We start from the raw sequence: 56,332 nt of genomic DNA, 5'->3' as shown, positions 1-56,332 counted from the left end.
CGACGACGAACAGCGTGCCGACGACGGCGACCGCGGTCGTGGCGAACCCGATCCAGCGCGGCAGCCGGGGCACCCCGGTGGCGCCGATGCGGATCGACACGACGATCGCCACCGCGATGAGCAGCCAGCCCAGTGGGTCGTCGAAGCGCTCCGTCGGCAGGATGTCGGTGGCGAAGATCAGCACCACGATCGCGACCGCGCGGGCAATCCACCAGGCGGGGCGCAGCAGCCGCAGGAACTCGGTGGCCCGCGGGTAGCCGATCACCTTGCCGGCGCGCTGGTCGAGGTCCGGCAGGGCGGCGACGAACCGCTCGTAGTAGACGACCAGCGGCGCCCGGTCCGCGCCCTCGGCCGGACCGGTGTCGAGGCCGGCGGCGGCGCGCAGCTCGGCGGCGTACGTCGCGGGCGGGCCGAGCCGGTCCACGAGCGGGCCGCCCTGCTCCTCGATCACCTCGGCGAAGTGCGCGGGCAGGTCCTCGAGCAGCTCCTCGCGGGCCTCCTTGGGCAGGTCGGCGAGGGCCGCCGCGACCCGCTCGTAGTAGTAGTCGATCTCGATCGTGGCTGCCTCGGTCACGACGTCTCCCCGATGAGCTGGTCCATGGTCGTGGCGAAGCCCCGCCACACCTTGCCCGAGGCGCCGAGCTGCGTGCGGCCGGCCGCGTTCAGCGCGTAGTACTTGCGGTGCGGTCCCGACTCGCTGGGGACCACGTAGGTGGTGAGCATCCCGGCCTGGAAGAGCCGGCGCAGGGTGCCATACACGGAGGCGTCGCCGACCTCATCGAGCCCGGCCGACCGCAGCCGGCGCAGGATGTCGTAGCCGTATCCGTCCTCGTCCCGCAGGACGGCGAGCACGGCCAGGTCGAGGACCCCCTTGAGCAGCTGGGTGGTGTCCACGTGAAGCAGAGTACTGTGCATTGCACACTACTATCAAGTGCGGGCATGCAAAAAGGCGGCCCGCGTGTCGCGGGCCGCCCTTCTCGCAGCAGGTTTCGAAAGAGGCTTCGCCGGCTACTTCGCCGGGCCGAGGCAGAGGGCCTGGCCGCTGGCGGTGTCGGTGCCCTGCCAGAGCACGGTCTTCGCGCCCTTCTCGATGTAGTCGTCGCAGACGGTGGTGTCCTGCTTCAGCGTCTCGGCCTGGCTCACGCCGTTCTTGATGCCGACGACCTTGTACTTCGCCTTGGCGTCGGTGCAGTCGACGATCTTCAGGCTCACCTCTTTGGTGGCGGTGCCGGTGATCTCGTCACCCTCGAGGCAGTTGCCGACCTTGGCGTTGGTGGAGCTGTTCTTGATCGAGTCGAAGATGCTGTTGCCGGTGAACCACAGGACCGCGCCGCAGGCCAGGCACAGCGCCACGACGATGCCGATGATGATCAGCGCGATCTTGCCACCGCGGCCCCGGCGGGGCGGGGGCGGCGGGGCACCGAACGGCGCGCCGGGCGGCGATCCGAACTGCGGCTGGTCGCCGTACTGCGGGGCGCCGTACTGCGGCTGCTGACCGTACTGGGGCTGCTGACCGTACTGCGGCTGCTGGCCGTATGGGTCGCCACCACCGGGAGGCGGCGGGTAGCTGCCGGGCGGCGGATACTGATCTGACATGTGGTTCCTTCCGGGTATGCCGCAAAGATCACCCTAACGGGCGAAGTGGTCCTGGGCCCGCAAAAGCGACCCACCGGCCCGCGGGAGACGGCTCACGATAACCGCAGACGGGTGATGCATACAGTCCAGTGCGCGGGCGTATTACGGTGTGCGCCGTGACCGATCTGCTGAAGCGCCTCGCCTCGGGCCCCGGTGTCTACCGTGGGCGCGGTGACGGGCTGGAGTCCGGACCGTTCGTCGCCCGCATCAAGGTGACCTCGGTGGTGCGCGGCAACGCGATCACCCTCGATTACGAAGCAGTCAGCGACAGCAAGGGGCTGCAACACGTTGAGCACACGATCCTCACAGCGAGTGAGGCCGGACGGCTCGAACTGCATGTCACGTGCCTGGAATTGCCCGGTGTGACCAGGTTCGTGGAGCACGAGGCCGGCGTCTTCAACGCGTATGAGGGACCCATGCCGGCGAGGATCATCATGACGATGCCGGCCGAGGGCGTGCTCACCTACGGCTGGTGGTGGTCCCGCGACGACGCCGAGCCGCGCGAGCAGTCCCGCGCCGAGGTGCGCCGCACCGGCTGAGGCCGCCGATCAGGACTGACGTAAACATGACATAGCCACGCCGTCCAGAATGTCCGACTCCGAGGCGACCACGGCCTCGGCGCCGGACCGCTCCAGGATGATCCGCAGGATCAGCGCACCCGCGCCGATCACGTCGGCGCGGCCCGGGTGCATGACGGCGTTCTCCAGGCGCTGCTCCGGCGTGGCGGCGAGCAGGTCCGCGGTCACCTTCGCCACGTCGGCGGTGGAGACCCGGGCCCGGTGGATGTGCTCGGGCACGTATTCGGTCAGGCCCAGCGCGAGGGCCGTCACGGTGGTCACCGACCCGGCGAGCCCGACGAAGGTGCTGGCCCGCCCGGCGTCGACCGCGGCGAGGGCCCGGTCGACCGCGCCGATGATGTCCTTCTCGGCGGCCAGGATCTGCGCCGGCGTCGGCGGGTGGTCGTGCAGGTGGCGCTCGGTGAGCCGGACGCAGCCGATGTCGACGCTGATCGCGGCCTCGACGCCGGCCGTGGTCCCCACCACGAACTCGGTCGAGCCGCCGCCGATGTCGAAGACCAGGAACGGCGGCTTCGCCTGCAGGCCCTGCACGGCACCGGCGAAGGTGAGCCGGGCCTCCTCGTCGCCGCTGACGACCTCCGGGGCGAAGCCGAGGGTGGCGGTGACCATCGCGCGGAAGTCGTCGGCGTTGGACGCGTCCCGGCTCGCGCTGGTGGCGACCATCCGCGCCCGGCCTTCAGTGGGGTCGACCCCGGCCGCGGCGATCTCCGCGGCGTAGTGGACCAGCGCCACCCGGGTGCGCTCGATCGCCTCCTCGGCCAGCCGGCCGGTGCGGTCGACGCCCTGGCCGAGCCGCACGATGCGCATCTGCCGGGTGACGTCGACCAGGGACCCGTCGGGCTGGCTGTCGGCGATCAGCAGGCGGACGGAGTTGGTGCCACAGTCGATCGCGGCGACACGGGTCATGCGGCCAACCTACAGATGCAGCAGCATCCGGTGGTTGCCGAGGGTGTTGGGTTTGACCCGCTCCAGGTCCAGGAACTCCGCGACACCCTCGTCGTAGGAGCGCAGCAGCTCCTCGTAGACCTGGTGGGTGACGGGGGTGCCGTCGATCGGCACGAACCCGAACGAGCCGAAGAACCGCGTCTCGAACGTGAGGACGAACACCCGCCGCACGCCGATCTCCCGGGCCGCCGCCAGCAGCTCCGCCACGATCCTGTGCCCGATCTTGTGGCCGCGGGTCATCGGGTCGACGGCGACCGTGCGCACCTCGGCGAGGTCCTCCCACATCACGTGCAGCGCGCCGCAGCCCACGATCACGCCGTCGCGTTCCGCGACCCAGAACTCCTGGACCGCCTCATACAGCGCCACGGTCGGCTTCGACAGCAGCCGCCGGTCCGCCACGTACATGGCGACCAGTCTCCGGATGCCCCGCACATCTCCGGTCCGGGCCCGCCGGACGGTTACCTCCATGACGGTCAGGGTAGTGGCGCGCGGATGTGGCATATGACACGTGAGCGCGTGCTTGTCGTCACCGCGGCGGTGGCGACCGTCGTTGCGGGCACCATGACCGTCATGTACCTGACCCGCGACCCCGGCACCCGGGTGGTGACCGTCGAGCGGACCCAGCTGGTGACACCCAGCGCGAGCGCCGCCCCGGTCCGCAGCGGCGGGGGCGTGAAGGCGGGCTACGCGGTGCGCAGCAAGTGGAAGGACGGCTTCAACGCCGAGGTGACCGTCACCAACATCGGCAGCCAGCCGCTGCAGGGCTGGACGGTGCAGTTGCAGCTGCCGCCGGGCGTGGATCTCACGTCGACCTGGGGCGCCGCCGCCGAGCACAAGGCGAACAAGGTGACGCTGCGCTCCCAGTCGTGGAACACCTACCTGGAGCCCGGCGGTTCGATCCGGATGGGCTTCGAGGCCAAGGGCAAGGCCGCCGATCCGGTCAGCTGCACCGTCAACGGGTCGCCCTGCTGACAGTTCGTTGAAAGACCGGGTGACCGGCCCCACATTGGCGGCATGCATCGTGCCGGTTCCCGAATCCTCGCCGTCGTGCTCGCGTCCGCGCTCGGCGCCGGCGCGCTGGGCTGCGGCCTCCTCAACCAGGTCAAGCAGACCGTCGACAACGTCTCCGCGATCACCGACCTCGCCGATCGGATGGGCAAGTCGGGCAACCTGACCTTCACCGCCGAGTACAAGACCGACGACGGCACCGCGACGACCGTGGTGCAGCAGCCGCCGAAGGCCGCGTACATCGGCAAGGACGGGCGCTTCATCCTCACCGAGGACACGCTGCTGGTCTGCACCGGCAAGACCGGCCAGAAGGTCGTGTGCCAGAAGAGCGCCGTGCAGACCGGCCAGCTCTCCTCCGCCGACCAGGCCGCCTACCTCTCGGCCGTCGCCGGCGGCGGCTTCATCAACACCGAGATGGCGCTCGCCCTGATGACCGCGGCGGCCGTGGTGCCGGGCGTCAAGATCGCCAAGAACTCCGCGACGATCGCCGGCCAGAAGAGCGACTGCCTCGACGTCACCGGCATCCCGCAGGACGCCAACGCCGGCCCCAACGACGTCTCGGCGAAGGAGTTCCACGTCTGCGTCGCCGAGAGCGGCCTGCTCACCCGCTTCAAGGGGGTCGGCACCGACGACAAGGCGATCGGCGTCGAGCTCAGCAAGTACAGCGAGAAGGTCGACGCGCAGGCGTTCGTCGCGCCGAAGGGCGCCCAGATCGTGCAGAGCTCCGCACCGCCGGTCGCGGGTAAGTAATCTTTCCTGTCCTGCTCTGTAGACGTCGGGCGGCGGAGGTGGCGGTGCTGCCGTAACGTGCAGAACCGTGCTGACGCCGCCCGCTGGTCTCACCGAAGCCGCGCTCGAGGAGGCCCTGCGACTGCAATGGGGTCTCCCCGTCGCGTCGCTGGGATACCGTGCGGTCGGCTTCGGCAGCCACCACTGGGAGGTCGCCGACGACGGCGGCAACCGCTGGTTCGTCACCGTCGACCAGGACGCCGACGTCGGGCGGCTCACGGCGTCCCTGAGCGTCGCGGTGGACCTGCACGCCATCGGCCGGACCTTCGCGGTCGCCCCCGTGCCGACCCGCGCCGGCGCGCCGCTGTTCGTCCTCGGCGACTTCGCCGTCACCGTCTACCCGTTCGTCGACGGCCAGAGCTTCGACTGGAACGCGTTCCGCGGCCCCGACCACCGCCAGGCCACCCTCGACATGATCATCCAGCTGCACACCGCGCCCGCGATCGTCCACCGGCACGCCCGCGTCGACGACTTCGCCGTCCCCGGCCGCGGCGAGATCGAGGCGGCGCTCAAGGCCCCGGGCCCCGACTGCGGCCCCTACGCCCGGCTGGCCGCGGAGCTGCTCGCCGGGCACCGCGAGGCCCTGGCCGGCCTCCTGGCCCGCTATGACGAGCTGGTGCTGGACAGCCACGGCGAACCCGTCCGCGCGGTGCTCACCCACGGCGAGCCGCACTCCGGCAACACGATGCTCACCCCGAGCGGCTGGCGCCTCATCGACTGGGACACGGTCCTGGTCTCCCCACCGGAGCGCGACCTGTGGCTCATCGAGCCGGGCGACGGCTCGATCTTCTCCGCCTACGCCGCCGCGACCGGCGTCCTGCCCCGTCCCTCGACGATCATGCTGTACCAGCTGCGATGGGCCCTGACCGACATCGCCGTCGAGGTGCGCCGCTTCCGCCGCCCGCACACCGGCACCGCCGACGACCTGGAGGGCTGGGAGATCCTCCGGTCGGTAGTCACCCGCATCTGAACTGTTACCCGCCAGTGGCTTCGCCAGAGCTCGCCGCCCCACCGCTGGCGCGGCGGGTCCCGCCGGGGGATTCTCACCCCGGACCCCCAATGCTCGCTGCGCTCACACAGCCGCGCGTGCCGCGCTGGCTGGGATCGCGCATACGCGCCCGTCCCGCGGCCGGCCACCGCCTCAGGGCGCCGCTCTCGTGGTCCGGTCGACCTTGTGTACCCCTGGTGCACAAGGGTTACCGGATCACGGGACGTCTCAGGTCGGCGGGGCGTCGACGCAGGGGCCAGCGGACCACCAGTCGGCGGCCAGGGCGAGGGTCTCGTCGCCGAACGGGTTGACGCCCGGGCCGACCGCGAGCGCGTGGCCGAGGTGGACGTGCAGGCACTTCACCCGGGTCGGCATGCCGCCGGCCGAGACGCCGTCGATCTCGTCGACGTGGCCGACCTGCTCGCGGCGGCGCAGGTAGTCCTCGTGGGCCGCCTCATACGCCTTGCGCAGGTCAGGATCCTCCGCGAGACGGGCGCCCATCTCGCGCATGAGACCCGAGGACTCCAGCCGGCTGCACTCGTGCACCGCCCGGGGGCAGGTCAGGTAGAACAGGGTCGGGAACGGGGTGCCGTCGGGCAGCCTCGGGGTGGTCTCGACCACGTCGGGCAGGCCGCACGGGCAGCGGTGCGCGACCGCGCGCGTGCCGCGGGGGGCGCGGCCGAGCTGGGCCGCGACCACCGCGAGGTCGGCGTCGGTCGCCGGTTCGAATTCCGAAGTCATCCTCAGTCCGCCGCCTCGACGCTCGACCACAGTTTGCTGTACCAGGGGCGCGGCGCCTTCTCGGCGCCCGGGATCGCCGTCGGGTCGATCTGCTGGCTGCGCGCCGGGTCGACCACGACGAACGGCTTCTCACCCGGCATGACCATGTGCAGCCGCTGCCGCGCCTGGCTTTTCACGTATTCGTTGTCGTCCCACTTCGCCGCCCGCTCCGCCATCTCGGCGATCTTGGCGATCTGCCGCTCCTGGCTCTGCTCCAGGGCCGTGATCTCGGCCTGCTGGGCGAGGTAGACGCGGACCGGATACGCGTAGGCCAGCAGCAGGACCAGCAGGACCAGGCCGAGGACCACGGCACGGTTGGTGAAACGCCTCGGCTGCGGGGCGCGGGTGCGCAGCGCGGCACCGCCGGTGGACACGGCCCGCCTGGCGACCGTCGGCCGGACCGGTGCCCGGCCCGCCCCGGCGGCCCCGGCGCGCTGCGCGCCACGGGGACCCGAGGCTCTGGTGGGCGCGCCGCGGCCGCCCGGCCTGGTGCGCTGCTGCATGCCTCCCCCTTGCGGAACACACCCGCGGCCCTCGGGAAGAGGGCCGCGGACATGAAACCGGACTAACGGTACCGCGGGAACGCGCCCCGACCGGCGTAGCGCGCCGCGTCGTCGAGCTCGTCCTCGATGCGCAGGAGCTGGTTGTACTTGGCGACCCGCTCGGACCGGGCCGGGGCACCGGTCTTGATCTGGCCGCTGCCGACCGCGACGGCCAGGTCGGCGATCGTGGTGTCCTCGGTCTCACCCGAGCGGTGGCTCATCATCGTGCGGAACCCGGCGCGGTGGGCCAGGTCGACGGCGTCGAGCGTCTCGGTGAGCGAGCCGATCTGGTTGACCTTGACGAGCACCGCGTTGGCGGTGTCGGTGGCGATGCCCCGGGCGATGCGCTGCGGGTTGGTGACGAACAGGTCGTCGCCGACGATCTGGATGCGGTTGCCGATCGCGTCGGTCATCGCCTTCCAGCCGTCCCAGTCCTCCTCCGACAGCGGGTCCTCGATGGACACGATCGGGTAGGCGTCGACGAGCTGGGTGTAGTACGCGATCATCTCGTCGGAGGACTTGGAGCCGCCCTCGAACTTGTAGCCGCCGTCCTTGTAGAACTCGGTCGCGGCCACGTCGAGCGCGAGCACGATGTCGCTGCCGAGCGTGTAGCCGGCCTTCTCGACGGCCTCCGCGATCAGGTCGAGCGCGGCGGCGTTGGTCGGCAGGTTCGGCGCGAAGCCACCCTCGTCGCCCAGGCCGGTGGACAGGCCCTTCTTCTTCAGGACCGACTTCAGCGAGTGGTACACCTCGGCGCCGGTGCGCAGCGCCTCACGGAAGGTCGGCGCCCCGATCGGGGCGATCATGAACTCCTGGACGTCGACGTTGGAGTCGGCGTGCGAGCCACCGTTGAGGATGTTGAGCATCGGCACCGGCAGCAGGTGCGCGTTGGGGCCGCCGAGGTACTTGAAGAGGCTCAGACCGGCCGAGTCGGCGGCGGCCTTGGCGACGGCCAGGGAGACACCCAGGATCGCGTTGGCGCCGAGGCCGGACTTCTCCGGGGTGCCGTCGAGGTCGAGCATGGCCTGGTCGATGAGGCGCTGCTCGGTGGCGTCGAAGCCGCGCACGGCCTCGGCGATGCGCTCGTTGACGTTTTCGACGGCCTTCTCGACGCCCTTGCCGAGGTAGCGCTTCGAGTCGCCGTCGCGCAGCTCGTTGGCCTCGAAGGCGCCGGTCGAGGCGCCGGACGGGACGGCCGCGCGGGCGAGGGTGCCGTCGTCGAGGACGACCTCGACCTCGACGGTCGGGTTGCCCCGCGAGTCCAGGATCTCCCGCGCGCCGATTGCTTCAATCGTGGCCACTGTCACTCCTTGCAGACAAAGATTGGTCGGCCGCCACGGTGCGGCACCCTGAGCCTATCGGTTGCACGGATCTTGCTGACCCGCACCTACAGGTTGAGCAGGGTGCGCAGGTGGCGGGGCGGGGGCGAGCCGTGCGCGAGCATCCGGTCGTGCCAGTCGCGCAGCGTGACGTCCACCGGCCGTTCACCCGCGATCTCACGCACCTCGGTGTAGCCCACGAAGTAGGTCGACAGCTGCGTCGAGGACAGCAGCGCGCGCCGCCACTTCCCGGCCGCCTCCCCCTCCTCCTGGAACCCGGAGTCCATCATCAGCGCCATCGCCTCCCGCTCGGTCATCCCGTCGCAGTGGATCCGCTGGTCGATGATCGCGTTGATGCTCATCCGCAGCTGCATCTTCAGCTGCTGCAGGCGCACCGGCAGGCCGCCGAAGCCACGCTCGGCCATCAGCTCCTCGGCGTAGACCGCCCAGCCCTCCACGAACGGCCCGGACCAGCCGATCGCCCTGGCCCGGGTGCGGCCCCGGAAGCGGCGGGCGTGCGCGAGCTGCAGGAAGTGCCCGGGGGTCGCCTCGTGCACGGTGAGGTCGACCAGCATGTGGTTGTTGTACTCGCGGTAGAACGACGCGACCCGCTCCGCGGACCAGTCCGACGGGGTGGGTGAGATGCAGAAGAACGTCGGCAGCTCGGCCGTCTCCAGCAGGCCCGGCGGGTCGCAGTACGCGACGGCGACGCCCCGCGCGAACTCCGGCATCTCCATGATCACGAGCGGGTCGTCGATGAGGGTGACGAGGTCGTGGTCCCGCACGAACGCGGTCGCCTCGTCCAGGGACACCTTCGCCAGGTCCACGATCGAGTCGTTGTCCGGCACATCGAGCGCCGCCTGCGCGAACGCGGCGCGCACCGTGTCGTCGGTCTCCGGGCCGCCGGTCAGCTCGGCCGCCGCGGCCCGCAGCTGAGCCGTGACCCGCGCCAGGTTGGCCTCGGCACGGTCCAGCACCGTCGCCGCGCCGAGCTCGGTGTCGAGGGTGTGCCACAGCCGGGCCTCCCACAGCCGCCGGCCGAGGCGCGGGTCCCGGTCGGCGGCGTCGACCCGCCCGCGCAACCAGGAGGCGAAGTCGTCGAGCTCGGCCGCGGCCCGTTCCTGCAGCGGCCGCACCACGTCGGCCAACCCGGGCGCCTCTTGCAACATTTCGCCGAGCTCGTCCCGTACCAACCGCGCAGTGCCCTGGAACTGCCCTTGTGCGGTCTCCACGTGCACTTTCGGCATGTCCGTGAGCATGTCGCGGGCGGTCGCGAGCGCGTCGGGGATCGCTGCCAGCCGGGCCGCGATCGACACCAGCCGCTCCTCGGCGGGCGCGAACGGCCGCGAGATCAGCGCGTCGAGCAGCGTCGCCGGGTTGTGCACGAGCGGGTTCCACTCGTGCTCGCGGACCTCGGTCCGCTCGAACAGCATCCGCTCGACCCGGGCGAGGAGCACCGCGTGGTCGACCTGCTCCTGCGGGTCGAGCAGGTCCAGGTCGACCTGGGTCAGCGCGGCGGAGGCGTCGCGGAGCATGTCGACGTCGCCGGCGACCGCCTCCGCGGACAGGTCGGGCAGCCGGTCGTCGAACCGGTGATCGCCGGCCGACGCCGCGAGCCTGGGATCCGACTCCAGCAACGCGTCGGCGATGTGCTCGGCAAGGGGCACGAAGTCATGCGACATGCCCTGAACCTACTCCTGGACCTACACGAGTCCGGCGAGCGTCCGCACCGCTCTCGCGAGCTCGTGGGGCGTGTGCGCGGCATATCCGAGGACGAGCCCGGGCGGCCCCTTGCGCACCCGCAGCGACGACAGCGCGAGCGGGCCGAGCCCGTGGTCGAGCGCCCGCTGCGCCAGGTCCCGGTCGTCGGTCCCGGGCGGCAGCTCCACGACCAGGTGCAGTCCCGCGGCGATCCCGCCGATGCGGGCCCGCGGCAGGTGCCGGCGCAGCGCGGCGACGACCGCGTCCCGGCGTTCGCGGTGCAGCCGGCGGGCCCGGCGCAGATGCCGGTCGTAGCCGCCGCTCGCCAGGAACTCCGCGAACGCCAGCTGCTGCAGCGCCGGGCCGCCGTTGTCGGCGTCGGCCTTGGCCGCGCACAGCGCCGGAAGGACCGCCGCCGGCGGCGCGAGCCAGCCGAGCCGCAGCCCCGGCGCGAGGACCTTGCTGACCGAGCCGACCAGGGCGACCCGGTCCGGGGCGAGGCCCTGCAGGCAGGCGACGGGCTCCCGGTCGTAGCGGTGCTCGGCGTCGTAGTCGTCCTCGACGATGAGCCCGTCGACCCGGCGGGCCCACGCGATGAGCTCGGTCCTGCGCTGCGGCGCCAGCACGACACCGGTCGGGAACTGGTGCGCCGGGGTGACCACGACCGCCTTGCACCTGCTGCGGCCGAGCGCCCGCACGTCGAGGCCGTCGGCGTCGACCGGCACCGGGACGACCTCGAGCCCGAGCCGCCCGAGGTGGTCCCTGAGCGCCGCCGGGCCGGGGTCCTCCAGCGCGATCCTGCGCACGTCCTGCTCCCGCAGCACCTTCGCCAGCAGCGCCAGGCCCTGCGTCACGCCGGCGGTCACGATCAGCCCCTCCGGTGCCACCAGGGCGGCGCGGACCCGTCCGAGGTAGCCGGACAGCTCGCGGCGCAGCCGGGGCGCGCCGGTCGCGTCGCCGTAGTCGAAGTCGGCGTCCAGGGCGCTGGTCAGCGCCGTCTCGTAGGCCCGGCGCCACGCCGTGCGCGGGAACATCCCCAGGTCCGGCACGCCCGGCCGCAGCGGCGCGACCGTCGCCGGCCGGTCCGGCGGCTCACTGCGCCGGCGCGGGACGGCCGTGGCGACGGCGGCGACGACGGTGCCGGACCCGCGCCGGGTCAGCAGCCGCCCCTCGGCGGTGAGCTGCTCATACGCCCCCACGACCAGCCCTCGCGACACACCGAGGTCCGCGGCCAGGTCCCTGGTCGACGGCAACCGCGTCCCGGGCGCCAGCCGCCCGCGGGTGATCGCCTCCCGCAGCGCGCCGACGAGCTGGTCGCCAACCCGCGGCCGAGTGCGGTCAAGCTCGACCAACGCCTCCCAGACCGACAAAGTGGACCTCCAAACACGGGGCTCGGTGGCACTGTAGCGTGGACCACTGCCGATCGTAAGTTCACCGTCATGAACCGGCTCTACACCTTGTACTGCGTGCTGACCTGCGCGATCCTCGGCTCCTCGTTCACCGTCAGCCGGTCCCTGGTGGACTATCCGGTCCTGACCGGGCAGGCGCTGCGCTACACCCTCGCCACGGCCGCGCTCGCCCTGCTCACCTCCTGGCTGCGCCCCACGGGACGCGAGCTGCTGCGGCTGGCCCTGGTCGCCGCGACCGGCCTGGTCGGTTTCAACGTGCTGCTCATGTACGCCCTCCGCCACGCCGACCCGGCCGCCATCGGCACGATCGTCGGGGTCAGCCCGCTGCTGCTCGCGCTGCTCGGCCCGCTGCAGGAGCGCCGCCGTCCGTCACCCCGCCTGCTGCTCGCCGCCACGGTCGTGGTCCTCGGCGCCGTCCTCGTCGAGGGCGGTGGCCGCATCGACGGTCCCGGCCTGCTCGCCGCGGTGGGGGTGCTGCTGTGCGAGGCCGCGTTCTCGCTGCTCGCCGCGCCGCTGCTGCCCCGCCTCGGCCCGGTCCGGGTGTCGGCCTGGAGCACCGCCCTCGCCGTGCCGATGCTCCTGGTGGTGCTGCCGTTCAGCGGCGAGCTCCCCCGGCTGCCGACCGTGGGCGAGGGCTCGGCGCTGGCCTTTCTCGGGCTCGTGCTGACGGTGGTCGCGTTCGTCTGCTGGTACACGGGCGTCGCCCACCTCGGCGTCGAACGCGCCGGCGTCTTCGTCGGGCTGGTGCCGGTGTTCGCCCTCGCCACGGTCGCCGTCACCGACCGGGTCGCCCCCGACCCCCGCCAGCTCGCCGGCGTCCTGGCCGTCGCCGCCGGCCTGGTGATCGGCCTGAGGCGGGCGGGGCGGGATGCCTCGAACCCGGCCGCGACGCCGGCGCCGGCGACCGCCTGATCGACGAGCGCGTCGAACGCGTCGCGGCGGGGATCGGGAAGGCGGCGCCGCTGCGGGATCCCTACTCGGCGCGGCGGACGGCGTCCATGTAGGACAGGGCGGCGATGCGCAGCGCGGCCTCCGCGTCCTGGCCGGTCTCGTGCGCCTGGACGACGAGGGCGAAGAGCGCCGCCCCGAGCGGGTCGGCAGGGGTGAAGGGGACCGTCAGGCCGGCCCGGGCGACGCGGTGCAGCAGCTTCGCCACGAGGGCCAGGGCCGGCTGGGAGAGGGCGACCCCGTCGACGGCGGAGCCACGGGACTTCTCGGCCTGCTTGATCTGCTCCCAGTTGGCGATGATGTCGTCGATGCCGCCGACCTCGGTGTCGGCGAAGACGTGGGGGTTGCGCCGGATGAGCTTGTCCACCAGGTCGCCCGCGACGTCGTCGAGGGTGAATCCGGCGGTCTCCTCCGCGAGGCGGGCGTGCAGGACGACCTGGAGCAGGACGTCGCCGAGCTCCTCGCGCACCGCGTCCAGGTCTTCGTCGCGGATGGCGTCGTAGAGCTCGTAGGACTCCTCCAGCAGGAACGGCGCCAGCGAGGCGTGGGTCTGGGCCCGCTTCCACGCGTCGCCGGTCTCGGGGTGCATGAGCCGGTCCATGACCGTGACGGCGTCCAGGACGCGGGCGCCGGGCGGGTCCCAGGAGCCGTAGAGCAGCTCGAGGTCGGCGAGGCCGGGCTCGCGGGCCAGCCGGAGGCCCAGGGACCGGGCGAGGTCCTCGTCGCCGTCGGGTGAGGCGAGCCAGACGAAGGTGCCGTGCTCGGCCAGGGCGTCGAGCAGGACGTCGACGGTGGGCTCGACGACGGTGACCGAAGCACCGGCGGCACGCAGGGCGTCGACCTGGGACGACCCGAACGCGGACCCGGAGGCGGTGAGCACCGGGTGGGCGCGGACGAGGTCCCACGCCTGGGCGGTGAGCACGCCGGCCGGGAGCCGGGGTGACGTCACCAGCAGGATCACGCTGCCCGGCACGGTGCCTCAGACCTCCTCGAAGGACCCCGCGGAATCCGGGGCGACAGTCAGGTGCACCAGGATACTGGCCCGCGCGGGGCCGCCGGACTGGCCGAGGTTGACCTCCACCGGCAGGCCGTAGGTGAGCCCGGCGTAGCGCGGGTTGACGGTGATGCCGGAGGTGGCGACGGCCTCGTCGAGCAGCCGGCGCAGGGCGATCATCCGGCCGATGCTGTCGCGGTTGAGCAGGTACTGGACCTGTTCGAAGGTGTACCGGTCGGAGACCGGCCGGCCGGTGGGGAAGTACAGCGCGTCGAAGGCGGCGCGCTGCTGGTCGCGGGTGGGTTCGACGGGGGTGACCGACTGGGCGAGGGTGAGCAGGACGTTCTGGGTGTCGGTGACGAGGGACACGATCGGCGCGTCGGTGGGCAGGTCGTAGTACTCCGCGACGGCCGACGGGGTGGTGGTCCGGGACAGCGGGAGCGAGCCGGCCGCGGCGAGCCGCCCGCCGACCTCGCGGATGATCATCGAGCCGAGGACGTAGCCGGTGACCTCGCCGCGCTGGGCCGCGGCGAAGGGCAGGTCGGCGGCGACGCTGCGAACCTCGTCGATGGTGACGGTGTCCCCGCCGAGGTACGCCGCGACGTTCGGGTCGGACCGGCAGCCGGCGAGGGACGCGCACGCGAGCGCCGCGACCAGCGCGAGGACACGGAACCGGGACATGATCACTTCTTCCTGGCCTTGCCGGCCGCGGCGGCGGTCATCGGCGTGTAGTGCGGGTCCTGGGCGAGCGACGTGCGGAAGGCGCCGAGGACCGTAGGGTCGTCGGAGACCTGGAACTGTTGCGTGGGGCCCTTGTTGTCGGTCGGGTCGGACTCGAAGTACATGACGGCCCGGATCTGCGGGTTGGCCTTGAAGGTCGCGGACGCGTCCGCGAGCCAGGTGGCGCGCTGCTCGGTGCCCCAGGCGCGGGCCACCCCGAACTCGCCGATCATCACGGGTTTCGTCGGGTGCTGCGCGCAGAACTGCAGGAACTCCCGCATCAGCGTGCCGATCGTGTCATACCGGCTGCCGGCATAGACGTCGACGCAGTTCCAGTCGACCTGGTCGTCGCCGGGGTAGAACTCGTCCGCGTAGCCGCCCTGGAAACCCTCCACGGTCGGGCACCATACCCAGGAGGCGTTGGTGGCGCCCTCGGCGGTGAAGATGGCCCGCACATGTTTCCACGCCGCGGCGTAGTCCGCGCCGGACCACATCTGGGCGCGCAGGTTCGGGCGGTCCATCTCCCACCGGTACCGCAGCAGCACCGGACGGCCGAACGCCTTGAGCTCGCGGGCCCGCTCGCGGATGAGGTCGTCGTAGCGGCCCATGGTGATGAGGCGGGTGTCGCCGCCCGCCCACGACAGCATCAGCGTCGTGCCGCGAGCGGCGAACTGCTCGTCGGAGGCGTTGAAGAAGTTCTCGTCGAAGCGGCGGTACGTGTTGACGATCGCCATCTTCCGGCCGACCGACTTCTCCCAGGCGGTCATCGCGGTGAGCCGGCCGGACTCGGTGAGGTGTTCCGGCCGGACCCACGCGCCCAGGTAGGAGCCGCGCTTCGGGGGCGCGATGGGGCCGGCCGCGAACGGACCGGTGGAGGTGGCGATCGCCGGAGGAGCGCCTGGCGACGCCGGTCCGGCCGAAGGCGTCGGCTGCCTGGGTGCCGGCGCGTCCTTCGTGGGCATGACGGTGAGGGTCACCGCCGTCGCCCCGGCCACGACGGCGACCACGACGGCGGCGATCAGCCCGATCCGCTTCACTACGAGCACTTCCCTCCGAGAGCTACTTGGGTATCCGGCGGGCCACGTACAGCACGTCGGTGGCCACGCCGGACAGGCGGCCGCTGCGGGCGGCGAGGTCGTCGGCGCGCCGGGCGACCGGTCGCAGCCATTCGCGGCGGTACGCGCCGGCCGGGCACAGTGCGAAGCCACGCCGCTCGACGACCTCGAAGCCGTGCCGGGCGAGGAGCTGCTCGACCTCGGCGTGGTGCAGCTCGGCGAACCACTGGTTGGCGCGGTTGGAGCGGTGCCGCAGGTGCCGCAGCGACGAGCGGTTGCCGTGGTTCTCCACGACCAGCAGGCCCGAGTCGGCCTCCGGCAGGATCTTCGCGGCGAACGCGATCGCCCGGTCCCGGACGTCCTTCGGCGCGTTGAGCAGCAGCCGGAACACGGTGACGAGGGCCGGTCCGTCCACTGTGGCCGGCTCCGGGACCGGCCCTTCCCCGTCGACCTGGTGCAGTTTCGCGTAGACGCCCGCCTCCTGGGCCTTCGCGAGCATCTGGGCGGAGACGTCGTAGCCGTGCGCCGCCCGTACGACACCGTGCAGCAGCTTGATCGCCCGGCCGGTGCCGCACGCGAAGTCGTGCTGGACCGGCCGGCGGGCGGTGAACTCGCGGCGGACCAGGCGGCGCAGGAACGCGCGTTGCCGGCCGCTCACCGCCGTCGAGTAGGTCTCCGGCGCGTAGACCACCCGTTCGTACTTGTCGACCGCCTCATCGGACTGGAAGACCTCCGCGTAGTCAGTTCTCATCGTTCCCCCTGCATCAGAACGTGCCTCAAACGCACGGCCGCGTAGCAGTACGCGGCCGCACCCGCCCCCGTGGCGGCGAATTTCACGAGCAGTCCGTGGACCGGCAGCACGGCCAGCTGCGGCACGGCGAAACACGATGTGGCCAGCCCGCAGGCGAGCAGCGTGGCCCGGCCGAACGGGTGCAGGCCGAGGCCACGCACCACCTGGACGAGGGGGACCAGGTTGTTGACGAGCACCGCCGCGCACAGGCCGACGGCGGCACCGAACGCGCCGTGCCGGGGGATCAGCAGCGCGTCGACGCCGAGCATGGTGATCAGGGCGAGGCCCACGTTCAGGAGGTTCCACCAGGTGCGGCCGGCCATGGCGAGCACCACGTCGACCATCCCGCACGCGGTCGCGACCATCATCGTCACGGCGAGCAGCCGCACGATGTGCACGCCGCCCTCGTAGTGCTCGCCGAAGAGGTCCAGGTACTGGTGCGCGTAGGTGAACATCAGCAGGTACAACGGCCAGCAGGCGAGGACGACCCACGCGGTGGCCTGGCGGTAGAGCAGGTTCGCGCCGGCCTGGTCCTGCACCGCGAGGCGTTCGGCGAGGCGGGGCTGGACGGACTGGGTGACGCCCTGGTTGACGAACTGGCCGAGAATCACGAAGCGGCCGGCAACGGCGTACATCGCGGCGGGAGCGAGGCCGGCGAGGGCGGCGACGAGCAGCACATCGACCCGCTGCAGCGCCATCTGGGCGAGGCTGGCGACGGCGCGGGGCGCGGTGAACGCCCAGAACCGCCGAGGGGTGAAATCCGAGATATCGACTTTGGCGGGAGACACCGCCGCGCGCAGCCGCGTCAGCGCGACCCCGGCCAGCAGCGCGGCGGGCAGGTAGGGCAGCGCCCACAGGGCGGCGAACACGTCCGGGCCCCAGCCGAGCGCCCAGACGAGCGCCAGCAACACCAGCTGAAGACCGGGGCGCATGACCCGGTCCAGCAGCACGGTGGGCCGCATCGCGCGAAGACCGCGCGTGGCGGCGAGCAGCGCGTCGCTGAGCGCGGCGAAGGGCAGGAACACCGCGAGGGTCCGCACCAGGTCGGCGCGGCCGGGCAGCAGGTCCGCGGTGAACCACAGCCCACCGCCGATGACCAGCGCGGCGACGGCCAGCGGGACCAGCGCGGTGCGCAGGCACTGGCCGAGGCGGGACAGGTCGCCGACGGCGCGCATCCGGGCCGGCCAGTACACCAGCGACGTCTGCACACCCAGTTTGGCGACGGTGACACCGAGGCCGAACACGGCCGTGGCGGCGAAGAACGCGCCCGCGCCGTGCGGATCGAGGGCGCGGGCGGCGAGCCAGGTGACGCCGAGCCCGGCGACGCCGGTGCAGACGGTGCCGGCGAGGTTCGCCAGCCCACCCCGGGCGGCGCCGCGCAGCATGCCGCTGGGCGTCTCCAGGGTGGGTTTGGAGAGCGTCGCCGTCACGCCGGACTGTCCGCTGTGGACAGCCAGGAGGGGCGGCGGCCGAGCCAGGTGGCCAGGCGCTCGTCGAAGGGTGCGTAGTGCGCCGCGAGCTGTGAGGCGATCGAGTCGTCGAGGCGGTTGCGGGGGCGGGCGTTGTGCCGTTCGAACGCCGGGTACTGCCCGACCCGCGGCAGGCCGAGGAAGTCCAGGACGGCGTCGTACACCGGCTCGGGGCGCAGGAAGAACTCGGTGCTGTCCACGACGTGGATCCGGTCGCGGCCGAGCAGTGCCGCCATCGGCTCGATGTACTCGATGTACTCGCCGCGGGCCCGGTAGGCGTGGTGCTGGTGGGCGAAGCTGTACGCGCCGGGGTCGTTGAGCAGCAGTTCGCGCTGCCCGGCGAGCCGGGAGGGCTCCAGGGCGAGGGCGCGGCCGAAGTCGACCTCCGGCTCGAAGCCCCGGGCGACCTCGTGCGCGTGCTGCGAGTAGGCGCGCTCCACCGGGTCACGGACGAGCACGACGAGCTTCACGTCGGGCAGGTCCGCGGCGATCCTGGCGAGGGCGTGCGGGTGGTACATGTAGTACGGGCTGGACTCGAACGTCTGCGCGGGGACGCCGAGCTCGTCCTGGATCCGCAGCGCCCGCCGCTGCAGCGGGAAGTGTCCGCGATACCAGCGCAGCCCGTGGTGGTAGCCGATGTCGAAGTAGTGCACGCCCTTGTGCAACACGGCCTTGATGACGGCGGGGTGCGCGGCGAGGGCCCGGTAGAGCGACGTGGTGCCGCAGCGCTGACCGCCGCAGATCAGGAACTGCGGCAGCATCCGCCGGCCGGCGGTCAGCTGCCCGTAGTTGCGGGATCCGAAGTGGACGATCCGCTTCATCGTGTCGGGAATCTGCACGGGCATGGTTACAGTGCCTCCACTCGCGCGACGAGAACGGGCAGCAGCCAGCTGCCGAGCACGCCCAGCCGGGCGCCGGCCTCCGCCTGCCGGTCGGTGACGTACCGGGTGGCCAGGTCGATGAGGTACAGCAGGGTGGTCACCTCGACCGCCTGGCGGTGCACCACGCCGAACGGCAGCAGGAGCTCGGGCGCGGCGTCGATGAGGTCGTTGACGGCCTGCCCCGCCGACGGGGACCGGCCGATGCCGACCTGCAGCGCGTGGTGCAGCGCGTCGTAGCCGATCGGGACGCCGGGGGTGAAGCGTTCCCAGTCCCAGACCAGGATCGTGTCGGTGAGGGAGGCCATGTTCCACGGTGACCAGTCGCCGTGCCAGGAGCCGTACGTGAGCTGGACGCCGCCGGCGGAGCGGGCGATCCGCTCGGCCGCGGCCCGCAGCGCGCCACCCTCGGGGTGCTCGGCGACGGCGTCGAGCCGGGCGCGCAGGCGGGTCCAGTAACCGCTGTCGTCGAGGCGGCCGCGCCGGGTGCCGCAGCAGGCGGCGACCTCGCGCATCGCGTTGGCCAGCCGGGGCGCGGTCAGCGGGGCCCTGGGCCGCCACACTGGCAGCGCCGACTGGACCAGCACCTCGTGCTCGCCCCACTGTCCGATGTGGAGCGCGCCGGGCACCCGCAGCGCCTTGAGCCCTGCGGTCGACACGGCCGCGAGGGCGTTGCCCTCGGCCTTCACCAGGGCCCGGGTCAGCGACGACGTGCCGAGCTTGGCGAACGCCGTGGTGGTGCCGTCGGCGGTGAGCAGCTGCAGCACCGGCTTGCGGTTGGCCCGCGCGGGTCCGATGTGGACGCTGAGCCGCACGTCGGCCTCCAGCACGCGGCGCAGGTAGGTGTCGATGGTGTCCGCGCCCGGCGTCACCCGCAGCCGGTCCCGCAGCAGCACCGACGACGCGCCGGTGCGCAGGGCGGCGACGACCGCGTCGCGCTTGAGCTTCGCCACCCGGGACTGCGGCTCGGCGTAACGGCGCACGGCGGCGGCGGCGAGGCGGCGGTCGTCGGCGGGCACCAGCAGCCGCGGCTTGCGGGCGTTCGGCACGACCAGGAACTCCACCGTCGCGGTCCCCTGTCCCGGGTACAGCAGGGCGAGGACCTCCTCGATGTACTGCGCGCGCAGCTGCTCGTCGTCGACCCGCAGTGCGGCCGGGGCGGTCTTCACGGGACTCATCGGCTCTCCAAACGGTTGCGCCACAGGACGGCGTACGCGAGGAAGGTCAGCGCCAGCGGGGAGACGAGCGCGTTGTACCAGAACATCGCGGCGAAGCTGGACACGATCGCGGCGGTGGCGGCGAGCCCGGCCGGGGTCGCGTCGCGCCGGAAGCGCCACAGCCCGACGACGAAGAACCCCAGGTAGGTGACGGTGCCGAGCAGCCCGTGCGCGAAGAGGAGCTGCCACAGCTGGCCGTTGCCGCCGATGGTGAAGTTGCCGCAGCGCTCGCAGTCCTCGCTCTCGCCGACCGCGATCGAGTTACGCCCGCCGATGGTGTTGCGGGTCGAGCCGAAGCCGATCAGGGGCGACTCGACCACCCCGCCGATGGCCTTCTCCGTGGTGTACATGCGGACCCCGTTGGACTTGCCGTCCTCCAGGCGGGCGGTGACCACGTCGCCGAGCGGGGTCGTGGCGACGGCGACGGCGACCACCACGCCGGCGACCCCGACGAGGCCCAGCGCGGCGAACCGCCCGCGCAGCGCCAGCCGCACCGCCACGTACAGCACCATGACCCCGAGCCCGATCCACAGGCCCCGGTTGAGCGAGTAGACGATCGGCGCCATCGCGATGAGCAGCGTCGCGATCGTGAACGCCTTGGTGCGGCGGCTCTTCGTGAGCGACCAGCCCGCGACGAGCAGCCAGCCCACCAGGAGGCAGACGTTGTTTCCCCAGGTGTTGGTGTACCCCCAGGGCGCGCCCGGTCGCGGGGTCTCGCCGCCGAGCAGGTTCATGATCTGTGCGGCGGTCGGGTGCACCAGCGACTGGATGAAGCCGTTCTCGCGCAGGTGGTGCGGCAGCAGCAGCTCCAGCGGCGCGGTGAACTCGAACGTCGGCGCGGCCATGCCGAGCAGCCCGCCGGCGACGGTGACGACGAACAGCCAGGCGAGCAGCCGGATGAAGCGCCGCTGCGGCAGTTCGCGGCGGTCGACGTTGCCGGCGTAGACCAGGATGACGGTCAGCGCCAGGTAGCCGCCGAGCCGGAACGCGAAGGACACCAGGCGGCTGGCCGCGGTGCCCGGCACGGTGCCGGTCGGGTCGGCGCCGAGGCTGAACAGCCCGAGGCCGACCACGGCCAGGAAGAGCAGCCACAGCAGGAACCCCGGCGGCAGCTTGACGAACTGGCCCGACGCGCGGTGCCGGATCAGCGACACCGCCATCGGCACGGCGACCAGGAAGAAGATCAGGGTGCCGAGACCGAGCGCCCACCACAGCGGGTAGAGCATGAGCAGGCCGGTGACGGGCCAGGCGGGCAGCCGGTGCGGCCGCTGCGTCAGACCTGGTCGCGGTGCCGCCTGCAGTGAGGGATGGTTCGCAACAGCGGTCATGCGTCCTCACTTCGCTCCGGGCGCCTGACCCAACACCTGCCACATGACTCGCTCGCAAGCTCACTCATCGGCGCTTGTCGGCGCCGTTCTCGCCCGCGGTGTCGGCGTTGACCCGGGTCACGGAGATGGTGCGGGTCTGCCGCTTCGGCACCGACGGGGACGCCGGCACGACCTTCGGCGCCGTGACGGTCGCGGCGGCGGCAGCGGTGCGGACCCGCGGCGGCACCACCGGCTCCTCGGTCTCCTTCGGCGGCAGCTTGTCCAGGATCGTGGTCATGTCGTCGGCGACGGAGATCGGCTGGTCGTCGCGCTCCTCGGTGCCGCGGGCGCCGGCCAGGCGGGGCAGGACCACCGCGCCGAGCAGTGGCGTGCCGACCCGGCGCAGCTGGTCGGCGGCGTCGGCGACCTCGGTGTTGCGGGTGCGCCGCAGCTCGACCGCGACGATCGCGGCGTCGGCGAGGCTGGCCAGGCTCTGCGCATCGGCGCTGGTCGCCGTCGACGGCGCCTCGACGACGACGTACGCGGCGCGTTCCCGCAGGGTCGCGAGGGTGTCCCGCAGCGCCTGCGACTGCAGCAGCCCGCCGGCGCTGGCGGTGCCGCCGGTGGTGACGACGCTGAGGTTGGGGTGCCGCGGCGCGCGCTGGGTGGCGCTGCTGAGGGAGAACCGGCCGGCGAGCACGTCGGACAGGCCGGGCACGGACCGCACGCCGAGCATCCGGTTGACGCTGGCGGTGTCGACGAGGCTGTCGGGAAGGTGCGCGCAGACGAGGACCGTTTCGGCGCCGGTGCGGGCGAACGCCGCCGCGAGGTTGGCCGCCACGACGGTCGAGGCGGCACCACGGCTCGCGCCGGCCACCACGACCACCTGCCCGGCGAGCGCGACCCGGGCGTCGGCGCCGTTCGGCGCAGGGATGCTGGCGAGGACCTCGTTGCGGAGCCGGTTGAAGATGCGGCCGCCGGCGCCGAACGGCGCGAACACGTCGTCGAGGCGGGGCTTGACCCGGCCGGGGACGGCGGCGAGGACCGTGACGTCGACCCGGCGGGGCAGGTCGGAGGGGCGGCGGACGCGCTGGTCGAGCCGCTCGCGGAGCAGCGCCGCGCCGACGCCGAGCAGCAGGCCGACCATGGCGCCGCTGGCGAGGTTGAGCAGCCGGTTGGGCTTCACCGGGCGGGACGGCAGGTCCGCGTCCCGGATGATCTTCCCGGCGTTGACGGTCGTGGTGAGCAGCTGGTTGAGCTGACCCGCGAGGGTGTTGATCTGCGAGGTCGCGGTGGTGCGCTGGCTCTCCAGGTTCGGCCGGTTCGGGTCGGTCGGGCGGAGGTTGGCGAGCCTGGTGTTGATCTGCAGCAGGCTCGCGTTGAGCTGGTTGAGCTTGTCCTGCAGGATCGCGATCCGGCCGGCGACCTCCGTCTTCGCGCTCTCCTCGCGGTTACGCAGGTACGCCTCGGCGAACGCGTGCGACCCCGCCTGGGCGGTCCGGGCGTTGCTGGAGGAATACGTGATGACCAGGAACGTGGTGTTCGGCGGCACCTCGACGCGCACCTGGCGGGCCAGCTCGTCCGGCGTCTCCGTGGCGCGCATCAGCTCGCGGGCGTCGGTGGCGACCGTCGTGGAGGTGACGAGCTGCGCCTCGTTGTCGAGGTTGATGTCGCCCTTGGTGCGGCCGCTGGTGGAGTTCGCGTCCTGCCCGTTGCCGAGCGGCGAGACGAGGACGGAGGTCGCGGACTCGTACACCTTCTTCTGCATCCCGGTGAACTGCCCGGCACCGAGGAGACCGGCACCGACCATCAGGAGCACCAGCCACCAATGGCGCCGGGCCATGCCGAGCAGGTCGACGCCCGGTGAGTCGGTATCGGCGGAAAGCTGGCGGTTGGCGTCCATGAAGCGGCGGCCCCTTCGGCGTCAGGTTCTCCAGGGGCTAACGCTTCCGAGACGTCCGGCGTAATGGGCTGATGTGCCCGCTTTTACGGAATTGGCCGGAGATCCAGCCAGCCGTTGTTGCCGAGGTACCGCAGGACGGTGGTGACCGCCTCGCCATACGTCAGGTCCGTCGTGTCGATCGCCAGCTCGGCGTCGGTCGGTGCCTCGTACGGGTCGTCGATGCCGGTCATGCCCTTGATCAGTCCCGCTCGCGCCTTCGCGTAGAGCCCCTTGCGGTCGCGCCGCTCGCATTCTTCGAGCGGGGTCGACACATGGACCAACACGAAACCGGCCCCGGCGTTACGGGCGAACTCCCGCGCCGCGGCCCGGGCCTCGTGATACGGCGCGATCGGGCAGCAGATCGCCACCCCGCCGTGGCGGCCCACCTCGGCGGCGACCCAGCCGATCCGCTTGATGTTGGTGTCGCGGTCCGCGGCGGAGAACGTCAGGCCCGCCGAGAGGTGCCGGCGCACGATGTCGCCGTCGAGGAGGGTGACGGTGCGCTCCCCCGACTCCTGCAACGCGTCCGCGACCCCGGTCGCCATCGTCGACTTGCCGGAGCCGGACAGGCCGGTGAAGAAGACGACCAGGCCCCGCTGCCGGCGCGGCGGCCGGGCCCGGGTCAGCTCGCGGGCGACCGCCGGCGGCGTGTGCCACTCCGGCAGGATCGTGCCCCGGTCGAGGTGGTCCTCGATCTCGCCGAAGGTCAGCGGCAGGCGGCGGTGCTTCGGCGGGATGTCGTCCAGCGAGCGCCACTGCCCGTCACGGCCGTCGTAGGCGAGCTCCCGGGGCACCAGGACCCGCAGCCCGCCGCCGGACAGCATCGAGTCGCTGGACGCGAGCAGGTGGGTGACGCCGTAGGCGGCGGCGACCCGGGTGCGCAGCATCGCGGCGCGGATGTCGTCGCCGCCGCGGTGCGGCAGTGGCAGCGCCACGATCGTGCAGTCCGGCATCCGGTCCCGCGCCGCGAGCACGCAGCGGACCAGCGCCTCCGGGGCCAGCCCGTCGGGGCCGGGGCTGCCGACCGGCACCAGCACGAGCAGGTGGGCCGCGAGGGTCCGAGCGGCACGCGCGATCTGTGCCAGCTGCGGGCGGTGCAGCGGGCGGTCCGCGATGACCCCGAGGATCCGGCCCTGCGGCAGGGTGCCGCGCACCTCGGCCGGGGTCCTGCGCATGCGGCGGAACGCCCCGTGGCTGCCGTCGCCGAGGCGCTTGACCCGGCCGGCGGCTCCACCGAAGCCCTCCCGGGTCGGATACACCTCGACGGTGTCGAGCGCGGCGATCGGCGCGCCTTCCAGATCCGCGAGGATCAGCACCCGTTTGCCGGGGTCGGCGACGTCGAGATGGCCGAGCACGGCCAGCGGCACCTCCAGGGACACCGGCACCGGCCAGGCCGTCCCGTCGGCGAGGCGGCCGTTGCGCCGCAGCGACGTCAGGTCGGCCAGCCCGAGGAAGCCGGTCAGCGGACGGTACGCCTCCGACAGCAGCAGCTCCAGGTCGGCGAGCTCCGATGGCCTGGGCGTGTAGGTCGGGGCGTCCCGGAGCACCTCGTCCGGCAACGCCCATCCATCGACAGCCCAACCGTTCACAGACACGCTCGACAGTCTGTCAGTCTTGGTTTGTTTTCACCCCGTTGGGGTCCGGTCATCCGGTGTTGCGCATGCCGGCCGCGATGCCGTTGACCGTGGTCAGCAGCGCCCGCTCCAGCGCCGGATCCGGCGAGGACTTCCGCCCGCCGCCCCAGACGCCGCTGTCGGCGATCTTGCTGGCCCGGTACTGGGCGAGCAGCGACACCTGCAGGTGGTGCAGCGGCTGCAGGTAGCTGTCGCGGACGCCCAGCGTGCGGTCCAGCACCGGCTGGCGCTCCAGCAGCGTCGACTCGCCCGTGATCGCGAGGACCTCGGTGACGGTCTTCTCGTACTCCGCGCGGATCACCTCGAAGACCGGCTTCAGGTCCTCGGGCACCAGCGTGTCGACATACCGCGACGCGATCTCCAGGTCGGTCTTGGCCAGCATCATCTCGACGTTGGACAGGAACGTGCCGAAGAAGTGCCACTTCTCGTGCATCTCCCGCAGCACGTCGCCGAGGCCGGCGACCCGGGCCGCCTCCAGGCCGCTGCCCACGCCGAACCAGCCGGGCACGATCTGCCGCGACTGCGTCCAGCCGAACACCCACGGGATCGCCCGCAGCCCGCCGAGGCCGGCGTCGGCGTTCGGCCGCTTCGACGGGCGGGAGCCGATGTTGAGCGCGCCGAGCAGCTCGGTCGGGGTCGCCGCCCAGAAGTACGCCGGCAGGTCCGGGTTCTCCACCAGGGCGCGGTAGTTGGCGAACGCGGCCGTCGACACCGTCTCCATCGCCGAGTCCCAGCGGGCGAGCGCGTCGGCGGGCTGCCGGGGCTCGGTGTGCAACAGCGCACTCTGCAGCACGGCGGCCAGGGTCAGCTCGAGGTTCTCCCGGGCCAGGGCCGGCAGCGTGTACTTGTCGGAGATGACCTCGCCCTGCTCGGTGACCTTGATCGCGCCGTCGAGCGTGCCCCACGGCTGCGCCAGGATGGCCTCGTGGGTCGGGCCGCCACCGCGGCCGACGGTCCCGCCCCGGCCGTGGAAGAGCCGCAGCCGCACCCCGTGCCGGGCGGCGACGTCCCGCAGCTGCCGCTGCGCCTTGTGGATCATCCACTGCGAGGTGGTGATGCCGGCGTCCTTGTTGGAGTCGGAGTAGCCGAGCATGACCTCCTGCACGTCGTTGCGGGCGCGCACGATCGCCCGGTAGACCGGGATCGACAGCAGATCGTCCAGCAGCTCGCCGGCCATCTCCAGCTCGCGGGCCTGCTCCAGCAGCGGCGCGAAGCCGACCCTGGCCCGGGCCGACTCCATCGACGCCCCGCCGAACCCGGCGCCGGCGCTGACCTCGACCAGGCCCCACTCGCGGGCCAGGACGACCGCGGCGAGCACGTCGTCGATGCCCTGGGTCATCGAGATGATGTAGGTCTCCACGACCTCCGGGCCGAACCGGTCCTGCACCTCGCGGATCGCGGCGAACACGTCGAACGTCTTGCGCGCGGTGTCGGTCAGCCCGGTGTCGCGGGTCGCCAGGGGACGGCGGCCGTTGAGCTCGTCGATCAGCAGCTGGCGGCGCGCGTCGCGGTCCAGGTGCGAGTATTCGACCTCGCCGACCCGGCGGTACAGCTGCGACAGCACCTCGTGGTGCGCGTCCGCGTGCTCCCGCACGTCGAGCGTGGCCAGCTGCAGGCCGAACGCGGACAGCGTCCGGATCGCCGAGGCGAGCTTGCCGGTCGCGGCGAGCTGGCCGCCGTTGCGGGCCAGGGACGCCCGCATCAGCTCCAGGTCGGCGATGAGCTCGCCGGTGCCGAGGTAGTCGCGGCCCTGCTTGTGCGGGGTGCCGGTGGCCAGCCGCGTGCGGGTGTGCTGGAGCTTGAGCCGGATGCAGCGCAGCTTCAGCCGGTAGGACTCCTCGAGGTTGACCCGCCGGTAGCGGGCCGGCAGCTCCGGCAGGTTGTCCAGGTCGGCGGCGAGGCTCGCGGACAGGTCCAGCGACACCCCGCGCAGGCGCTTGGAGACGGAGATCTCGTCGATCAGGCCGTCGATGATGCTCTCGGCGGCGCGGATGCCGTACTCATGCTGGATCAGCAGGACGTCGCGGGTGACGGCCGGGGTGACGAACGGGTTGCCGTCGCGGTCGCCGCCGATCCACGAGCCGAAGCTCAGCGGGCGGGCGGTCGGGGGCAGCTGCACCCCGAGGTCCTTGAGCGTGTCATACAGGTCGTCGAGCACCTGCGGGGCCGCGCCCGTGGCCAGGTCGGCGAGGTAGTAGACGGCGTTGCGGGCCTCGTCGCTCGGCTCGGGCCGCTCCAGCCGCAGCTCGTCGGTCTGCCACAGCAGGTCCAGCAGCTCCGCCAGCCGGCGGTCGGTGCGGGCCGTGCGGGTCTTGTCCGGCTCGAGCGAGCCGTCCAGCGCGGTCGCGACCGCCTCGGCGTCGAGCTCGTCGCCGACGGCACGCAGCTTCGTCAGGATCGACCGGCGGGCGGCCTCGGTCGGGTGGGCGGTGAACACCGGCCGCACCGCGAGCTTCGAGGCGATCGAGCTGATCTCCTTCACCCCGACCCCGCGGTCGGCGATCAGCTTCGCGGCCCGCTCCAGCCAGCCGCCCTCACGCACGCGGATGCGGCGCAGCTCGCGCGCCCGGTGCACCTGCTCGGTGATGTTGGCCAGGTGGAAGTAGGTGGAGAACGCCCGGGCCAGCTGGGTGCCGGCGACCACGTCGAGGCCGGTCAGGCGCTCGGCGGCGGCCTCAGGGTCGGTGCGGACCAGCGCGCGGACCTCTTCGACGAGGTCGAGCAGCTGCTGGCCGTCCTGCCGCACGAGACTCTGCCCGAGCAGCGAGCCGAGGCGACGGATATCGGCGCGCAGCGCGGCGTCGGCGTCGCTGGACGCGGGTGCCTCTGCAGACATGCTGGATCCCTCCGGACGAGTCGGCTGGGACGGCGCTGTCCGTTTTCACCGGCATCGTATCGGCTGCCGCGACGCACCGTGCCGTTCCGGTGAGTCACGCCACTGTTTCTGTCTCTCCTACCCTCATGCTCGCTGCGCTCCCACGCAAACCCTTCGTCCCTTACCCTCGGTGGTTTTGTCAGACCTCGGGGATAGGCTGGTACTGCTCGATACACCCCCCGCCCATCCTGGGTGCCGGGGTTGTTTGCCGTGCAGATGGGTTGCTCCAATGCCAAGGCTTGCCGGTCTGACCTCCGCCGCTCTCACCGACCCCGCGCTCGCCCGTGTCCGTGACCTGGCCCGGGGCGGTCGCAGCGATCAGGTCGACCTGACCGCGCCGCCGTCGCTGCGCACCTTCGTGACGGCGGTCGTGGCGGCCGAACGGCCGGTCCTGGCGGTCACCGCCACCGGCCGGGAGGCCGAGGATCTCGCCGCGGCCCTGGGCTGTCTCCTCGACCCCGCTGACGTCGTCGTCTACCCGGCCTGGGAGACGCTGCCACACGAGCGCCTCTCCCCCCGCTCCGACACCGTCGGGCGGCGCCTGGCCGTGCTGCGCCGTCTCGCGCACCCCACACCCGACGCGGGCCTGCCCCGGGTGGTCGTGGCGCCCGTCCGGTCCGTGCTGCAGCCGCAGCTCAAGGGCCTGGGTGATCTTTCGCCGGTGGCCCTGTCCGGCGGCGACGCGGCCGACCTCGACGAGCTCGTGGCGCGGCTGGCGCACCTCGCCTATGCGCGGGTCGACCTGGTCACCAAGCGCGGCGAGTTCGCGGTGCGCGGCGGGATCCTCGACGTGTTCCCGCCGACCGAGGAGCACCCGCTGCGGGTGGAGTTCTGGGGTGACGAGGTCGAGGAGATCCGCTCCTTCGCCGTCGCCGACCAGCGCACCATCGAGAAGGTCGAGCGGCTGTGGGCGCCGCCGTGCCGGGAGCTGCTGCTCACCGACGAGGTCCGGGCCCGGGCCGCGGCACTGTCGACCGACCACCCGCAGCTGGCGGAGCTGCTGGACAAGCTGGCCGGCGGCATCCCCGTGGAGGGCATGGAGTCCCTGGCGCCGGCGCTGCTCGGCGACACCGACTCCCTCGAGCTGGTCCTGCACACCATGCCCGCCGGCACGCACGTGCTGCTGTGCGACCCGGAGCGGATCCGCACCCGGGCGCACGACCTGGTCCGCACCAGCGAGGAGTTCCTGGAGGCGAGCTGGGCCGCCGCCGCGGTCGGCGGGAAGGCGCCGATCGACCTCGGCGCGGCCGCGTTCAAGAGCCTGTCCGAGGTGCGCGCGGCCGCCGCGTCGCTCGGGCTGCCGTGGTGGTCGCTGAGTGCTTTTTCTCTGGACGCGTCGTCGGTGGCTGCCGACGAGCCCTGGCGTCTCGGCGAGGATCTGCCGGTGGTCGTCTCCGACGATGCGATCACCATCGCGCTGCCGGCGCAGCCCGCGCCGCTGTATCACGGTGAGACCGCCCGAGTGGTCGACGACCTGAAGCGGCTCGCTGGCGACGGGTGGCGTCTCGCCCTCGTGTTCGAGGGCAGTGGTCCCGCCCAGCGCGCCGTCGAGGTGCTGCGCGACGCCGGTCTGGGTGTCGTGCTGGCCGACGGCATTTCGGAAGTGCCCGCGCCCGGAATCGTCACCGTCACCACCGGCTCGCTCGGCAACGGCTATCTCGACGAGGGCGCCCGCCTGGCGATCATCACCGGCACCGACATCTCCGGCGGGCGCGGCGCGTCCACCAAGGACATGCGCAAGATGCCTTCGCGGCGGCGCAACCAGATCGACCCCCTGGAGCTGCGCACCGGCGACTACGTGGTGCACGAGCAGCACGGCATCGGGCGATACATCGAAATGGTCCAGCGCACGGTGAACGGCGCCGACCGGGAATACCTGGTCCTGGAATACGCCGCGACCAAGCGCGGCCAGCCCGGCGACCGGCTCTTCGTGCCCACCGACCAGCTCGACCAGCTGTCCCGCTACGTCGGCGGGGAGACGCCCACCCTGCACAAGATGGGCGGCTCCGAGTGGCAGAAGGCGAAGTCGCGGGCCCGCAAGGCGGTCCGGGAGATCGCCGCGCAGCTCATCCAGCTCTATGCGGTCCGGCAGAACTCGCAGGGTCACGCGTTCGGCCCCGACACGCCGTGGCAGCGTGAGCTGGAGGACGCGTTCCCGTATCAGGAGACCCCCGACCAGCTCGCCGCGATCGAAGAGGTCAAGGGCGACATGGAGAAGCCGACCCCGATGGACCGCCTCATCTGTGGCGACGTCGGCTACGGCAAGACCGAGATCGCGGTGCGCGCCGCCTTCAAGGCCGTCCAGGACGGCAAGCAGGTCGCCGTGCTCGTGCCGACGACGCTGCTCGCGCAGCAGCACTTCAACACGTTCTCCGAGCGGGTCTCGCAGTTCCCGGTCGAGGTGCGGCAGCTCTCGCGCTTCCAGACCCCGACCGAGACGAAGCTGACCATGGAGAAGGTCACCGACGGCACCGTCGACATCGTCATCGGCACCCACCGGCTGCTGCAGACCGCGACCCGGTTCAAGCAGCTCGGCCTGGTCATCGTCGACGAGGAGCAGCGCTTCGGCGTCGAGCACAAGGAGTTCCTGAAGCAGCTGCGGGCCTCGGTCGACGTGCTCACCATGTCCGCCACCCCGATCCCCCGCACCCTGGAGATGGCGATCACCGGCATCCGCGAGATGTCGACGATCGCCACCCCGCCGGAGGAGCGGCACCCGGTCCTCACCTTCGTCGGCGCGCAGGACGACAAGCAGATCTCCGCCGCCATCCACCGCGAGCTGCTCCGCGACGGCCAGGTCTTCTACCTGCACAACCGGGTCGAGTCGATCGAGCGCGCCGCCCGCAAGCTGCGCGATCTCGTCCCCGAGGCCCGGATCGCGGTCGCGCACGGCCAGATGACCGAGGACGCCCTCGAGAAGATCATGGTCGGCTTCTGGGAGAAGGAATACGACGTCCTCGTCTGCACCACGATCGTGGAGAGCGGCATCGACATCCCCAATGCCAACACCCTGATCGTCGAGCGCGCCGACCTGCTCGGGCTGTCCCAGCTGCACCAGATCCGTGGCCGCGTCGGCCGCGGCCGCGAGCGCGCGTATTCCTACTTCCTCTACCCGCCGGACAAGCCGCTGACCGAGCACGCCCACGAGCGGCTCGCCACCATCGCGCAGCACACGGAGCTCGGTGCCGGCATGTATGTCGCGATGAAGGACCTCGAGATCCGAGGCGCCGGCAACCTCCTCGGCGGCGAGCAGTCCGGCCACATCGAGGGCGTCGGCTTCGACCTCTACGTGCGGATGGTCGGCGAGGCCGTCGCGCAGTTCAAGGGCGAGCGCCCCGAGGAGGAGGAGCCCGACGTCAAGATCGACCTGCCCGTCGACGCCCACCTGCCCCTGGAGTACATCTCCGCCGAGCGCCTCCGCCTCGAGATCTACCGCAAGATCGCCGGCGCCAAGGACGACCCGGCCCTCGACGAGATCGTGGCCGAGATGAAGGACCGCTACGGCGAGCCGCCGCTGCCCGTCGCCAACCTGCTCGCGGTCGCCCGGTTCCGGTTCCTCGCCCGCGCCTACGGCCTGACCGACGTCTCACTGCAGGGCAAGCACGTCCGCTTCGGCCCGCTGCAGCTCGCCGACTCGAAGCAGATGCGTCTCAAGCGCCTCTACCCGGAGTCGGTCTACAAGGCCGCGGCGGACACGGTCTCCCTGCCCCGCCCGTCGACCCGCCGGGTCGGTGGCGAGCCGATGCGTGACACGCAGCTGCTGGAGTGGGGTGCCGAGCTGTTGAAGACGGTGCTCGGAGATCCGGTGCCGGTGTCCTGACCGGTGCGGTCCGCGACCGCTTCAGGCGCGATGCGCGGGCCGGTGGGTGAGCCGGTGATGCAACGACCGCGCCAGCAGCGCCGCGGCGAACGGCGCGTCCTCGCGCAGGTAGCGGCGCGCCAGCCGGCGAGGTTCGCGGGCGAGGCGGTCGAGCCACTCGAGGCCGGCCTTCTGCATGGCCGGGTTCGCCCGCTGGATGTCGCCGGCCACGAAGTTCACGGCGGCACCGCAGCCCAGGAACCAGGTGCCGGGCAGCGCCGCACGCAGCCGGCGGATCAGGTGCTCCTGGCGCGGGAAGCCGATGCCGACGTAGACCATCTCCGGCTCGGCGTCGATGACGGCGGCGCACACGGCTTCGAGGCTCGCGGGGTCGGCATCGAAGCCGAACGGAGGGCACAGCGTGCCGGCGACGCGCAGGCCGGGGCAGTCGTCGGCAAGGACAGCGGCGGCGCGGTAGGCACCATCGGGACTGGCCGCGGCGCGGTGGGCACCATCGGGGTCAGCGGCGGCGGGTGTGCCACCGAGGACGAAGACGCTGCCACCGTCGGCGGCGAGGGCCCGGGAGAGCGACCAGATCAGGTCTGAGCCGGCGACGCGGGCGGGGAGGTTCCAGCCGGCGAGGCGGGCCGCCCAGACCAGGGGCGTGCCGTCGGCGACGACCAGGTCGGCCTCGCGGAGCTGGGCGCGCAACTGGGGGTCGCGGGACACCTGGCGGAGGATGTCGACGTTGGGCGTGACGATCCAGCCGCCCTCGCCGCGAGCCAGCGCCGAGCATACGTGGGAGACGACTTCCGCTTCGGTCAATGGGTCCACGGAGAGGCCGCCGAGAGGGACCCGCCGCCAGCGCGCTCTGGTGTGCAGCATCGTTCATCCGTAATTCGTCGTTAGAGGTAACAGATGCCAGCACAGCTGGCATATCTACCAAAACGACCAAGGAGGACGGTTGGTACGCGTTCTGTTCCTCGGCGGGCTCGGGCGTAGCGGGACCACCCTGCTGGAGCGCCTGCTTGGCGAGCTGCCCGGCGTGTGCCCGCTCGGCGAGGTCGTCCACCTGTGGGAGCGCGACGTCGCCGGTGACGAGCGCTGCGCCTGCGGGGCACACTTCTCATCCTGCGACTTCTGGCAGGCGGTCGGGGAGAAGGCATTCGGCGGGTGGCAGCACGTCGACGTGTGGCGGGTGCTCGCGCTGCGGCACGCGGTCGAGCGGACCAGGCACATTCCGCGGCTGGCCAGCGTCCGGATGAGCCCCTCGCACCGGCTGCTCGTCGAGGAGTACGCCGACTGGTACGCCCGGCTCTACGAGGCCGCCGCGGTCGTGTCCGGGGCCTCGGTGCTGGTCGACTCGTCGAAGCACGCGGCGCTCGCGTACTGCCTGCGGTTCGCGCCGAGCATCGACCTGCGGGTGGTGCACATGGTCCGGGACAGCCGGGGCGTCGCATACTCCTGGACGAAGAAGGTGACGCGGCCGGAGACCGACGGCCTGGAGGAGATGACCCGGTACTCGCCCGGCCGGTCGGCGCTGCTGTGGAACGCGCACAACATGGCGCTGTCGGTGCTGGACCGGTGCGGCGTGCCGGTCATGCGGGTTCGCTACGAGTCACTGCTGGACTCCCCGGAGACCGTCCTATCGGAAATTTCCGAATTCTCGGGACTGGCCAGCGGCGGCATGGACTTCCTCAGCGGCGGCACCGCGGAGCTCGGCCCCTGTCACAGCGCGGCCGGCAACCCGATGCGCTTCACCGTCGGCCCGGTCCCGTTGCGCCGCGACGACGCGTGGCGCACGGCCCTGCCGGGGCGGCAGCGGCGCGTCGTCAGCGCGCTCACCGCACCGCTGCTCGGCATGTACGGCTACCGGGGTGCCCGATGAACACCGCCGGACACTGGCCCAGCGTGGGCGTGGTGGTGCCGACCCGCAACCGGCCCGAGCTGCTCGCCCGCGCCGTGGAGGGCATCATCGCCCAGGACTACCCGGGCCCGGTCCGCACGATCGTCGTGTTCGACCAGCACGACCCGGACGTGACCCTCTGCCGTGGCGGCGACCGGCCCCTCGACGTCCTGCCCAACCTGCGCAAGCCCGGTCTTGCCGGGGCCCGCAATACCGGCATCGTGGCCCTGGACACCGACCTGGTCGCCTTCTGCGACGACGACGACGCGTGGACCCCCACCAAGCTGCGCCGCCAGGTCCTCGCACTGCAGCAGCGTCCTCAGGCGGAGTTCTGCACGGCGGCGATCGAGGTCGAGTTCGGCGACCGGCTCACCCCCCGCCTCGCCGGGGCGACCCTGGTGGGCCTCGACGACCTGGTCCGCTCCCGGATGTCGATGCTGCACTCGTCGACGTTTCTGGTGCGCCGCTTCGTGTTCGCCGACGATGAGATGGGCCTCGTCGCCGAGGACGCGCCGGGCAGCCAGAACGAGGACTGGGACCTGCTGCTGCGGGCCGCCAAACGCGGCGAGATCGTCCACGTCGACGAGCCGCTCGTCCGCGTCCTGTGGGGGCGCACATCGATGTTCGCTTACGAGTACGCCACCAAAATGGCCTCACTGCGGTGGATGATGACGCGCCACCCGGAGATCGCCGGCTCCGGAACCGGTGCGGGCCGCGTCTACGGCCAGCTCGCGTGCTGGTCCGCCGCCTCGGGCAACCGCCGCGACGCCTGGCTCTGGACCAAGGCCGCGATGCGCTCCAACTGGCGCGAACCCCGGGCCGCGATCGCCCTCGCCGCCGTCACGGGCGTGGTCAAGGTCGAAAGCGTCCTGGGCGCCCTGCACCGCCGGGGTCACGGCATTTGAAAAGGGGCCCTTCGACTGAAGGGCCCCTTTTTGCGATGCGATGGTCAGGCGCCGTCACGCTCGACCAGGACAATTGCGCCGCGGCTGGTTGCGATGGTCAGGCGCCGAGGCGCTCGGCCACGTCTTCCTGGCCAGGCGCCGAAGCACTCGACCAGGTTCACGACGGCGGTCAGGCGCCGAGGCGTTCGGCCACGTCGTCCTGGTCAGGCGCCGAAACGCTCGACCACGTCTTCCTGGCCAGGCGCCGAAGCGCTCGACCAGGTTCACGACGGGCGGTCAGGCGCCGAGGCGCTTGGCCAGGTTCTGGTCGAGGGCGTTCATGAACTCGTCGGTCGTGAGCCACGGCGCGTCGCGCGAGATGAGCAGCGCGAGGTCCTTGGTCATCTGGCCGGCTTCGACGGTGTCGACGCAGACCTGCTCGAGCGTGTCGGCGAACGCGGTGACCTCCGGCGTGCCGTCGACCTTGCCGCGGTGGGCGAGGCCACGCGTCCACGCGAAGATGGAGGCGATCGGGTTCGTCGAGGTCTTCTCGCCCTTCTGCCACTGGCGGTAGTGCCGCGTGACGGTGCCGTGGGCGGCCTCCGCCTCGACGGTCTTGCCGTCCGGGGTCATCAGGACGCTGGTCATCAGGCCGAGCGAGCCGAAGCCCTGCGCGACCGTGTCGGACTGGACGTCGCCGTCGTAGTTCTTGCAGGCCCAGACGAAGCCACCCTCCCACTTCAGGGCGGCGGCGACCATGTCGTCGATGAGGCGGTGCTCGTAGGTGATGCCGGCCGCCGCGAACTCGTCCTTGAACTCGTTCTCGAAGACCTCGGCGAACAGGTCCTTGAACCGGCCGTCGTAGGCCTTCAGGATCGTGTTCTTGGTCGACAGGTAGACCGGGTAGCCGCGGTCGAGGCCGTAGCGCAGCGACGCGCGGGCGAAGTCGCGGATCGAGTCGTCGTAGTTGTACATGCCCATGGCGACGCCGCCGCCGGGGAACTTCGCGACCTCGAACTCGATCGGCGCGCCGCCGTCCTCGGGCGTGTAGGTCACGGTGACCTTGCCGGGGCCGGGCACGACGAAGTCCGTCGCCTTGTACTGGTCGCCGTGGGCGTGCCGGCCGATGATGATCGGCTTGGTCCAGCCCGGGACGAGCCGCGGGACGTTGGACATGATGATCGGCTCGCGGAAGACCACGCCGCCGAGGATGTTACGGATGGTGCCGTTCGGCGACCGCCACATCTTCTTGAGCTTGAACTCCTCGACCCGCGCCTCGTCCGGGGTGATCGTCGCGCACTTGACGCCGACGCCGTACTGCTTGATGGCGTTGGCCGCGTCGATGGTGACCTGGTCGTCGGTCTGGTCGCGGTACTCGATCGACAGGTCGTAGTACTTCAGGTCGACGTCGAGGTACGGCAGGACCAGCTGCTCGCGGATCTGCTTCCAGATGATGCGGGTCATCTCGTCGCCGTCGAGCTCGACGACAGGGTTGTTTACCTTGATCTTCGCCATCGGCCGGGCGCTCCTCTCGCGGCTTGCCTTCGCTTAGCAGTACGAGCGTACTGCATCGAAGGGATCAGGAGCCGAGGACCCCGACCCCGAGGCTCACGACGCCCGCCGCGAGCGACACCGCGCCGATCCAGATCATCACCATGGCCCCGTTGGGCTTCGTGCGGCCCTTGCCTGCGGACGACGCGAAGAAGCCGCCGGACATGAGAATGGCGGCAGCCAGCACGCCACCTCGCGCGATCCAGCCGAGGACTCCGTCGATCCCGGCCAGATCGGCATAGAGGATGCCCACGAGCCCGAGCGTGACCAGGACGCCGGCGTGGGCATGTCCGGCACGCGCGAACGCCTGCTGAAAGGGCGTCATCGGCACGTCACCGCGCACGATCTTGGTGAGGAACCAGCCGCCGACCTCGATGGTCACGATCGAGAGCAGGGCGATGCCAGCCAGGATGCGACCCGCGTCGGTGAACTCGAACTCCATCTCGGACCACTCCCCGTCACTGCCAAGTTAAGCTATGCCAGTGACGATAGCTGGCGGTGGCATCACTGGTCAAGGCGACATAGACAGTTACGTGTTGACGCACGTCGAGCTGTGTCTCGTCCTCGTCAACGACCTCGTGGTGACGCCGCGGCAGGGCCGTCATCTGGGCGTGGACCAGCGCATCGGCATTGCGTTCACCGACCTGGCCGAGACCGAGCGGTGGCAGGGGTTCCCGCTGGCCGGCGCCGACATCGACGTCCTGACCGACGCCGCGGCCCGGCTGCGGGTCGCGGTGGACGCGTGCATCGCCGCCGACCTGCACAGCGCCGCCGCCGCGCTCAACGCGGTGCTCGCCGACCACGGCGCGGTGCCCAACCTGCACGGGGCCGCCGTCCTCGCGTTCCACGCCGTCGAAGCCAACGTCGTCGACGCCTGGGCCGCGGAGTCGGCGACCAGCCTGGCGTTTCTCGTCGGCACCCGGCAGACCCACCGGCTCGGCCAGTGCGACGCCGAGGTGTGCGACGCCTACTTCCTCGACGTCACCAAGAACGCCTCCCGGCGCTTCTGCTCGCTCGCGTGCCAGAACCGAGCGAAGTCCGCCACTTACCGACAGAAGCGCCGGGTGAAATTGTCGTAGGTACCCGGCATCCTGTTCCTCGTGAATCTCAGGCGCTCCGCAGTGCGTCCCGCTGACCGCTTCGCCGCGCGTCCCGTCATCCGCGGGACCGGGCTCGTCGCCGTGGTCGCCGGCATCTCCGCCGTCGTCACCGGCCTCGCGCTGCCCTGGACCCTGTCCGGCAGCCGCCACCCCGACGGGGTGACGATCGCCGGCATCGTGTTCCTCGGGCCGCTGCTCAGCGGGCTCTGCGTGGCGTATGCGCGCACCGAGCCGCGCCGGTTCCGGCTGACCGCCGCCGTCGCGGCCGTGGCCGGGCTCGCCGCGACCCTCGTCGCGATCGGCCTCGCCCGGCTGGTCGAGCCCAGCGCCGGCGTCGGCCTCGGCGGCCCGGTCACCGTCGCCGGCGCGGCCGCCCTCACCCTCGGCTGGCTGCTGGCCGTCGCCGGGGGCCCCGGCGCGCTGCCGGGATCGGCCCGGCCCTGGCTCACGGTCGCCGCGACCGCCGTGGTGCTGGCGGTCGTGGCCGGATTCGCCGTGGACTACGCCCGCGAGGGCCGCTTCGTCGACGCCACGACCGCCGGCGATCCGCCCGCCGCCGGCGAGCAGACCTGGCCGCTGCCGTATGTCGGGGTGCAACTCGTCGGGGTCCACGATCAGCTGGCGATCGTGCGGGCCGAGGACGGCATCCGGGCCGTATGGCTGGCCAGCGGCGCCATCGCGTGGCGCTACCTGCGCTCCGACCTGCCGACCCAGACCGCCGGCCTGGTCGACGGCCCCGCCGGCGGCACCGTCGTCGTGGTCTTCGGCACCGACGACGGCGTGCTCGTCACGGCACTGGACGCCGGCAGCGGGCAGGTCCGGTTCACCCAGCGGTACCAGGCCGGGAAGATGGCCTCCGTCCACGGCGCCGGCCGCACCGTCGTCCTCGCCGGCTCGGGCATCGGCGCCGGCGACCTGCTCGGCATCGACGCCACCGCCGGCACCCTGCTGTGGCGATGGACCCCCGCCCGCAACGGCGGCCCCTGCGACATCACCGACCTCGCCACCACCGCCGTGACCGTCGCGGTCGCCCTGCGCTGCCGGGCCCAGGGCGTCGACGACGTCGCCGTCGGCCTGACCGCCACCACCGGCGCCGAGCGCTGGTCCTGGCACACCATCCAGCGCAGCCCCACCGAGCTGCGCGTCTACGCCACGGGCGACGGCTTCGTCACCGTCACCGGCGCCTCCCCCCGCCGCGCCGTCTACATGGACGCGGACACCGGCACCGTCGGCAACCGCCACGACGCCGCCGGCGCCCTGGCCGTGCCGGCCGCCGGCGGCCTCCTGCTCTACGCCGAGCCCAGCGGCGAGCGCGCCCACCTCACCGCCGTCGACGTCCGCACCGGCGCCGTCAAGTGGGACGTCGGGCTGCCCGGCCTCGGCTCCTACCAGCCCCTCGCCGCCACCACCGCCGCCGACAAGGCCTACATCCTGTGGCGCGGCCCGGACGGCCGCCTCCGCCTCATCGGCGCCCGCACCACGGACGGCGGCGCCACCGAGGACCGCACGATCACCTGCACGACCCGCTGCCCGGAGGTCGCCCTGGCCGCCGCCAGCACCCACGCCGTCGTGGCCACGAGGGAGGAGAAGGGCGCGGAGCTGTACCTCAGCGCCACCTGACCCACCCTCGCCGGTTCACCGCGGGTCGCACGCGCCGCCGCGACCCGCGGCAGTCCCACCGACTCGACCCGACGCGATCCCACGGCAGCAGCTGATTCTCGTGATCGAAGTTGCGCACCGGCCGCCCGCACAGATGCCCGCACAGCCGACACACGACTTCGATCACCGACACGACCGCGCCAGCGCCAGCGCCAGAACACATCGCGCAAAGGGAACGGGACCGCACCAGCGCCAGAACACATCGCGCAAAGAGGCGGGACCGCACCAGCGCCAGAACACATCGCGCAAAGGGAACGGGACCGCACCAGCACCGGAACACATCACGCAAAGAGGCGGGACCGCACCAGCGCCAGAACACATCGCGCAGAGGGGCGGGACCGCGCCCGACCCGCGTGGGCGGGCGGACAAAGAGAGACCGGACCTCGACGGGTCCGCGGCAGCCTCCCCGCCGGACCATCGTCGCCGTCGCGAGATTGATCCTGCCGTTACAGTTTCGTGGGTGTCCGTCCGGCAGTGGCTCGTCGCCCTTCTCGCTATCATCACGCTCGCCGCCTGCGGAAGCGACAAAAGCGACGAACCAGCACCAAAAGCCGAGACGGCGCAAGCGCCAGTTGAAAGCGCATCGCAAAACAGCGCGTTGGGTGAGAATCCGACCAGGAACCCGAGCGGCACCACGAGTCAAAGCCCCGGCAAGAGCAAGGAAGACCTGGCCGCGGCGTTCGTCAAGCAGCAGCCCGGCACCCTCGGCATCGTGGTCCGCGACCGGCAGACCGGTGCGGCGTGGAAGGCGGGCAACACCACCGCCACCACCTGGACCGCGTCGACGATCAAGCTGGCGATCGCCACCGACCTGCTCGAACGGCACCGGCAGCAGTCCGTCGTCTTGGACGCCACGGATCGCGCCAACCTGGACAAGGCGCTCATCAACTCCGACAACGACGCGGCGACCGCGTTGTGGAACCGCTACGACGGTCCGGGGATGCTCGGGCGGTTCCAGCAGCGGTTCGGCATGAAGACCCTGAGCGTGGTCGCGGGCTACGACACGTTCTGGCGGAACCTGCGGTGCAGCGCCGAGGACCTGCAGGCGTTGATGGGCTACGTGCTGGACAAGCTCGACCCGGCCGACCGCGCGTACCTGGTCAAGACGCTGCGCAACGTCGCCGGCACCCAGCACTGGGGGGTCTGGGCCGCCGGCAGCGGACTGACCCCGGGCAACAAGGACGGCTGGGCGCAGAAGCCGGTCAACGGCCGGACGGTGTGGGTCACGCACACGGTCGGGTTCGCGGGTCCGGGCGAGCGCTACGTGGTGGCCGCCATGTACGAACAGGGCGCGAGCGGCACCCTCGACAAGGGCGCCCGTGCGGTGAGCGACGCGGTGGCGACGTACTTCGGGGCCCCCGTGCCGGCGAAGATCACAACGCCGTAGAGGGCCCCGTCGCAGCGAGCTAGTGGTAGAAGTGCCGCGTGCCGGTGAGGTACATCGTCACCCCGGCGGCGCGGGCTGCCTCGATGACCTCCTCGTCACGGATCGAGCCGCCCGGCTGCACGATGGCGGTGACGCCGGCCTCGATCAGCCCCTGCGGGCCGTCGGCGAAGGGGAAGAACGCGTCGGAGGCGGCCACGGAGCCGGCGGCCCGGTCGCCGGCGCGGGAGACCGCGAGGCGCACGGAGTCGACCCGGTTGACCTGGCCCATGCCGACGCCGACGGTCGCGCCGCCGGAGGCGAGCAGGATCGCGTTGGACTTGACCGCGCGCACGGCCCGCCAGGCGAACTCGAGGTCCCGCTTGACCTCGGGCGACGCCTCCGAACCCGTGACGAGCTTCCAGTTCGCGGGGTCGTCGCCGGGCGCGTCGACCCGGTCGGCGGCCTGGACCAGGACGCCACCGGAGACCTGCCGGGACTCGACCGCGGCCGGGGTCCACGCCGGGGCCTGCAGCACCCGCAGGTTCTTCTTGGCGGTGAGGACGGCGACCGCGCCCTCCTCGTACGCGGGAGCCACCACGACCTCGGTGAAGATCTCGCTGATCTGCTTCGCCAGGTCGACGGTGACGGGGGCGTTGACGGCGATCACCCCACCGAACGCGCTGACCGGGTCGCACGCGTGCGCCTTGCGGTGCGCGTCGGCCACGTCGGAGCCGATCGCGATGCCGCACGGGTTGGCGTGCTTGATGATCGCGACGCAGGGCTCGGTGAAGTCGTGCGCGGCGCGCCAGGCGGCGTCGGCGTCGACGTAGTTGTTGTAGGACATCTCCTTGCCGCCGAGCTGCTCCGCCTGGGCGAGGCCGGGGGCGGCGGCCGGGTCGACGTACAGCGCGGCCGCCTGGTGCGGGTTCTCCCCGTACCGCAGCGTGGCGGAGCGGCGCAGTGCCGTACCCGAGAAGTCCGAAGTATCGCGAGCAAACCACGCAGCAACAGCGACGTCATACTCGGCGATGTGCGCAAAAGCGACGCCAGCAAGCGCGCGGCGCTCATCCAGAGTAAAGCCACCACTGGACAAAGCGGACACAACGGCCGCATAGGACGCCGGCGACGTCACCACAGCGACAGAGGGAAAGTTCTTCGCCGCGGCCCGCACCATCGCCGGCCCGCCGATGTCGATCTGCTCCACGCACTCGTCGTCGGACGCACCCGACGCGACCGTGTCGGTGAACGGGTACAGGTTGGACACGAGCAGCTCGAACGGCTCGATCGACAGCTCGGACAGCTGCGCGGCGTGCGTCTCGAGCCGCAGGTCCGCGAGCAGCCCGGCGTGGACCCGGGGGTGGAGGGTCTTGACCCTGCCGTCGAGCGTCTCGGGGAACCCGGTGAGCTGCTCGACCTTGGTGACCGGCAGGCCGGCCGCCTCGATGCGGGCCGCTGTCGAGCCGGTGGAGACGAGCTCGACGCCGGCGCCGGCGAGGGCGCGCGCGAGCTCCTCCAGCCCGGTCTTGTCGTAGACGCTGATGAGCGCGCGCCTGATGGGACGGCGGTTAGCCACGACCCAACCTGACCTTTCGTTCGTTGACGGTCCAGCCTTCGCGGGCCATCCGGCCGACGGTGTCGACCAGCTGGCGGCGCTCGGCCACCTTGATCCGTTCGAGGAGCGTGTCCTCGGTGTCGTCGTCGAGGACGGGCACCGCGACCTGCGCGATGATCGCCCCGGTGTCGACGCCGCTGTCGACGAAGTGCAGCGTGGCGCCGGCGAGTTTCACCCCGTAGGTGAGGGCGTCCCGCGGCCCGTGCATGCCCGGAAACGCCGGGAGCAGCGCGTTGTGCGTATTCACATAACGGCCCTCGAACGAGGCGAGGAACCGCGGACCGACGAGTTTCATGAAGCCGGCCGAGACGATGAGGTCGGGCGCGAACCGCTCGCAGGACGCCGTCAGAAAAGCATCCCAGTCGTCCCGGGCCGCGAAATCACGGACGGCCGCCACGAAGGTCGGCACATCATGCTTGGCCGCCCTGGTGAGCCCTTCGATGTCGGGCCGATCGGAGCCGACGGCGACGACCGACGCACCATAGGAAGGGTCGGCGGTGGCATCGAGCAGCGCCTGCAGATTGGAACCGGAACCGGACACGAGCACGACAAGCCGAACGGTCACCGTGAAACTCTACCGACCGGGTCAGCCCTGCTCAGCGCCGGGCCGGGCGACATATAGTGGCAAATCAGGCGTGCTGTCGATGTTCCACCGTTCCGGCACTGCGAAGATTCGATCCTGACCAGTACGCTGCCAAAGTTCCGTATCCCCCTCGGGACTACCCTGATGCGAAACGCGTCTCGATAAGCAGTCCCCAGCCTTAGGAGCCACCGCAATGGGCTACCCACCACAGGGCCAGGATCCGTACGGGCAGCAGCAGCCGTACCAGGACCCCTACGGTCAGCAGCCGCAGTACGGCCAGCAGCCCCAGTACGGGCAGCCGCAGCAGCCGGACCCCTACGCCCAGCCTCAGCAGCCGGCGTACCAGGACCCGTACGCGCAGCCGCAGCAGCCCGCCTACCAGGACCCCTACGCGCAGCAGCCGCCGGTGTCCGGCCAGCCGTACCCGACCTCCGGCGGCGGATACCCGACCTCCGGTGGCGCGTACCCCGGCGGCGGCTACCAGCAGCCCGGCTACGGCCAGCCGCAGCAGCAGAACACGCTCGGCCTCGTCTCGATGATCCTCGGCATCGTGTCGATCCCGCTCGCCTGCTGCTACATCGGCGTCCTGCTCGGTGCCGCGGCGATCGTGCTCGGCTACCTCGGCCAGCAGAAGGTCAAGCAGGGCCTCGCCAACAACGGCGGCATGGCGCTCGCGGGCATCATCACCGGCGCCGTCGGCGTCATCATCGAGATCAGCTTCTGGGTCCTCTACGCCGCCGGCATGGCCAGCGGTTGGTTCACCGTTTACTAGACCCCGCGCTGAGCACCACGCAATCGCCCGGTTCGCTGTTCGCAGCGGCCGGGCCTTTTGCGTTTTTTCATTTGGTACCCCCACCGCAAGGCGCTCTGACAGCGCTGACGCGAAGGTGACCAGCCATCCGCCCACCCGCTGCCGCGTGACAACGGGCAACGACGTCGGCGCCGGGCAGCATCGCGAGGTGCACGGTCACGTCAGGGCGTCGCCTGCCGGACCCGCAGCGCGATCTTCGTGGCGGCCGTCGCCAGGACCGTGCCGATCGTCACCATCAGCATCGCCACGAACCCGACCGCGCCCGGATGCGGACCGACCTGCTCCAGGCCGCCGGCGCCGACCGAGCCGCTCGCCGCGACCGACACGAGCCCCAGCAGCAGCCCCGCGACCGGCCCGGCCAGCGCGGCCGCGCCGAGCAACGGCACCCAGCCCCGCGCCGGGTCGTTGCGCAGCGACCGGCGGGCCAGCAGCCAGCCCGCGACCAGCGCCGCCGCCAGGGGCAGCCCGAGCAACAAGGGCGCCCAGCCGGTCGCCGGCGTCGACGGCAGCCCGGCCAGCAGCGGCACCGCGGGCAGCCGGCCCATCGACACCTCGGCCGCGCTGATCGTCGTCTCCGCGCCGACGTCGAACCCCGGCCCGACCAGGTAGCTGGCGCTCCACGTGGCGACGTCGGGGATGTAGAAGCCGCACAGCACGACGAGGCCGACCTGCCCCGCCACGCCGGTGTGATAGTCGTCGATGATCTGACCGGCGTCGCCGCCGCTGACCGCGATCGCCATCCCGGCGACGGCGGCGCCGGCACCGAGGATGAGCAACGCGGCCATCGCGCCCGTGCGGGTCGCGTCGCGCACCACCGCGGGCAGCCGCCCGGCGAGCCGGGCCACGCCGCGGGCCTCGACGAACGCGCCGAGTCCCCCCGCCACCAGGCCGAACCCGGCGAAGGTGAGGCCCGCCCCGATGACGGAGACCTCGATGCCCCGGTGCCCGGCGACCAGCGCGGTGATGGCGCCCAGCAGCCCGTACACGACGGCGATGCACCCACCGGCGCGCGCCGCGGGCCACGGTGTCCAGGCACCTCCGGCGGGGCGGGCCCGGGCGCCGACGGCGCGGGCGGTGTGCACCCCGGCCCGGTAGACGCGCCAGGCGGCGACGGCGGTCAGCGCGAGCGGGGCGAGCGACACCGGACCGATCCCGGTGTACAGCGGGACCCAGTGCGCGAGCAACCAACCGGCCGCGCCGACGCGCAGGATCTGCCAGAGGGGAGCGCCGGAGCTGTCCATGGCGTGCAGCAGCCAGACCACGACGAGGGCCGGCACGAGCGTGACGAGGGCGGCCCACAGCGTGGTGACGGTGGCGGCGAGGATCAGCGGGGCGCGCCGGGCAGGGCGCCGGCCCGGGGGTCGGCCCCGGGTGGAGCGCCGCTGGATCGGCAGGCGGACGGTCTCCCGATCGGCCAGCCGGGTCGGGGCCCCGTCGTCTGGTTCCTCTGGGGTGGTCGGCATCGCTCTTACTCTGTCAAAGAGAGGACGGCCGGTCACTCACCCCGGCCGTCCCAAATCTCTTTACAGTGCTTTGACGAGATCGCGCATCAGGTTGGCGGTCTCGGTGGGGGTCTTGCCGACGCGGACGCCGGCGGCCTCCAGCGCGAGCTTCTTCGCGTCGGCGGTGCCCGCCGAGCCGGAGATGATCGCACCGGCGTGCCCCATGGTCTTGCCGGGCGGCGCGGTGAAGCCGGCGATGTAGCCGACGACCGGCTTGCGCACGTTGGCCCTGATGAAGTCGGCCGCACGCTCCTCGGCGTCGCCGCCGATCTCGCCGATCATGACGATCGCGGCGGTCTCCGGGTCGGCCTCGAACGCGGCGAGCGCGTCGATGTGCGTGGTGCCGATGACCGGGTCCCCACCGATGCCGATGCAGGTGGAGAAGCCGATGTCACGCAGCTCGTACATCATCTGGTACGTGAGCGTCCCCGACTTGCTGACCAGGCCGATCTTGCCCGGGCCGGTGATGTCGGCCGGGATGATGCCCGCGTTGGACTTGCCGGGGCTGGCGATGCCGGGGCAGTTGGGCCCGATGACCCGGGTCTTGCTGCCGGCCGACTGCAGGTGCGCCCAGAAGTTGGCCGTGTCGTGCACCGGCACGCCCTCGGTGATGACCACCGCGAGCGGGATCTGCGCGTCGATCGCCTCGAGCGTCGCGGACCTGGTGCCCGCCGGCGGGACGAAGATGACGCTGGTGTCGGCGCCCGTCTGCTCGATCGCCTCGGCCACGCTGGCGAACACCGGCAGCTTCGTGCCGTCGAAGTCGACCTGCGTGCCGGCCTTGCGCGGGTTGACGCCGCCGACCACGTTGGTGCCCGCGGCGAGCATCCGCCGGGTGTGCTTGGAGCCCTCGGCACCGGTCATGCCCTGGACGATGACCTTGCTGGACTCGGTCAGCCATACCGCCATGGTCGTTACACCCCACTCGCTGCGAGCTCGGCGGCGCGGCGGGCCGCACCGTCCATCGTGTCGACCCGCTCGATCAGCGGGTTGGCGGCGTCGTCGAGAATCCGGCGACCCTCTTCGGCGTTGTTGCCGTCGAGGCGGACCACGAGCGGCTTGGCGACCGCCTCGCCACGGTCCTTGAGCAGCTGCAGCGCCTGCACGATGCCGTTGGCGACGGCGTCGCAGGCGGTGATGCCGCCGAAGACGTTGACGAACACGCTCTTCACGTCCGGGTCGCCGAGCACGATCTCCAGCCCGTTGGCCATGACCTGGGCGCTGGCGCCACCGCCGATGTCCAGGAAGTTGGCCGGCTTGCTGCCGAGGCCCTCGCCCGCGTATGCCACCACGTCGAGCGTCGACATGACCAGACCCGCGCCGTTGCCGATGATGCCGACGTTGCCGTCGAGCTTCACGTAGTTGAGGTTCTTGGCCTTCGCCGCCTGCTCGAGCGGGTCGGCGGCGGCCTTGTCCTCGAGCTCCTCGTGATCCGCGTGGCGGAAGCCGGCGTTCTCGTCGAGGGTCACCTTCGCGTCCAGGCAGAGGACCGTGCCGTCGGTCGTCTTCGCCAGGGGGTTGACCTCGACCAGCGTGGCGTCCTCGGCGATGAACGCCTGCCACAGCTTGACCGCGATCGACACGACCTGGTCGGCGACGTCGGCGGGGAACTGCGCCTGCTCGACGATCGCGCGGGCCAGGGCCTCGTCGACACCCTTGGCCGCGTCGATCGCGACCTTGGCGACCTTCTCCGGCGCGTCGTGCGCGACGGTCTCGATCTCCATGCCGCCGGCGACGCTGGCGATGCACAGGAACGTGCGGTTCGCCCGGTCCAGCAGGTACGAGAAGTAGTACTCCTCGGCGATGTCGGCCGTGGTCGTGACCATGACCTTGTGGACCGTGTGGCCCTTGATGTCCATGCCGAGGATGTTGGTCGCGTGACTGGTGGCCTCGTCGGCACCCTCGGCGAGCTTCACGCCGCCGGCCTTGCCACGGCCACCAACCTTCACCTGGGCTTTGATGACAACCCGGCCGCCGAGTTCCTCGGCGATCGCACGGGCCTCTTCAGGGGTCTCGGCGACGCCGCCGCCCAGCACAGGCAACCCGTGCTTGGCGAAGAGGGCGCGCCCCTGGTACTCGTACAGGTCCACAGTGGTCCCGTTCCGTCAACCGTGCCGCCTGCCCCATCGCGAGGACGGCTCAACGCTCGCAGCCTAACCAGGTCTGAACAGGCTGCGACTTGGCGGGTGCACGGTGTGCCGGATTCCACAGCCGGTTCCCCTTTAGAGGTACACCGGCCCGGCCGCGTAACCCCGTCCACGGGCCGTCGTTGAGTGCAGTGTCGGCCCGCCCGCGTGGGTCACCCCGAGGGGTAGGGCCGGCACCAAAAGGCGGCCGATGCCCTGTCGGTCGAGGGGTGGCGGCGGGGCATCGTGCGATAGAGAGGCCGGACGTGTGAGGGGTGCGTCCGGCCTCTCCCCCTTTTCCCGTTTCCTTCTTTTCGGCTCTTTTTACATATAGAGCCGTCGATCAGGCATGCGCCGCCACGATGTGCGCCTGCGCCCATTCCACGATCGACTGCGTGGTCGCCCCGGGCGTGAAGATCTTCTTGACCCCGAGCCGCTCCAGCTCCGGCAGGTCGTCGTCGGGAATGATGCCGCCACCGAACACCAGGATGTCATCGGCGCCACGCTCGGCGAGCAGCTCGATGACCTTCCGGAACAGCGTCATGTGCGCCCCGGACAGGACCGACAGGCCGACCGCGTCGGCGTCCTCCTGGATGGCGGTCTCCACGATCTGCTCCGGTGTCTGGTGCAGGCCCGTGTAGATGACTTCCATCCCGGCGTCCCGGAGCGCCCTGGCCACGATCTTGACGCCTCGGTCATGCCCGTCGAGACCGGGCTTGGCGATGACGACGCGGGTCCGCGCGCTCATCCTCACGGTCCTTCCCGTTTGGGCGCACCGCTCCGTTGCGGCGCACACCTCGGGCCGAAGGTACCGCATCGAACGTCCGCAACGACCTTGCGCACCCACAGTTACGCACAACCAACCCCCCGGGCACTCATTGCACCTACCGGCCTGTCGCTGCTTGTGGCGCGCATTCCACATTGGCTACGGTGACCTGCGGCTCAGCATTTGCAATGCGTTTACGGTTCCGTCATATCGGAATTGCCGCCTTTGCCGGGACAGCCGGTTCATATCGAACCGTCGTGTTTCCCCGAGGGGCACCTAGGAGGTGGCGCGTGGACGAAGCACCGCAGCGGCGCGGCGCCTACCGCGGCCGCCGCCGGGCCGAGTCGCCCCGCACCCGCTACGCCGCCGTGTTCACCACCGCCGTCGTCGGCGCCGGCATTGTCGCCCTCGGCGTCTCCACCGCCCTGCCGGAGCCACGCAACGACCTGTCCCTCGAGGCCAGCGGCAACTTCGACGACGTCAGCGTCCGCGGCACCGACGACCGCGCCAGCCGCTCCCGCACCACGCCCATGTCGACGGTCAACATGCCCGCCCCCGACGTGTGGATCCTGCCGATGCCGCGCTACACCCTGACGTCCTTCTACGGCGAACGCTGGGGGCGCCTGCACCCCGGCGTCGACCTGGGCGCCCCCCAGGGCACCCCCTTCAACGCCGTCGCGGCCGGCAAGGTCATCCTCTGCCGCTGGAACGGCGGCTACGGCTACAACGTCATGATCGACCACGGCGGCGGCATCGTCACCGTCTACGGCCACGCCTCCAAGCTCCTGTGCAAGGAAGGCCAACTCGTGAAGGCCGGCGACCGGATCGCCCTCACCGGCAACACCGGCCACTCGTTCGGCGCCCACCTGCACTTCGAGGTCCGCGAGAACGACAAGCCGGTCGAGCCCCTCGCCTTCATGCGCAAGCACGGCGTGGACATCCAGAAGCACACCGAGGACATCTACAACTGACCGGGATCTATCCCCGCGACGGCGGCAGGACCCGGTTCAGCCGGGCGGCGATGGCCCCGCGATTCCGGCCGAACTCGCTCATGAGCTCGTTGACGGTCGCGCCCTGCGCGGCACGTTCAGCGAGCCGGGCGTCGTCCTCCGGCCGCCACGGCTTGTGCGAGTTGGGGTGGACCCGGCGCAGGTCCTCCATCGTGTAGGCAGGAGTGTGCGGCGTCTTGGCCTCACGCGGCTCGTGACGGACGCCGCCGGCGGCTCGGCCCACCCCAGCGACGACCGGGGCATCCGGCGTCTCCGCCGCACCCTGGCCGGCGCCGCCGCTGCGCGGTGTCGGCACCCGCACCACGTGCGTGGCCACCAGGTGCGGATCGGCGGCCGCGGTGAGGAGCAACTGGACCAGCATGGGCAGGTGCAGGGCAGGCAGATGGCCCCGCACCCTGGCGATGACCCGTCCGTCGTTGTCAGCGCCGGTCACCTCGACCGTGAGTCCTTCCGGCCCGTCAGCGGCGACCAGTTCGTAGTGCGAGTGCCCGTCGCCGAGTTCCCACGACTTCAGCGCGGGCGCGGCCGACGACACAGACGGACCGGACACAGCCATCGATGGCCACCTTCCGTGATCGGATGACTACCACCATAGGGCAGCTCGGATCACGGCGACGTCCCCAAGGCCGCCCGGGACGGACCATGGTTTCCGGCTCGCCGGCGCCGTGGCCCGAGGCGCCGGCGAAACGGCACCCGATCCGGGTCGCGCGAAGACACCGTCCGTGCGTCCGCACCGCAGGCGGCGCGTCGCGAGTGAGCGGACGGCGCGGCGGTCAGAGCTTGTCGATGGGGGCGTGGCGCAGGACGATCCACATCACCTGGTCGCCGAAGTCGACCTGGGCCTGGGCGCGAGGGCCCGCGCCCTCCACGGCCAGGACACGGCCGAGGCCGTAGCGCTGGTGGTTGACGCGGTCGCCGACGGTCAGGGAAGGGACATCGCGGGCGAGCTCGCTGGCGGTGGAGAGCTTGGAGGCGTCGAGGCCGAGTTTGGCGGCGAGCTGGGCCGCCTTCGGGGTGCCGCCGACGAAGGAGGACGTGCGGGACTGGGCGGGGCCGGTGTTGCGGCCGCCGTGGCCACCGCCGCCGGACCAGCTCGTATACGCCGCGTCGGTGCGCTCCCACCGGACCAGCTCGGGTGGCAGCTCCTCGAGGAAGCGTGACGGCGGGTTGTACGAGGGCTGGCCCCAGGCGGAGCGGGTGACCGCGCGGGAGATGTAGAGACGCAGGCGGGCCCGGGTGATGCCGACGTAGGCCAGGCGGCGCTCCTCCTCCAGCTCCTTGCGGTCGCTCATGGAGCGCTGGTGGGGGAAGACGCTGTCCTCGAGGCCGGTGAGGAAGACGACGGGGAACTCGAGGCCCTTGGCGGTGTGCAGGGTCATGAGGGTGACGACGCCGGTGTGGTCGGGGTCGTCGGTGGGGATCTGGTCGGCGTCGGCGACGAGGGAGACCTGCTCCAGGAAGCCGGCGACGGTGGGCGGCGGGGCGGCGGTGGCGTCGCCCTGCTCGGCGGCGACGGCGATGGTGGCCTCGGCCCGCTCGGTGTATTCGCGGGCGACGCTGACCAGCTCCTGCAGGTTCTCCACCCGGCCGACCTCCTGCGGGTCGGTGCTCTCCTCCAGCTCGCCGAGGTAGCCGGAGCGCTCGATGGCGGCCTCGAGGACCTCCTCGGGCAGGGCGGTCTCGGCGAGGGTGCGCAGCTCGTCCAGCAACGCGACGAAGTCGCCGATCGCGTTGACGGCGCGGGTGGAGATGCCCGGGGCCTCGGCGGCGCGGCGCAGGGCGGCACCGAAGGAGATGCGCTCACGGGCGGCGAGCGCCTCGACGCACGCCTCGGCGCGGTCGCCGATGCCGCGGCGGGGGGTGTTGAGGATCCGGCGGATGCTGACGACGTCGTCGTCGTTGACCACGGCGCGCAGGTAGGCGAGGGCGTCGCGGACCTCTTTGCGCTCGTAGAACCGGACGCCGCCGACGACCTTGTAGGGCAGGCCGAAGCGGATGAACATCTCCTCGAACACGCGGGACTGCGCGTTGGTGCGGTAGAAGACGGCGACGTCGGCGGGGCGAACACCGGCGTTGTCGGAGAGCCGGTCGATCTCGCGGGCGACCCAGTCGGCCTCGGCGTGCTCGGTGTCGGCGACATAGCCGACGATCTGCTCGCCGGCGCCCTGGTCGCTCCACAGGCGCTTTTCCTTGCGCTCGGTGTTGCGGCCGATGACGGCGTTGGCGGCGGACAGGATCGTCTGGGTGGAGCGGTAGTTCTGCTCGAGCAGGATGGTGCGGGCGCTGGGATAGTCGCGCTCGAACTCGAGGATGTTGCGGATCGTGGCGCCGCGGAACGCATAGATCGACTGGTCGGCGTCGCCGACGACGCACAGCTCACCGGTCTTGCCGACGAGCTCCTTCACCAGCATGTATTGCGCGTGGTTGGTGTCCTGGTATTCATCGACGAGGACGTGGCGGAACCGGCGCCGATAGGTCTCGGCGACCTCGGGGTGGCTCTGCAACAGGTGCACGACGCGCATGATCAGGTCGTCGAAGTCGAGCGCGTGGGCCTCGGTGAGGCGCTGCTGATAAAGCGTGTAGGCCTCGGCCAGGGTCCGCTCGGCGGGGCCGACCGCCTTGGCGGTGAAGGCCTCGGGGTCGATCAGCTCGTTCTTCAGGTTGGAGACCTGCGCGGCCAGGCCGCGGGCCGGATAGCGTTTCGGGTCGAGGTCGAGCTCGCGGATCACGAGCTGCATGAGCCGGCGGGAGTCGTCGGCGTCATAGATCGAGAACGTCGACTTGAGGCCGGCGTGGTCGTGCTCGGCCCGCAGGATGCGCACGCACGCCGAGTGGAACGTCGACACCCACATCAGCCGGGCGCGGCCGCCGACGAGGTTGGCGACGCGCTCCTTCATCTCGCCGGCGGCCTTGTTGGTGAAGGTGATCGCGATGATCTCGCCGGGGTGCACGGCACGGGCCGCGAGCAGATAGGCGATCCGGCTGGTCAGCACCTTGGTCTTGCCCGAGCCGGCGCCGGCCACGATGAGCAGCGGGGAACCCTCGTGGGTCACCGCGTCGCGCTGCGGACCGTTGAGCCCGTCGAGCAGGGCCTCCGGGTCGCGGCGGCCTTCCGCACGCTCGCGGGCGGGGCCACGCTGTGGCTGAGCGGGGGCGGAAGCGGTCACGCCGGCCGGCTCTGACTGGGGAAGATCGAAGAGAGCATGCATCGCACGGGCGAGTCTATGCCGACCCACTGACAGAAAACCGCCGGAGCACTTCACGTCGCCGAGAATCCCGTGCCATACTCGACGACGTGATCGAGCAGGTGCGGCCCTACTTTTTTTACGGCTCCGGGAGTCCGGCAGCCGTAGGTCGCGCCTGAACGCTGAACCTACCGACGCCCCGGGCTCCCGAGCCCGGGGCGTTCGCGTTCCCGGGGCGGGGCACCAGAGCCAGACTGACAAGGACGAGAGAATGGCCGCCATCACCATGGAACAGCAGCCCGCCGCCGACGAGCACATCGCCGGCCTGCGCAACAGGATCGACGAGATCGACGCGGCGCTGGTCGCGCTCTGGAAGGAGCGCGCCGCGATCTCCCGCGAGGTCGGCGCGACCCGCGTCGCCGCCGGCGGCACCCGTCTGGTGCTGTCGCGCGAGCGGGAGATCCTGGAGCGCTTCTCCGCCGAGCTCGGCGCCGACGGCACCCAGCTGGCCCTGCTGATCCTCCGCGCCGGCCGCGGCCCCCTGTAACCAGAGCCTGTAATCAAGGCCGCAGCCCCTGCGGCCGAAAAGCAGATCAAAAAGCGATACAACAGGAAGCATGAGCTTCCCGAGATCGGCCACACCACTGCAGGACGTGCAGCGCGTCCTCTGCGTGCTCGCCCACCCCGACGACGTCGACTTCGGCAGCGCCGGCACCGTCGCCGGCTGGGTGGACGCCGGGATCGAGGTGGGCTACCTGTTGGTGACGCGCGGCGACGCCGGCGGATTCGACGACACCCCGCGGGAGCTGATGCCGGCCCTGCGGGAGGCGGAGCAGCGCGCGGCGGCCGCGGTCGTCGGGGTCAACCACGTCGAGTTCCTCGACGGGTACCACGACGGCATCCTGACGCCGTCGATCGAGCTGCGGCGCGACATCACCGCGGCGATCCGCAGGTTCCGCCCCGACCGGGTGCTGACCAACTCGCCCCTGCGCCGCTGGGACCGGATCGCCGGCCCGAGCCACCCCGACCATCTGGCGGCCGGGGAGGCGGCGACGTGCGCGGTGTATCCGGACGCGCGCAACCCGTTCACCTTCACGGACCTCGACCTGCCGGCCTGGACGGTCCGTGAGATCTGGTACTCCGGCGGCCCGGATCCGGATCACGTGGTCGACATCACCGGGACGTACGAGCGCAAGCTCAAGGCGCTGCGGGCCCACGTGTCACAGACGTCCCACCTGGAGGACCTCGACGGCCTGCTGCGCCAGCGCCTGGCGGCCACGGCGAGCGCGGCGGGCCTCCCCGAGGGCGCCCTGGCCGAGGCGTTCTCCGTGTTCCACACCGCCTGAAAAAAGCAGCCTGACAAAACACACCGGGACGGCCGCAGAAGCGGCCGCCCCGGAGCGCACAACCAAGCGTTACGCGGTGAAGCGGACCCGCCGGCGGCGAACCACCAGCAGCAGCGCCACGCCACCCGCGACGAGCAGCACGCCCGCGGTGATCGCACCGGTGAGCTTCACACCGGTGACCGGCAGGCTCGGCGGCGGCGGGGTCACGGTGACCGTGGCCTTCGCCTGCAGCTTGGTGCCGGTGACGCCGGCCAGGATCAGCTTCTGCGTGTCGTGCGGCCGCTGGGTGGTGACGAACATCCGGCCGATCGGCACGGAGCCGCTGCCCGAGGCCTCGATGTTGACGGTGCCCGCGGCGTCGGCGAGGACCCAGAACTTGCCGCCGTCCGGCAGCGTGGTGACGGGCTTGCCGTCGGCGTCCACGAGCTTGCCACCGGTGGCGGTGAGGGTGGCGGTGCCGCCGCCCGACGCGATGGTGAACGGCCCGATCTTCTTGCCGGCCTCACCGGTCAGGGTGGCCGGGTTGATCTCGAGCTTCGGCTTCGGGTCCTCGGACGGGCTCTTCGCCGCCTTCACGAGGTACTCGCTGACCGCGACGATGATCTTGTACTCGTCCAGCGTGTTGCCGGTGTTGAGGCCCTCGTTGTCACCGCGCAGGGCGAAGATGTCGCCGTCGGTGAGCGTCCAGATCGCGCTCTGCGTGCCGGCGTAGACCAGCTTCTCGAGCAGTTCGGCGCTGGCACCGGCGGGCTTGGTGACCTTGGCGGCGGCGAGCACGCCGTCCACACCAACGGTCGGGATCGAGTGCGTCAGCACCCACCGCACCTGGCCGAGCTCCTCCTTGGAGGGCGTCGGGTTCTTGTTGTCGCCCCAGGAGGACTCAACATACGTATTGATCTTGATTTCACGGCTGAAATCGATGCAGTACGCGAGAACCGGCGCCGCGTCCCCGACCTTGATCTGCAGGCGCGGAGCGCCGGTCAGGTTGCCGAGCGGGTTGTGGCTGGTGTTCTTCGAGTTGATGACCTTGATCGCTGCCGGGCTCTTCGGGTCATCGAGGTAGATCTGGGTGCCGGCGACCGGGGTCGCCAGCGGGTCGGCGAAGGCGATGCCCGCGCCACTGAGGGCAACGGCACCTCCGACGAGCACCGCTGCGGCCAGGCCGACCAGGCGGGGAAGGTGAGACACGAGACGGGACCACCTTTGGAGAAAAATAGGGGGACGCTCGTTTCTAGCGGTACGAGGGCCCTTCTGTCACCTCGTACGTCACACCAGTCACACCAGTCACACCGGTTTGTCCGGATAAACCCAGGAAAAATTCAGACCAGACGGCGATCCGCGGCCCAGCGGGACAGCTCATACCGGTTCGACATCTGCAGTTTGCGCAGGACGTTCGACACGTGCGTCTCGACCGTCTTGATCGAGATGTAGAGCTCCTTCGCGATCTCCTTGTACGCGTACCCCCGCGCCAGCAGCCGCAGCACCTCCCGCTCCCGGTTGGTCAGCTGGTCCAGCTCCGGGTCGGCGACCGGGGCGTCGGGCCGCGCGGCGAACGCGTCGAGCACGAACCCGGCGAGGCGCGGGCTGAACACGGCGTCCCCGTCGGCAACCCGGCGGATCGCGTCGGCGAGCTCGTCCGGCGAGATGGTCTTGGTGACGTATCCCCGCGCGCCGGCCCGGATCAGCCCGATGACGTCCTCGGCGGCGTCGGACACCGACAGCGCCAGGAACTTCACCTGCGGCCGGCTGCGGCGCATCGCGTCGAGGACGGCCCGCCCGCCGCCGTCGGGCATGTGGACGTCGAGCAGCACCACGTCGGGCTCCAGCGCGGTGATCTTCTGGACCGCCTCGGCGACCCCGCTCGCCTCGCCGATCACGTCGACGTGCACGCCCAGCTCGGCACGGACCCCCGCGCGGAACATGGCGTGGTCGTCGACCAGGAACACCCGCAGGCGCTGGGTCTCGTCAGTCATTTCTTCTCCGTATCGATGGGCAGGCTCAACCGCACCTCGGTGCCGTCGCCCGGTGTGCTGCGGATCTCGGCCTTGCCCCCGTGCCGCTGCATGCGGGCGAGGATCGAGCCGCGGACGCCGTGCCGGTCGGCCTCCACGGCGGTGAGCTCGAAGCCGACGCCCCGGTCCCGGACGAACACGCTCACGCAGTCGGGCTCGACCTCCGCGTAGAGCGAGATCGTCTCGACCTTGGCGTGCTTGGCCGCGTTGACCAGGGCCTCCCGGGCGGCGGCGACGATCGCCGCGACCCGCTCGTCGACGTCGAGGTCGCCGACGACCACGGTCTCGACCGCGATCGCGAACGTGTCCTCGACCTCGGCCGACGCCTCCTCCAGGGCGGCGCCGAACTTCTCCGTCGGCGAGGCGGTCGGCTTGTACAGCCAGTTGCGCAGGGTCCGCTCCTGGCCGCGGGCGAGGCGCTGGACCTCCTTGAGGTCACCGGCGTTGCGCTGGATCAGGGCGAGGGTGTGCAGCACCTGGTCGTGCACCATGGCGGCGAGCTCGGCCCGCTCCTGCTCGCGCACCCGCGCCTCGCGCTCGGTGCTCAGCTGGGTGAACATCCGGTAGAGCAGCGGGGCGAGCGCCAGACCGACCCCGGCCAGGGCGACGGCGGCGAAGCCGAGCCCGTAGCCGATCGAGGCCAGGTTCGCGCCGGCGAGGGGTACCCCCGCGACGAAGGCACCGATGATGCCGACGACGACGAGCAGCCCACCACCGATGAACCGCACGAGGTAGGACTTGCGGTTGTTGTCCATCACCGCGCCGAGCCACGGCATTCCCGGCACGGTCGCCGACCAGCGCTCGCGGCGCTTCGGGTCCGCCTGGTGCCAGATGATGCCGGCGCCCAGCGCGATGACCGCGGCCAGCCAGCCGATCACCGACTGGATGCCGTCGCTGGGCTCCACCATGAGCACCAGCAGCACCATGCCGATGCCGAGCGCGAGGAACGAGAACAGCTGGTTGACGTTGCGCCGGCTGGGCCCCAGGTGCGGCGGCATCGGCAGCACCGCCCAGAACGCGGCGTAGAGCAGCGCGCCGAGCCCCCAGAACGCGGCGAGCACCACGAACGCCACCCGGATCAGCACCACGGAGGCGCCCAGGTGCGCGGCGATGCCGGCGGCGACGCCCGCGACGACCCGGTCCGCGGGCTCGCGGTAGAGGCGGCGGATCGGCACTGGGCTGGTCATCAGGCTCGTTTCAACGCGTGGTCGGGTGAGGTCCCCCGAATCGTCACACGTGGACCGGCGCCTGGACCACTCCGAGCGACCCCGGAACCGGCAAATCAGGGTGGTGTCAGGGTCGATGCCTGAGGCGGACCGGGCGCCCCGTCAGCGAACATCAGTGGCATGACGAACCCGCCTGCCGCCGACGAGCCGGCGGCCGCACGAGCAAATGCAGAAGATCAAGAGCCGGATGATGTACGGGTGGAGCCCCGCTACGAGGCCGACTACCTGACCGACTCCCCTGCCGACGCCGAACGGTCCGACCCGGTGAGCGATGCCCCTGTGAGCGCCGCCCCGGTCAGCGCCGCGCCGGTCAGCGCCGCGCCGGTCAGCGCCGCGCCCGTCAGCGCGGCCCCGGTCAGCGCCGC

At 71.6% G+C, this 56,332-nt stretch carries 51 protein-coding genes (1 of these 51 cut by a window edge); 15 read left to right on the top strand and 36 right to left on the bottom strand.

Annotation, left to right across the window (positions count from 1 at the left end; translation table 11 throughout):
- From Dsi01nite_RS06990 to Dsi01nite_RS06980, 3 genes are all read right to left on the bottom strand, one after another.
- Positions 1-574 carry the 5' portion of an HAAS signaling domain-containing protein gene (locus tag Dsi01nite_RS06990; protein ID WP_203845205.1) on the bottom strand. Its footprint begins 389 nt before the window's first position, so the window shows 574 of its 963 coding nt (coding positions 1-574); it begins with the start codon at positions 572-574; its stop codon lies beyond the left edge, outside the window.
- The gene (locus Dsi01nite_RS06985; protein ID WP_203845204.1) at positions 571-894 is read right to left on the bottom strand and encodes a PadR family transcriptional regulator; all 324 of its coding nucleotides are present in this window, start codon (positions 892-894) and stop codon (positions 571-573) included. Before Dsi01nite_RS06985 ends, Dsi01nite_RS06990 begins: the two co-directional genes overlap by 4 nt.
- A 114-nt stretch (positions 895-1,008) precedes the next feature.
- A complete protein-coding gene (locus tag Dsi01nite_RS06980; protein ID WP_203845203.1) occupies positions 1,009-1,596 on the bottom strand; it encodes an LppU/SCO3897 family protein in 588 nt (195 codons plus the stop codon).
- Between the two features lie 155 nt (positions 1,597-1,751).
- Between Dsi01nite_RS06980 and Dsi01nite_RS06975 the strand changes: the two genes are divergently transcribed.
- Positions 1,752-2,174 carry a hypothetical protein gene (locus Dsi01nite_RS06975; protein WP_203845202.1) on the top strand — a complete coding sequence of 141 codons (423 nt, stop codon included), beginning with the start codon at positions 1,752-1,754 and terminating at the stop codon, positions 2,172-2,174.
- Positions 2,175-2,183: 9 nt separating this feature from the next.
- Here Dsi01nite_RS06975 and Dsi01nite_RS06970 read toward each other — a convergent pair whose 3' ends face one another.
- Both Dsi01nite_RS06970 and Dsi01nite_RS06965 read right to left on the bottom strand, forming a co-directional pair.
- Positions 2,184-3,119: a Ppx/GppA phosphatase family protein gene (locus Dsi01nite_RS06970; protein ID WP_203845201.1), complete on the bottom strand. Its 936-nt coding sequence runs from the start codon at positions 3,117-3,119 to the stop codon at positions 2,184-2,186.
- Positions 3,120-3,128: 9 nt separating this feature from the next.
- Positions 3,129-3,626, bottom strand: coding sequence for an amino-acid N-acetyltransferase (locus tag Dsi01nite_RS06965; protein WP_239135738.1), 498 nt, complete (start codon positions 3,624-3,626; stop codon positions 3,129-3,131).
- A gap of 33 nt (positions 3,627-3,659) precedes the next feature.
- Between Dsi01nite_RS06965 and Dsi01nite_RS06960 the strand changes: the two genes are divergently transcribed.
- The 3 genes from Dsi01nite_RS06960 (at position 3,660) to Dsi01nite_RS06950 (ending at position 5,925) form a co-directional block, all read left to right on the top strand.
- Positions 3,660-4,130, top strand: a complete 471-nt coding sequence (locus Dsi01nite_RS06960; protein ID WP_203845199.1) for a cellulose binding domain-containing protein — start codon at positions 3,660-3,662, stop codon at positions 4,128-4,130.
- Positions 4,131-4,172: 42 nt separating this feature from the next.
- Positions 4,173-4,916 carry a hypothetical protein gene (locus tag Dsi01nite_RS06955; protein WP_203845198.1) on the top strand — a complete coding sequence of 248 codons (744 nt, stop codon included), beginning with the start codon at positions 4,173-4,175 and terminating at the stop codon, positions 4,914-4,916.
- 67 nt (positions 4,917-4,983) lie between these two features.
- A complete protein-coding gene (locus Dsi01nite_RS06950) occupies positions 4,984-5,925 on the top strand; it encodes a phosphotransferase (RefSeq protein ID WP_203845197.1) in 942 nt (313 codons plus the stop codon).
- Between the two features lie 246 nt (positions 5,926-6,171).
- Here Dsi01nite_RS06950 and Dsi01nite_RS06945 read toward each other — a convergent pair whose 3' ends face one another.
- The 5 genes from Dsi01nite_RS06945 to pdxR form a co-directional block, all read right to left on the bottom strand.
- Positions 6,172-6,684 carry a DUF501 domain-containing protein gene (locus Dsi01nite_RS06945; RefSeq protein ID WP_203845196.1) on the bottom strand — a complete coding sequence of 171 codons (513 nt, stop codon included), beginning with the start codon at positions 6,682-6,684 and terminating at the stop codon, positions 6,172-6,174.
- A gap of 2 nt (positions 6,685-6,686) precedes the next feature.
- Entirely contained in the window at positions 6,687-7,226 is a 540-nt protein-coding gene (locus tag Dsi01nite_RS06940; protein WP_203845195.1) for an FtsB family cell division protein, read from the bottom strand.
- A gap of 62 nt (positions 7,227-7,288) precedes the next feature.
- Entirely contained in the window at positions 7,289-8,566 is a 1,278-nt protein-coding gene (gene eno / locus Dsi01nite_RS06935) for a phosphopyruvate hydratase (RefSeq protein WP_203845194.1), read from the bottom strand.
- An 86-nt stretch (positions 8,567-8,652) separates the two neighbouring features.
- Positions 8,653-10,266, bottom strand: coding sequence for a DUF885 domain-containing protein (locus tag Dsi01nite_RS06930; RefSeq protein ID WP_203845193.1), 1,614 nt, complete (start codon positions 10,264-10,266; stop codon positions 8,653-8,655).
- 21 nt (positions 10,267-10,287) lie between these two features.
- Positions 10,288-11,655, bottom strand: a complete 1,368-nt coding sequence (pdxR, locus tag Dsi01nite_RS06925; RefSeq protein WP_239135737.1) for a MocR-like pyridoxine biosynthesis transcription factor PdxR — start codon at positions 11,653-11,655, stop codon at positions 10,288-10,290.
- A 69-nt stretch (positions 11,656-11,724) separates the two neighbouring features.
- Between pdxR and Dsi01nite_RS06920 the strand changes: the two genes are divergently transcribed.
- Positions 11,725-12,606: a DMT family transporter gene (locus Dsi01nite_RS06920; RefSeq protein WP_203845192.1), complete on the top strand. Its 882-nt coding sequence runs from the start codon at positions 11,725-11,727 to the stop codon at positions 12,604-12,606.
- 61 nt (positions 12,607-12,667) lie between these two features.
- On the opposite strand, the gene Dsi01nite_RS06915 is transcribed toward Dsi01nite_RS06920, so the two are convergent.
- The 11 genes from Dsi01nite_RS06915 to ppc form a co-directional block, all read right to left on the bottom strand.
- Complete coding sequence (locus Dsi01nite_RS06915; RefSeq protein ID WP_203845191.1) at positions 12,668-13,615, bottom strand: nucleoside triphosphate pyrophosphohydrolase; 948 nt, start codon at positions 13,613-13,615, stop codon at positions 12,668-12,670.
- Positions 13,616-13,621: 6 nt separating this feature from the next.
- Positions 13,622-14,317, bottom strand: a complete 696-nt coding sequence (locus Dsi01nite_RS06910; RefSeq protein ID WP_203845190.1) for a hypothetical protein — start codon at positions 14,315-14,317, stop codon at positions 13,622-13,624.
- A gap of 2 nt (positions 14,318-14,319) precedes the next feature.
- Complete coding sequence (locus tag Dsi01nite_RS06905) at positions 14,320-15,393, bottom strand: glycoside hydrolase family 26 protein (RefSeq protein WP_203845189.1); 1,074 nt, start codon at positions 15,391-15,393, stop codon at positions 14,320-14,322.
- Between the two features lie 22 nt (positions 15,394-15,415).
- Positions 15,416-16,162 carry a methyltransferase domain-containing protein gene (locus Dsi01nite_RS06900; protein ID WP_203845188.1) on the bottom strand — a complete coding sequence of 249 codons (747 nt, stop codon included), beginning with the start codon at positions 16,160-16,162 and terminating at the stop codon, positions 15,416-15,418.
- Positions 16,159-17,631: a lipopolysaccharide biosynthesis protein gene (locus Dsi01nite_RS06895; RefSeq protein ID WP_203845187.1), complete on the bottom strand. Its 1,473-nt coding sequence runs from the start codon at positions 17,629-17,631 to the stop codon at positions 16,159-16,161. Before Dsi01nite_RS06895 ends, Dsi01nite_RS06900 begins: the two co-directional genes overlap by 4 nt.
- Positions 17,628-18,515, bottom strand: coding sequence for a sulfotransferase domain-containing protein (locus tag Dsi01nite_RS06890; protein WP_203845186.1), 888 nt, complete (start codon positions 18,513-18,515; stop codon positions 17,628-17,630). The genes Dsi01nite_RS06895 and Dsi01nite_RS06890 overlap by 4 nt, the downstream gene beginning before the upstream one ends.
- A 2-nt stretch (positions 18,516-18,517) precedes the next feature.
- On the bottom strand, positions 18,518-19,726 hold the full coding sequence (locus Dsi01nite_RS06885; RefSeq protein ID WP_203845185.1) for a hypothetical protein: 1,209 nt from the start codon (positions 19,724-19,726) through the stop codon (positions 18,518-18,520).
- Complete coding sequence (locus Dsi01nite_RS06880) at positions 19,723-21,093, bottom strand: O-antigen ligase family protein (RefSeq protein WP_203845184.1); 1,371 nt, start codon at positions 21,091-21,093, stop codon at positions 19,723-19,725. The genes Dsi01nite_RS06885 and Dsi01nite_RS06880 overlap by 4 nt, the downstream gene beginning before the upstream one ends.
- A 64-nt stretch (positions 21,094-21,157) precedes the next feature.
- Positions 21,158-22,975, bottom strand: coding sequence for a GNVR domain-containing protein (locus Dsi01nite_RS06875; RefSeq protein WP_203845183.1), 1,818 nt, complete (start codon positions 22,973-22,975; stop codon positions 21,158-21,160).
- A gap of 83 nt (positions 22,976-23,058) precedes the next feature.
- Positions 23,059-24,603, bottom strand: a complete 1,545-nt coding sequence (gene cysC / locus Dsi01nite_RS06870) for an adenylyl-sulfate kinase (RefSeq protein WP_203845215.1) — start codon at positions 24,601-24,603, stop codon at positions 23,059-23,061.
- A 55-nt stretch (positions 24,604-24,658) separates the two neighbouring features.
- Positions 24,659-27,484 carry a phosphoenolpyruvate carboxylase gene (gene ppc, locus Dsi01nite_RS06865; protein WP_203845182.1) on the bottom strand — a complete coding sequence of 942 codons (2,826 nt, stop codon included), beginning with the start codon at positions 27,482-27,484 and terminating at the stop codon, positions 24,659-24,661.
- Between the two features lie 268 nt (positions 27,485-27,752).
- Between ppc and mfd the strand changes: the two genes are divergently transcribed.
- A complete protein-coding gene (gene mfd / locus Dsi01nite_RS06860) occupies positions 27,753-31,343 on the top strand; it encodes a transcription-repair coupling factor (RefSeq protein WP_203845181.1) in 3,591 nt (1,196 codons plus the stop codon).
- Positions 31,344-31,364: 21 nt separating this feature from the next.
- Here mfd and Dsi01nite_RS06855 read toward each other — a convergent pair whose 3' ends face one another.
- Complete coding sequence (locus tag Dsi01nite_RS06855; protein ID WP_203845180.1) at positions 31,365-32,207, bottom strand: WecB/TagA/CpsF family glycosyltransferase; 843 nt, start codon at positions 32,205-32,207, stop codon at positions 31,365-31,367.
- Positions 32,208-32,286: 79 nt separating this feature from the next.
- Here Dsi01nite_RS06855 and Dsi01nite_RS06850 point away from each other — a divergent pair, with 79 nt between their 5' ends.
- Together Dsi01nite_RS06850 and Dsi01nite_RS06845 are read left to right on the top strand one after the other, a co-directional pair.
- Positions 32,287-33,210, top strand: coding sequence for a sulfotransferase (locus tag Dsi01nite_RS06850; protein WP_203845179.1), 924 nt, complete (start codon positions 32,287-32,289; stop codon positions 33,208-33,210).
- Positions 33,207-34,133 (top strand): glycosyltransferase family 2 protein, encoded by a 927-nt coding sequence (locus tag Dsi01nite_RS06845; protein ID WP_203845178.1) that lies wholly within the window; start codon positions 33,207-33,209, stop codon positions 34,131-34,133. The genes Dsi01nite_RS06850 and Dsi01nite_RS06845 overlap by 4 nt, the downstream gene beginning before the upstream one ends.
- 276 nt (positions 34,134-34,409) lie before the next feature.
- Here the strand turns inward: Dsi01nite_RS06845 and Dsi01nite_RS06840 are convergent, their stop codons facing one another.
- Both Dsi01nite_RS06840 and Dsi01nite_RS06835 read right to left on the bottom strand, forming a co-directional pair.
- Complete coding sequence (locus tag Dsi01nite_RS06840) at positions 34,410-35,627, bottom strand: NADP-dependent isocitrate dehydrogenase (RefSeq protein WP_203845177.1); 1,218 nt, start codon at positions 35,625-35,627, stop codon at positions 34,410-34,412.
- A gap of 64 nt (positions 35,628-35,691) precedes the next feature.
- Complete coding sequence (locus Dsi01nite_RS06835; RefSeq protein ID WP_203845176.1) at positions 35,692-36,105, bottom strand: hypothetical protein; 414 nt, start codon at positions 36,103-36,105, stop codon at positions 35,692-35,694.
- Between the two features lie 94 nt (positions 36,106-36,199).
- Between Dsi01nite_RS06835 and Dsi01nite_RS06830 the strand changes: the two genes are divergently transcribed.
- The 3 genes from Dsi01nite_RS06830 (at position 36,200) to Dsi01nite_RS06820 (ending at position 39,809) form a co-directional block, all read left to right on the top strand.
- Complete coding sequence (locus Dsi01nite_RS06830; RefSeq protein ID WP_203845175.1) at positions 36,200-36,742, top strand: CGNR zinc finger domain-containing protein; 543 nt, start codon at positions 36,200-36,202, stop codon at positions 36,740-36,742.
- 42 nt (positions 36,743-36,784) lie between these two features.
- Complete coding sequence (locus Dsi01nite_RS06825) at positions 36,785-38,383, top strand: outer membrane protein assembly factor BamB family protein (RefSeq protein ID WP_203845174.1); 1,599 nt, start codon at positions 36,785-36,787, stop codon at positions 38,381-38,383.
- Between the two features lie 637 nt (positions 38,384-39,020).
- Positions 39,021-39,809, top strand: coding sequence for a serine hydrolase (locus Dsi01nite_RS06820; RefSeq protein WP_203845173.1), 789 nt, complete (start codon positions 39,021-39,023; stop codon positions 39,807-39,809).
- Positions 39,810-39,828: 19 nt separating this feature from the next.
- Here the strand turns inward: Dsi01nite_RS06820 and purH are convergent, their stop codons facing one another.
- Positions 39,829-41,361, bottom strand: coding sequence for a bifunctional phosphoribosylaminoimidazolecarboxamide formyltransferase/IMP cyclohydrolase (gene purH / locus Dsi01nite_RS06815; RefSeq protein WP_203845172.1), 1,533 nt, complete (start codon positions 41,359-41,361; stop codon positions 39,829-39,831).
- Positions 41,354-41,965, bottom strand: a complete 612-nt coding sequence (gene purN / locus Dsi01nite_RS06810) for a phosphoribosylglycinamide formyltransferase (protein ID WP_203845171.1) — start codon at positions 41,963-41,965, stop codon at positions 41,354-41,356. Before purN ends, purH begins: the two co-directional genes overlap by 8 nt.
- Positions 41,966-42,176: 211 nt before the next feature.
- On the opposite strand from purN, the gene Dsi01nite_RS06805 reads away from it, so the two are divergent.
- Positions 42,177-42,755, top strand: a complete 579-nt coding sequence (locus Dsi01nite_RS06805) for a DUF4190 domain-containing protein (RefSeq protein ID WP_203845170.1) — start codon at positions 42,177-42,179, stop codon at positions 42,753-42,755.
- A 200-nt stretch (positions 42,756-42,955) separates the two neighbouring features.
- On the opposite strand, the gene Dsi01nite_RS06800 is transcribed toward Dsi01nite_RS06805, so the two are convergent.
- From Dsi01nite_RS06800 to icmB, 4 genes are all read right to left on the bottom strand, one after another.
- Complete coding sequence (locus tag Dsi01nite_RS06800; protein WP_239135736.1) at positions 42,956-44,257, bottom strand: cell division protein PerM; 1,302 nt, start codon at positions 44,255-44,257, stop codon at positions 42,956-42,958.
- A 60-nt stretch (positions 44,258-44,317) separates the two neighbouring features.
- Complete coding sequence (gene sucD / locus Dsi01nite_RS06795; protein WP_203845169.1) at positions 44,318-45,205, bottom strand: succinate--CoA ligase subunit alpha; 888 nt, start codon at positions 45,203-45,205, stop codon at positions 44,318-44,320.
- A gap of 5 nt (positions 45,206-45,210) precedes the next feature.
- The gene (sucC, locus tag Dsi01nite_RS06790; protein ID WP_203845168.1) at positions 45,211-46,386 is read right to left on the bottom strand and encodes an ADP-forming succinate--CoA ligase subunit beta; all 1,176 of its coding nucleotides are present in this window, start codon (positions 46,384-46,386) and stop codon (positions 45,211-45,213) included.
- 379 nt (positions 46,387-46,765) lie between these two features.
- Positions 46,766-47,170 (bottom strand): coenzyme B12-dependent isobutyryl CoA mutase small subunit, encoded by a 405-nt coding sequence (gene icmB / locus Dsi01nite_RS06785; RefSeq protein WP_203845167.1) that lies wholly within the window; start codon positions 47,168-47,170, stop codon positions 46,766-46,768.
- 308 nt (positions 47,171-47,478) lie between these two features.
- Between icmB and Dsi01nite_RS06780 the strand changes: the two genes are divergently transcribed.
- A complete protein-coding gene (locus Dsi01nite_RS06780) occupies positions 47,479-48,159 on the top strand; it encodes a M23 family metallopeptidase (RefSeq protein ID WP_239135735.1) in 681 nt (226 codons plus the stop codon).
- A 7-nt stretch (positions 48,160-48,166) separates the two neighbouring features.
- Here the strand turns inward: Dsi01nite_RS06780 and Dsi01nite_RS06775 are convergent, their stop codons facing one another.
- Both Dsi01nite_RS06775 and pcrA read right to left on the bottom strand, forming a co-directional pair.
- On the bottom strand, positions 48,167-48,754 hold the full coding sequence (locus Dsi01nite_RS06775; protein ID WP_203845165.1) for a hypothetical protein: 588 nt from the start codon (positions 48,752-48,754) through the stop codon (positions 48,167-48,169).
- 217 nt (positions 48,755-48,971) lie between these two features.
- On the bottom strand, positions 48,972-51,407 hold the full coding sequence (pcrA, locus tag Dsi01nite_RS06770) for a DNA helicase PcrA (protein WP_203845164.1): 2,436 nt from the start codon (positions 51,405-51,407) through the stop codon (positions 48,972-48,974).
- Here pcrA and Dsi01nite_RS06765 point away from each other — a divergent pair.
- Positions 51,406-51,930, top strand: a complete 525-nt coding sequence (locus Dsi01nite_RS06765) for a chorismate mutase (protein WP_308442021.1) — start codon at positions 51,406-51,408, stop codon at positions 51,928-51,930. The genes pcrA and Dsi01nite_RS06765 overlap by 2 nt on opposite strands.
- A gap of 70 nt (positions 51,931-52,000) precedes the next feature.
- Positions 52,001-52,729, top strand: coding sequence for a PIG-L deacetylase family protein (locus tag Dsi01nite_RS06760; protein WP_239135734.1), 729 nt, complete (start codon positions 52,001-52,003; stop codon positions 52,727-52,729).
- A 69-nt stretch (positions 52,730-52,798) separates the two neighbouring features.
- Here the strand turns inward: Dsi01nite_RS06760 and Dsi01nite_RS58255 are convergent, their stop codons facing one another.
- The 4 genes from Dsi01nite_RS58255 to Dsi01nite_RS58845 form a co-directional block, all read right to left on the bottom strand.
- On the bottom strand, positions 52,799-53,917 hold the full coding sequence (locus Dsi01nite_RS58255) for a thioester domain-containing protein (protein WP_203845163.1): 1,119 nt from the start codon (positions 53,915-53,917) through the stop codon (positions 52,799-52,801).
- Between the two features lie 131 nt (positions 53,918-54,048).
- A complete protein-coding gene (locus Dsi01nite_RS06750; RefSeq protein WP_203845162.1) occupies positions 54,049-54,702 on the bottom strand; it encodes a response regulator in 654 nt (217 codons plus the stop codon).
- Entirely contained in the window at positions 54,699-55,928 is a 1,230-nt protein-coding gene (locus Dsi01nite_RS06745) for an ATP-binding protein (RefSeq protein ID WP_203845161.1), read from the bottom strand. Before Dsi01nite_RS06745 ends, Dsi01nite_RS06750 begins: the two co-directional genes overlap by 4 nt.
- 260 nt (positions 55,929-56,188) lie before the next feature.
- Positions 56,189-56,326 (bottom strand): pentapeptide repeat-containing protein, encoded by a 138-nt coding sequence (locus Dsi01nite_RS58845; protein WP_373318736.1) that lies wholly within the window; start codon positions 56,324-56,326, stop codon positions 56,189-56,191.
- Positions 56,327-56,332: the final 6 nt, after the last annotated feature.

The organism is Dactylosporangium siamense (assembly GCF_016862795.1).
Classification (GTDB): Bacteria; Actinomycetota; Actinomycetes; order Mycobacteriales; family Micromonosporaceae; genus Dactylosporangium; species Dactylosporangium siamense.
This window is presented reverse-complemented; position numbering and strand designations above follow the sequence as displayed.

Excerpts from the sequence above, each read along its gene's own strand:
- Dsi01nite_RS06845 (WP_203845178.1), top strand. The coding sequence starts at position 33,207 with ATGAACACCGCCGGACACTGGCCCAGCGTGGGCGTGGTGGTGCCGACC.
- Dsi01nite_RS06745 (WP_203845161.1), bottom strand. The coding sequence starts at position 55,928 with ATGACCAGCCCAGTGCCGATCCGCCGCCTCTACCGCGAGCCCGCGGAC.
- Dsi01nite_RS06965 (WP_239135738.1), bottom strand. The coding sequence starts at position 3,626 with ATGGAGGTAACCGTCCGGCGGGCCCGGACCGGAGATGTGCGGGGCATC.
- Dsi01nite_RS06930 (WP_203845193.1), bottom strand. The coding sequence starts at position 10,266 with ATGTCGCATGACTTCGTGCCCCTTGCCGAGCACATCGCCGACGCGTTG.
- Dsi01nite_RS06970 (WP_203845201.1), bottom strand. The coding sequence starts at position 3,119 with ATGACCCGTGTCGCCGCGATCGACTGTGGCACCAACTCCGTCCGCCTG.
- icmB (WP_203845167.1), bottom strand. The coding sequence starts at position 47,170 with ATGAGCGCGCGGACCCGCGTCGTCATCGCCAAGCCCGGTCTCGACGGG.
- Dsi01nite_RS06940 (WP_203845195.1), bottom strand. The coding sequence starts at position 7,226 with ATGCAGCAGCGCACCAGGCCGGGCGGCCGCGGCGCGCCCACCAGAGCC.
- Dsi01nite_RS06910 (WP_203845190.1), bottom strand. The coding sequence starts at position 14,317 with ATGTCCCGGTTCCGTGTCCTCGCGCTGGTCGCGGCGCTCGCGTGCGCG.
- Dsi01nite_RS06885 (WP_203845185.1), bottom strand. The coding sequence starts at position 19,726 with ATGAGTCCCGTGAAGACCGCCCCGGCCGCACTGCGGGTCGACGACGAG.
- Dsi01nite_RS06800 (WP_239135736.1), bottom strand. The coding sequence starts at position 44,257 with ATGCCGACCACCCCAGAGGAACCAGACGACGGGGCCCCGACCCGGCTG.
- Dsi01nite_RS06775 (WP_203845165.1), bottom strand. The coding sequence starts at position 48,754 with ATGGCTGTGTCCGGTCCGTCTGTGTCGTCGGCCGCGCCCGCGCTGAAG.
- Dsi01nite_RS06890 (WP_203845186.1), bottom strand. The coding sequence starts at position 18,515 with ATGCCCGTGCAGATTCCCGACACGATGAAGCGGATCGTCCACTTCGGA.
- Dsi01nite_RS06900 (WP_203845188.1), bottom strand. The coding sequence starts at position 16,162 with ATGAGAACTGACTACGCGGAGGTCTTCCAGTCCGATGAGGCGGTCGAC.
- Dsi01nite_RS06750 (WP_203845162.1), bottom strand. The coding sequence starts at position 54,702 with ATGACTGACGAGACCCAGCGCCTGCGGGTGTTCCTGGTCGACGACCAC.
- sucD (WP_203845169.1), bottom strand. The coding sequence starts at position 45,205 with ATGGCGGTATGGCTGACCGAGTCCAGCAAGGTCATCGTCCAGGGCATG.
- Dsi01nite_RS06945 (WP_203845196.1), bottom strand. The coding sequence starts at position 6,684 with ATGACTTCGGAATTCGAACCGGCGACCGACGCCGACCTCGCGGTGGTC.
- Dsi01nite_RS06835 (WP_203845176.1), bottom strand. The coding sequence starts at position 36,105 with ATGGAGTTCGAGTTCACCGACGCGGGTCGCATCCTGGCTGGCATCGCC.
- Dsi01nite_RS06855 (WP_203845180.1), bottom strand. The coding sequence starts at position 32,207 with ATGCTGCACACCAGAGCGCGCTGGCGGCGGGTCCCTCTCGGCGGCCTC.
- mfd (WP_203845181.1), top strand. The coding sequence starts at position 27,753 with ATGCCAAGGCTTGCCGGTCTGACCTCCGCCGCTCTCACCGACCCCGCG.
- Dsi01nite_RS06805 (WP_203845170.1), top strand. The coding sequence starts at position 42,177 with ATGGGCTACCCACCACAGGGCCAGGATCCGTACGGGCAGCAGCAGCCG.
- Dsi01nite_RS06955 (WP_203845198.1), top strand. The coding sequence starts at position 4,173 with ATGCATCGTGCCGGTTCCCGAATCCTCGCCGTCGTGCTCGCGTCCGCG.
- Dsi01nite_RS06920 (WP_203845192.1), top strand. The coding sequence starts at position 11,725 with ATGAACCGGCTCTACACCTTGTACTGCGTGCTGACCTGCGCGATCCTC.
- pcrA (WP_203845164.1), bottom strand. The coding sequence starts at position 51,407 with ATGCATGCTCTCTTCGATCTTCCCCAGTCAGAGCCGGCCGGCGTGACC.
- Dsi01nite_RS06960 (WP_203845199.1), top strand. The coding sequence starts at position 3,660 with ATGACACGTGAGCGCGTGCTTGTCGTCACCGCGGCGGTGGCGACCGTC.
- Dsi01nite_RS06840 (WP_203845177.1), bottom strand. The coding sequence starts at position 35,627 with ATGGCGAAGATCAAGGTAAACAACCCTGTCGTCGAGCTCGACGGCGAC.
- ppc (WP_203845182.1), bottom strand. The coding sequence starts at position 27,484 with ATGTCTGCAGAGGCACCCGCGTCCAGCGACGCCGACGCCGCGCTGCGC.
- Dsi01nite_RS06980 (WP_203845203.1), bottom strand. The coding sequence starts at position 1,596 with ATGTCAGATCAGTATCCGCCGCCCGGCAGCTACCCGCCGCCTCCCGGT.
- Dsi01nite_RS06880 (WP_203845184.1), bottom strand. The coding sequence starts at position 21,093 with ATGACCGCTGTTGCGAACCATCCCTCACTGCAGGCGGCACCGCGACCA.
- Dsi01nite_RS06760 (WP_239135734.1), top strand. The coding sequence starts at position 52,001 with ATGAGCTTCCCGAGATCGGCCACACCACTGCAGGACGTGCAGCGCGTC.
- Dsi01nite_RS06875 (WP_203845183.1), bottom strand. The coding sequence starts at position 22,975 with ATGGACGCCAACCGCCAGCTTTCCGCCGATACCGACTCACCGGGCGTC.